Genomic DNA, 53555 nt, shown 5'->3' on the forward strand with positions numbered 1-53555 from the left:
CGTGTGGTCGCGGTGGGGGGGTGGGGCGTGCGTGATGGGGGGGGTTGGGCGCGGCCGCGGGCCCCCCCCCCCGCCCCCCCCCCCCCCCCCCCCCCCCCCCCCCCCCCCCCCCACCAGCCCCGCCCCGCCACGTCCCGCCTCCACCGTCTCCCCGCCGCCCCGACCGCGGTGATCATGGACGTCTGGCAGGGGACACGCGCCGACACGCCGGAGCGGCCGGCCGGATCCCCATGATCACCGGCGGCGGGCGACCGGCCGCGGCCGCCACCGCCGGCGCGGCACCGCCGGCGGGCGACCGGCCGCCACCGCCGGCGGGCGGCGCACCGGCGACGGCGTGGCGGGTCGCGGACGGCGGGATCCGGTTCCGAGCGGCCGGATCGTGCCCACCGTGGCAGAGTCGGTCCTGTGAAGACCTGGCTCGACGCGTGGCCGGTGTTCCGGCAGCTCACCGGACCGGACCCGTTGGGGCGCGGCAGGTCCGCGCGCAGCAAGGGCACCGAGCAGCTGACCAGCCGGACGGCGACCGCCGACCGCGTGGTCCAGAGCGTCTGCCCGTACTGCGCCGTGGGCTGCGGCCAGCGCGTGTACGTCAAGGACGAGCAGGTCCTGCAGATCGAGGGCGACCCCGACTCGCCGATCAGCCGCGGCCGGCTGTGCCCCAAGGGCAGCGCCAGCAAGCAGCTGGTCACCAGCCCGAGCCGGGTCACCAAGGTCCGCTACCGCCGCCCGTACGGGACGGAGTGGGAGGACCTCGACCTCGACACGGCGATGGACATGATCGCCGACCGCGTGCTGGAGGCCCGGCGCAAGGGCTGGCAGGACGAGTGCGACGGCAAGCGCGTCAACCGCACCATGGGAGTAGCGAGCCTCGGAGGGGCGACCCTCGACAACGAGGAGAACTACCTCATGAAGAAGCTCTACAGCGCCCTGGGCGCGATCCAGATCGAGAACCAGGCCCGCATATAGCACTCCTCCACGGTGCCCGGTCTGGGTGCCTCGTTCGGTCGTGGCGGTGCCACCAACTACCAGCAGGACCTCGCGAACTCCGACTGCATCGTCATCGAGGGTTCGAACATGGCCGAGTGCCACCCCGTGGGCTTCCAGTGGGTGACCGAGGCCAAGGCGCGCGGCGCGAAGGTCATCCACGTCGACCCGCGGTTCACCCGCACCAGCGCGATCGCCGACCTGCACGTTCCGCTGCGGGTGGGCACCGACATCGCGTTCCTCGGCGGGCTGATCAAGTACGTCCTCGACCACGACCTGTACTTCAAGGAGTACGTGGTCGCCTACACCAACGCGGCGGCGCTGGTCAGCCAGGAGTTCCTGGACGCCGAGGACCTCGACGGCCTGTTCTCCGGGTTCGACCCCGAGCACGGCCAGTACGACGAGGCCAGCTGGCAGTACGAGCCCGACGAGACCGGTGCGGAGTCCGACGAGGAGAACACCGGCACCTCCGACGACCCCGCCCGCGCGGCCGAGCAGAAGTCCACCGAGCAGCGGGCCGAGGTGAAGTCCTCCGACCGCGCCCAGGCCGCCGGCAGCGGCGGGCCGCCGATCCCGAACCGGCCGAGGCGCGACGAGACCCTCCAGCACCCCCGCTGCGTCTTCCAGGTGCTCAAGCGGCACTTCGACCGCTACACCCCGGAGATGGTGGCCGAGGTCTGCGGCATCGAGCCGCAGGTCTTCGAGCAGGTCGCGCGCTGGGTGACCGAGAACAGCGGCCGGGACCGGACGACGGCCTGGGTGTACTCGGTGGGCTGGACGCAGCACAGCGTCGGCGCCCAGTACATCCGCACCGCCTCCATCCTGCAGACGCTGCTGGGCAACATCGGCCGCCCGGGCGGCGGGATCCTCGCCCTGCGCGGGCACGCCAGCATCCAGGGGTCGACCGACGTCCCCACGCTGTTCAACCTGCTGCCCGGCTACCTGCCGATGCCGCACGCGCTGCAGCACGACACGCTCGACGACTACGTCGCCGACGCCGCCGGCAAGGCCGGGTTCTGGGGCAACAAGCGGACCTACATGGTCAACCTGCTCAAGGCCTGGTGGGGCGACGCGGCGCAGCCGGAGAACGACTTCTGCTTCGACCACCTGCCCAAGATCACCGGTGACCACAGCTCCTACCGGACGATCGCCGACATGATCCAGGGCAAGGTCTCCGGCTACTTCCTGGTCGGCGAGAACCCGACGGTGGGCCACCCCAACGGCCGGATGAACCGCTTCGGCCTGGCCAACCTCGACTGGCTGGTCGTCCGCGACCTGCAGTTGATCGAGTCGGCCACCTTCTGGAACGAGTCCCCGGAGATCGAGACCGGGGAGCTGGCCCCCGAGACGATCGCCACCGAGGTCTTCTTCATGCCCGCGGCCACGCACGTGGAGAAGGAGGGGACCTTCACCCAGACCCAGCGGCTGCTGCAGTGGCGGCACAAGGCGGTGGACCCGCCGGGCGAGGCCCGCAGCGACCTGTGGTTCTACTTCCACCTGGGCCGCATCCTGCGGGAGAAGCTGGCCGGCTCCACCGACCCGCGCGACCGCCCGCTGCTCGACCTCACCTGGGACTACCCGACGCACGGGCCCGAGGCCGAGCCCAGCGCCGACGCGGTGCTGCGGGAGATCAACGGCGTGGGGCCCGACGGGCGCACGGTCTCCGGCTACCTGGACCTGAAGGACGACGGGTCGACGTCGTGCGGCTGCTGGATCTACTCGGGGGTGTACGCCGACGAGGTCAACCAGGCCGCCCGGCGCAAGCCCGGTCGCGAGCAGGGTCCCGTCGCCTCCGAGTGGGGGTGGGCCTGGCCGTACAACCGCCGCATCCTCTACAACCGCGCCTCGGCCGACCCGGACGGCCGGCCGTGGAGCGAGCGCAAGGCCTACGTCTGGTGGGACGAGGAGGCCGGGCGGTGGACCGGTCAGGACGCGCCGGACTTCGAGGCCACCAAGCGGCCGGACTACGTGCCGCCGGAGGGGGCGCGGGCGCAGGACGCCATCGCCGGGGACGACCCGTTCGTCATGCAGGGCGACGGGAAGGCCTGGCTGTACGCGCCGTCGGGGCTGGTCGACGGGCCGCTGCCGACCCACTACGAGCCGGTCGAGTCGGTGGTGGAGAACGCGCTGTACAAGCAGCAGGCCAGCCCGACGGTCGAGCGCATCCCCGGGCCGTGGAACCGGGAGAACCCCTCGCGCAGCGAGGTCTTCCCGTTCCAGGTGACCACCTACCGGCTGACCGAGCACCACACGGCCGGCGGGATGAGCCGCACCCTGCCCTACCTGGCGGAGCTGCAGCCGGAGTTCTTCGTCGAGGTCAGCCCCGAGCTCGCCGACCTGCGCGGGCTGACCAACGGGGAGTTCGCCACGCTGATCAGCTCGCGGACGGCGATCGAGGCGAAGGTGCTGGTCACCGAGAGGATGCGGCCGATCCGGCTGGGCGACGGCACCGTCGTCCACCAGATCGGGATGCCCTACCACTGGTCCTACAGCGGGCTGTCGACCGGCGACTCGGCCAACGACCTGCTGGGCATCGCGCTCGACGCCAACACCCACATCCAGGAGGACAAGGTCAGCACCGCCGACATCCGGCCGGGCCGCCGGCCGCGCGGGCCGGAGCTCATCGAGCTCGTCGAGTCCTACCGGCTCCGGGCCGGGGTGCCCTCCGGCCGGGTGGGGCTCAACGGCCGGGACCCGGTCGAGGCCACGGCGGGGGAGGGGTCGCAGCAGTGACCGGAGCAGGGAGGCGGGGCGCGTGACCTCGATCAGCTCGGCGAGCCCGGCCTTCACCGGCCGCGACCCGGACCACCGGCTGTACGGGCCGCTGCCCGACGTCCAGGGGGAGGCCGGCTACGACGCCGACCACCCGGCCCGGGTCGGCTTCTTCACCGACACCTCGGTGTGCATCGGCTGCAAGGCCTGCGAGGTGGCGTGCAAGGAGTGGAACATGCTGCCGATGGACGACGCGCACGGCACGCGCGACGTCATCGGGCTGTCGGGCATGTCCTACGACAACACCGGGCAGCTGGGGGCGAACTCCTGGCGGCACGTCGCCTTCATCGAGCAGACCCGCACCGTGGACCTGCCGATGCCCACGTTCGGCCGGCCGGGGGACGACCGGCAGGGCAGCGGGCCCTCCCCGGCGAACGCGCAGGCCGACAGCCTGGCCGGCGCGCAGCAGTCGGTGCTCAACGTGGAGGCGCTCAGCGAGTTCGACCCGCAGACCGGCCAGTCGGGCGCCGACAAGCAGGTCCGCTGGCTGATGAGCTCCGACGTGTGCAAGCACTGCACGCACGCCGGGTGCCTGGACGTCTGCCCGACCGGCGCGCTGTTCCGCACCGAGTTCGGCACCGTCGTCGTCCAGGGCGACATCTGCAACGGCTGCGGCTACTGCGTGCCGTCCTGCCCGTACGGGGTCATCGACCAGCGCAAGGGCGACGGGCGGGTGTTCAAGTGCACCCTGTGCTACGACCGGACGCTGGACGGGCTGATGCCCGCGTGCGCGACCGCCTGCCCCACGGAGTCGATCCAGTTCGGCAACCTCGACGAGCTGCAGGCCCGCGCCGACGCCCGGCTGGCGACCCTGAAGGAGCAGGGGGTCAGCACGGCCCGCCTGTACGGGCGCGACGAGTCCGACGGGGTCGGCGGCGCCGGGGCGTTCTTCCTGCTGCTCGACGAGCCGGAGGTCTACGGGCTGCCGCCGGACCCGGTGGTCACCACCCGCGACCTGCCGTCGATGTGGCGGTCGGCCGGGGCCGCGGCGGTCATGATCGTCGGGGTGGCGCTCTCGGCCGTGCTCGGCTCGAGGAGGCCACGGTGACCGGCGCGCCGATGGACGGCGGGCCGGACGGGACGACCGGCGCGGCCGCGTCACCGGGGGCCGGCTGGCGGCGGGCCGACGGGCCGCCGGCGCAGCGCCGGGAGCGCCGGCGCCGCCGCGGCGGGGGGCGGCCGGGCGGCGAGGTGCCGATGGTCGAGGAGGCGGAGTTCACCTCGTACTACGGGCGGCCGATCATCAAGCCCCCGGTGTGGAAGACCCCTGACGTCCCGCTCTACCTGTTCCTCGGGGGAGCCGCCGGCTCCTCGGCCGTCCTGGCCGCCTTCGCCGACCTCACCGGCCGCCCGGCGCTGACCCGCACCGCCCGGCTGACCGCCGGTGGCGCGTCGATCGCCTCGGTCGGGTGGCTGATCCACGACCTCGGCCGGCCGGAGCGGTTCCTGCACATGCTGCGGGTGCTCAAGCCGACCTCGCCGCTGTCGGTGGGCTCCTACATCCTGGCGCCGTTCAGCGCGGCGGCCGGCGCGACCGCGGCCGTCGAGCTGCTGGGCTGGTTCCCGCGGCTCAAGCGCTTCGGCGGTGCGGTGGCGGCCGTCTTCGGCGGGCCGCTGGCCACGTACACCGCGGTGCTGCTGTCCAACACCGCCGTCCCGTCGTGGCACGAGCCGCACGGCGAGCTGCCCTACGTCTTCGGCGGGTCCGCGATGGCCGCCGGCGGGGGGATCACGATGGCGTTCACCCCGGTCGCCGAGGCCGGGCCGTCGCGGAAGATGGCCGTCGCCGGGGCGGCGATCGAGCTCGCCGCCATGCACCGGGTGGAGAGCGGCCACGGCGTCGTCAGCGAGCCCTACCACCAGGGTCGGCCCGGGAAGCTGATGCGCGCCGCCAGGGCCTGCACGGCCACCGGGGCGGCGCTCACCGTCGTGACCGGCCGCAGGCGGGCCGGCGCGGTGGTGTCGGGTGCGCTGCTGGCCGCGGGCTCGCTGCTGACCCGGTTCGGCGTGTTCGAGGCGGGGATGGCCAGCGCGCGCGACCCGAAGTACACCGTCGTCCCGCAGCGGGAGCGGATCGCGGCGCGGGAGGACACCGGCTCGCTGGTGCGCTGAGGCCTCCCGGGCGGCGCTCCCGGACCGGTCGGGTAGCTGTCCCCTCGTCCTCCGGGGGACCGGGGGCCGGCGTGCGCTCAACAACGGCCGGACTCGTGCCGAAAGCCCGTCACAGTGGACCGGTGCGCCGGCCGGCGCACGCGGGAGACCGACGGGGAGGACGTACGGATGACGGGGACCTACTGCGGCAACTGCGGGGCGCAGCGGGCGCCCGGCGCGAACTTCTGCCCCGCCTGCGGTGCACCGCTGCCCGCGCCGCCGGTCGAGCAGGCCCCCCAGCCGGGCGCCGGCCCGTGGGCCGCCCCGCAGCAGCCGGGACTCGAGTACACCGCCGCGCCTCCGCCGTACGTCACCTCTCCGGTCCCGCAGCCCTCGACGTGGCCCCAGCAGCCCGAGGCCGGCCCGCCGTACGCGACGCCACCGGCGTACACGCCGTCGACCGCGCCGCAGCCCGCCGCTGCGTGGGGGACCCCGCAGCAGCCCGCAGCCTGGGCCGCTGCGCAGCCGGCCGCCCCCTGGGGTGGCCCGGTCCCCGGCGCGCCGCACCCGGGGGCTCCTCGGCGCAGCTACGTCGACGCGCTGCTGACCGGGGACTGGGGCGGTGCCGCGCGCGCTGCCGGCCTCGCGGTCGGCGCGATGCTCGCCCTCTCGCTGGTGGGGGCGCTGCTGATCACGGAGGGCGGGATCGGGTTCCGGGAGACCCTCGCCCTCGTGCTGGGTGGCGCCAGCCTCGCCGTCGGCGGGAACGCGTACCTGGAGGCGGGTGCCGGGTCGTTCGGGACCTCGGGGTCCCTCGGCGTCCTCCCGCTCACCGTCACCCTGGTCGGCCTCGCGCTGCTGGGCCGTTCGTACGGCTCGAGCCTGCGCAGCCGCCCGCCCGCGAGCGCGGTGGACGGTCTCCTGCAGGGCGTGCGGACCGCGCTGGTCTTCACCGCCTGCTTCCTCCCGCTGTCGCTGCTGACCCGCTACGAGGCGGAGCCTGCGGACGCTCTCGGCGTGGACGGCCGGGTCGGTGTCGGCGTCGTCTCCACGGTGGTCGGCGCGCTGCTGTTCGCGGTGGCGACCCTCGGCCTGACCTGGCTGCTGTCCTCCTCGACCGAGCTCCCCGGCCGCGTCGGCGCCGTCCGGCACAGGGTGCGCGCCCCGCTGGCCGGGGCGCTGGCGGTCTTCGCCACCGGCCTCCTCGCCGTCCTGGTCGCCCTCCTCCACCTCCTGGTCGAGGAGGGCGACCGGCTGGTCTCCCTCGGCGTCACGCTGATCGGTGGCGCCAACGGGGCCCTGGCCGGCGTGCTGTGGTCGGCCGGCGTGCCCCTCGACGCGGAGGGCAGCGCGACCAGCGGCGTGCTGGGTGAGTTGACGCCGAGCGGCTCGCAGAGCGTCGACCTGATCACGTTCACCGACGCCAGCGCCTGGTTCTGGCTGGCCCCGGTGGTGCTGCTGGCCGCCATGGTGGTCGTGGCCGCCGCGCTCGCCGTGCGCCACGACACCGTCGAGGGCGCGCGCCGCGAGGGTGCCCGGTTCGCCGCCGCCCTGGCCGCCGTCGCCTTCGTCGCCGCGCTGCTGCTGCGCATCAGCGTGGAGGGTGAGGGCGGGGTCGAGGAGTTCGGCGACCTCCAGGCCACCGCGGACGCCTCGGTCCTGTTCAACCCGTTCCTGGCCGCCGTCGTCCTCGGCGTGTGGGGCGTCGTGATCGGCCTGCTCGCGCCGGTCGTCGCCGCCAGGGTGCCGAGCGGCTTCGTCGCCGGCGTGCGACGCCGGTTCGGCGTGGCACCGGGCCGGCCGACGCCGCCCGTCGGGTAGCCGCGCCGGTTGTGCCGCCGGGGCGGCGGCCGGAGGATGGCCCGTCCCCGGAGTCGCGGGCCGGGCCCGCTCCCGGGAGGGACGGCGGACCACCATCGCGTGGAGGAGGCGACACCCGTGGTGCACCCCCAGGGCTGGACCCCGGACGATCCGTCGGCGGGGCGACCTCCGACGTCGCCCGGTGCGCCGTGGCCGCCGACCGCCGCTCCCACCGCAGGAACCATCCCCGCACCGTGGGCCTCCGGCCCGGCTCCGGGCGGCGGCCAGGAGCCGCCGCGGCGCGGCCGGTGGCTGCCCTGGCTGGCGGCGGCCGCGGTGGTCGCCGCGGTCGCCGTCGGGGGCTACGTCCTGCTCGGCGAGTCGTCCTCCGACACGCCCGCCGGCGTGCCGAGCGACCCCGTGGCCGCCTCGCCCCCGCCCGCGGTGGGGACCGGAGCCCCACCGGCGGTCAAGCAGGCCGACCAGCCGCCCGGGCCGGGCCCGGCCGGCCCGCTGCGGCCGGTCTCGGTGACGGCCACGTGCCAGGCCCCGGACAGCGTCGACGCGACCGGTGCCACGATCACCTAGGAGCCCGCGCACACCCTCGACGGGGACTCCTCGACGGCCTGGCGGTGCCCAGGGGCGGCCGTCGGCGCCGAGCTGGTGTACGAGTTCGCCGAGCCGGTGACGGTCACGGCGGTGGGGCTCGTACCCGGCTACGCCAAGGTCGACCCCGCCGACGGGACCGACCGCTTCGCCGAGAACCGGACGGTCACCGCCGTGTCCTGGCACTTCGGCGGTGGGGCGTCGCACCAGCAGCGGATCCCCGCGCCGCAGCCGGACCTGACCACCTCCCAGCTCCCGGCCGAGGTGCGCACCACCCGCGTCGTCCTCGAGGTCGCCGGCACCGGCAACCCCGCGGCGCAGCGCGACTTCACCGCGATCAGCGACGTCCTCGTCACGGGCTACCCAGCAGGAACGCCGTGACCGCGGCCGCGAGCGCGTCCGCGACGAGGGCCCGCCCCTCGGCCCCGGTCAGCAGGGCCGCGTCGCCGGGGTGCCGCAGGTTGCCGGCCTCGAGCATCACGGCGGGAACGTCCGAGCAGTTGAGCGTGCCCAGATCGGTCCGCTCGTCGAGCCCCTCCTGACCGAGGTAGGTGGCCGGCGACAGCCCGGCGCCGACCAGGGCGTCGCGCACCGCGACGGCGGCTCGGCGGCTGTCGGCGGCGATGTCGTCGGTCCAGCCGGGCCGCACCCCCGGCATGATCACGTGGAAGCCGTGCGCGGAGGCGGCGGCGCCGTCGGCGTGCAGGGAGAGCAGCAGGTCGGCGCCGGCCCGGTTCGCGACCGCCGCGCGCTCGTCGATGCAGGGCCCCCAGCCGGCGTCGGCGTCCCGGGTGAGCACGACGCGGGCGCCGGCGGCCGCGAGCCGCTCCCGCAGGGCGAGTGCCAGCTCCCAGTTCACCGTCGCCTCCGGGATGCCGTCGTCGGTCGCCGTGCCCGCGGTGTTGCACGCCTTGGGGAACCCGCCGGCGCCGACCGGCCGGTCGATCTCGCCCGGGTACTGCGCGTTGTCGCGGTTGTGGCCGGGGTCGAGGACGACGGTGCGCCCGGCCAGCGGGGGCGCGGGAGTGACGGAGGGGCTCACCGGGGCGGACGGCGGGGACGTGCCGGTCACCGCGGTAGGGCTGCCCTGCACGGCGGGGCCGCCGGCCGCCAGGGGAGACGCCGCGCCGGGCGTCCAGGCGGCGAGGCCGGCCAGGACCACGGCAGCAGGCAGGGCGACGCGCCACGGCGGGCGGAGGCGAACGGCCGGTCGGCGCCGGCGGGGCCCCGTCGTCATGCCGCCCTCCCGGGTCGATCGACGGGCGGACCCTAGCAACGGACGCCGGCCGGGAGCGACGCCGACGGTCGCCGGCCACCGGGACATCTCCCCGGCAGCCGGTCCCCGGGGACCCGGCGTCCGCCTGCCCGTTCGCGGAACGCTGCGGGGCGGAGCTCAGCCGGGGACGAGCTCGACGTCGACGTCCAGCGCCCGGTGGGTGGCGAGTGCGCGGGCGTCGACGGTGACCGTCACCGGGTGGGCGCCACCGGCGAGGATCCAGCAGCAGGGGAACAGCGGAGACGTCGGCCTGCGTCCGGCGGGCGGCCGTGAGGTGAAGGGGTGCCGTGGGACTTCTCGTCTTCGCCGTGCCGGCGCTGCTGGTCGTCGTCCTCGGCTACGTGGTCGGGTACGCGCTCCTCGACGCGTTCGGCGCGCCGGCGCCGGTACCGGAGGTGGTCGGCTGGGGAGCCGGCCTCGTGCTGCTGGTGGTCGTCGTCCGGGCCCTGGTCGGCCGCCGAGGGCGGTTGCGCTGGGCGCTGCGCCGGGCGCGGGGTCAGGGGGACCACCCGGAGGTGGCGCGACTGGAGGCCGCGCTGGCGGAGCTGCGCAGGTGGCCGCGGCGCCGCCGCGGATGACGTCCGGTAGCCCCGGGGCCCCGGCATCTGGACCCCGGTCGCGACCCCGGCACCGACACGGAGACCACCGCGTGCCGGTTCCCCGGTGGCCGGCCGCGTAGAGTGCCCGCCGGGGGATAGACCGGCGTTCCCGCGCCGGCGACGGGGGCATGCGGGAACGGGGATGCACGTGGCTGACCACGCCGACGACGTGGCCGGGTTGGAGTTCGCGGTGCGGGTGGCGCTGCGACCGGAGGACGTCCGGGAGGCCGGGCGGCGCGCCCTCGCCGCCGCCCGCGGCCACCGGGGGACGACGATCCGCGAGGCGCACGTTGGCCCGGCGGCGATCCGCTACGTGGTCTTCGGCCGCGGGCTGGTCCGCCAGATGGTGCTGCACCTCACCTGGGAGGAGCTCGCGGCCGGCCGCCGCCGGGTGCGGTTGGTGGTGGGGGAGCACCTCGTCGAGCCCAACCGGCTGCTGTTCATCCCGCTGGGTCCCCCGGTGGTCCCGGCGCTGCCGACCGCACGGACCTTCGTCGCGGCGCTGCGGGACGAGCTGACCGGGCCCGCGGCCCGGCCCCCCGCGCGGCCGGTGCTGCCCGTGCCGAGGCCCGCGCGGCGACGAGTTCCGCTGGACGCACCCGAGGTCGTCTGACACCAGCGCGGCGTGCCCGACCGGGCACGCTCCGGAGCGACGCGGGATAGGAACTTTGCTGTTCCGCTACGCGGCGCGACCTGGGAGGACGGCGGCTCCCGGCGCGGTTACTGTCCCGTTCACCGTCGGCGGCGCGCAGTGGATGGCCCGGGGACGACGGCGTGTCGAAAGGGTCCGTACGTGCACGCTCCGGGCGGCGACCAGCCCTCCCCCCGTACCCCCCGTCCCTCGCTGCGGGCCGTCGGTGAACCGGTCGGCGCGCCGGGCGCCGGGCCGCCGTGCACCTGCGGGCACGGTCGCACCGCGCACGAGCACTACCGGCGGGGCAGCGACTGCGCCCTGTGCGGCTGCGAGCGGTACCGGCGGGCCGGGCGCCGGTTCTTCCGCCGCGGCTGACCCGCCGGCGCCCGGCCCGCCCGGTCAGGAGGCGGCCGGCCCGTAGGTCAGGTGCGCGACGCCGTTGGTGAGCTGCTGGGAGCCGATCAGGCCCAGCCGGGTGGTCGCCGTCCCCTCGGGGAAGAGCTTCGCGCCGGTCCCGAGCACCACCGGGTAGACGTAGAGGTGCAGCTCGTCGAGCAGGCCGTCGGCGATCAGCGCCCGCACCAGGGTGCCGCTGCCGCTGGTGTAGAGGTCCTCGGCCTCCTTGAGCTTCCGGATGGTCTCCGGGTCGTAGGGGCCGAGCACCCGGGAGTTCTGCCAGGCGTCGGCCGAGCCGAGCGTCGAGGAGACGACGTGCTTCGGGGTGTCGTTGAAGAAGGCGGCGCCGGGGTCGTCCTCGGTGGACCGGGTCGACCAGGCCGGCGCGAACATCTCGAAGGTGGTGCGGCCGAGCAGGATGCCGGTGCTGGCGCCGGTGATCTCGCCGATGGAGGCGGCGAGGTCGTCGGGGAAGCCGTGCTCGAACGTCCAGCTGGGGTCCTCGTAGACGCCGTCGAGGCTGACGAACTCGTGCACGCGGATCCTGCCCATGGAACTCTCCTTCGCTCGTGGTGCGGCGGTGCGCCTGCCCGGCGTCCTGCCTGTCGTGGGTGCAGACGGGGCGCGCCCGCGGAACTCATCGGTCCCCCGGCGGCCACCCGGGACCCGTCCGGGGGAATGCAGGGTGAACGGCAGGTGAACTACCCTGCCTGGATGCGCCAGGTCCTCTCCCGGGTGGCCGCGCGGCCCGCCGCCCGGCTGCTGCGTGCGACGTGGCTGCCGCTGCTGGCCGTCCTCCTCCTGGTCGACGTCGCCTTCATCGCCGTGCACAGCGCGAGCATGCTGGGGCTGGTCCCCGAGGGGGCCTTCCCGGTCCGGCTGTGGTCGATGGACATCGACGGCAGCCTGCCCGAGTTCTGGGGCTACGCGCTGGAGGCCGGCGTCGTCGCCGCGCTGCTGGTGGTCGCGGAGCGGCTGCGGTACGGCACGGCGCTGGCCTGGGCGGCCTGCTACGCGGTGGTGCTGGTCGACGACGCGGTCTCGCTGCACGAGCGGGTGGGCCACGCGCTGGTCGACGTCGGGCTGCTGCCCCCGGAGGTGGCCGGCTTCGACGGCCAGCAGGTGGGGGAGCTGCTCGCCTTCGGGCTGATCGGCCTGGTGCCGCTCGTGGCGGTGGCGGTCGTGCACCTGCGCAGCGGCCCGGCCGGCCGGCGGTTCAGCTGGGTGATGGCCGGCTGGTTCGTCGCCCTGATGTTCTGCGCCGTGGTGCTCGACGGGGCGCACGCGGTCCTCCACGGCACCCCCGCGTTCGACGGCCTGCTCGGGGTCGCCGAGGACGGCGGCGAGCTGGTCGTGCTGAGCCTGACGCTGGCGTTCGCGGCCGGGCTGGCGCGGCGGCGGCCGACCGGCCCGGGGGCGCAAGGGGTGCCGCTGGACGACCGGCTCGGGGATCGGGTCCGCTCCCGCTGACGCGGCGGGTCAGGCGGGCGGGGAGAGACCAGCGAACCGGCCGCTCGCCGAGAAGTAGACGGGGTGATCAGCCCGGGCCGACCCACTGGAGCCGCCACACGGGGAGGCGGACCCGGTCCAGCACCGCGGCCGTGCTCACCGTGGCGGTGACGGCCGTGCCGTATCCGGCGATGACGTCCGTCGCGTAGTGGCCGTTCAGCAGTACCATGACCAGCCCCACGCTGGCCGCTACCGCCATGACCGCCAGCATGGCGACAAGACCCGCCACGACGACGCGTGTGCCGACCCGCTGGATCGCGGCCAGTGCGACCACGAGGGCGACCGCGGTCACCCCCGCGGTGTGACCGCTTGGATACGCGAGAGAGTCCGGATCGTCGTAGAACTCCCGTTGGACCAGGTGCTTCCCGGCCACGGTCATCAAGACCGTCAGGGCCGGGCCAGCCAGCGCCAGCGCGGCGAGCCGCCACCGCCGCAGCACGCAGAACGCCATCGCGAGCACTGTCGCGACCACGACGGCCTCCGCCATGCCCGTGAGGGCGCCGAACGACGAGAGCGCCGGAGAACGCACCGGTATGGCCCAGGGCAGCTCGTCGACCACCCACCGGTCGAGCCGGCCGAAGGTCCGATCGTCGTGGTAGCGCACCCCTAGGGCGACGATGAGGACCGCGCACGCGGCGGCCAGCCCGAACAGCGGGCCGCGGAGGCGGCGGGGGATGAGCGGCCCCGTGCCGGGCACTTCTCGCGCAATCACCCTCGTCAGGGTGGCGGCGCGGGGAGGTCACCGTCCAGAGGGGTGCGTGTGCGGCCTCGGAGCGCGTGCGGGTGGGATCCGGCCACGGGGGAGTCCGCATGCTCGGGCCGTCGACCCCTTGGAAGGACGACGAAGCCGGGCATCATGGAGATGCTGCTCTGCGCCCGCCGGACATGGGAGCACTTCCAGTGGACGATCCGTCGAACCGCCGGAGGTCGAGCGGGGGGCACGGGGTCGGGCCCGAAGACCCGGCGCGAGTTCTCCCGGTGGCCCGATGGACGAGTTGACCCGCCGCTCGTTCCTCGTGCGCGGCGCGGTCGCGGTCGCCGGGGCGGTGTGCCTCGCCGCGTGCCGGTCCGGGACCGGGAACCGCGCCGCCCCGAGGCCGGACGTCCCGGGCGCCGCGCAGGGCGAGGTCCACCACGGCGGCGTCTTCGACGTCCGGGACCGCGGGGCCCTCGGTGACGGGATCCACGACGACACGGTGGCGGTCCAGGCGACGATCGACGCGGCCCAGCGGGCGGGCGGGGGAGTGGTGTACCTCCCCGCGGGGGTCTACCGGCTCCAGCCGCAAGTGGCACGCCAGGTCGATCCCGAGGACAACATCGACGAGGGGCACGCCCTGTCGGTGACCGGCTCCGGTCTCACCTTCCGCGGCGACGGACGCGACCGCAGCCGTCTGGTCTTCCACGCCTTCGGAGGTGAGGTGCACGAGACGTCCTGGCAGGTGGTGGACGGAAAGGTGTTCCGAGGAGCGGGCTTCTTCCTCGACGGCGGGGCGTCCGCCGCCACGGCGCAGACCGACATCGCGTTCGAGGACCTCAGCCTCGACGGGACGGCGCACTGCACCCACGACAACGACTTCCCGGCCGACGTCGGCACCGGCGACGGCTGGGACCTCACGCACAAGGGCATCTGGATGCGCAACGACCGGGCCTTCGACCGAATCCGGGTGTCCCGCTGCCGGGTGCACGGGTGGAAGGGCGAGATCGTCTACTACGGCGGCATCGACCTCGGTCGGTACACCGTGGAGGACTGCGAGCTCTACGACACCAACGGCGACTGCAATTCCGTGACCGCATCCTGGCTGACGGCCGTTCGGAACACTCTCCACACCTCCGCATCGGCGGGGTTCGAGGACATGCTCGCCGAAGGCCCCGGTGGTGCCGTCTACGCGGACAACACGATGTACGCCTGTGACAAGGAGGCGCTGTCCCTGGGGAGCGCCGGCAGTCAGGGGCCCTGGGGCCCGATCGTCATCACGCGCAACACCGTGAGCGACTGCCCGCGGACCGGATTCCTCCTCTTCACCTCCGCGACCGCCGTGACCGACAACCTCCTCACCGACTGTGCATACACGCCGGGGTGGAGTGCGATCCATGTCAGGACGACCACCGACCGTCCGTTGCGTGACGTCCACATCGAACGCAACCGCATCGAGGCCGTCACGCGCGCGGTTCGCACCGGGATCGTCGTGGAGGACCCTGTCGCGGCCGGGATCCGCGGGGTGACCGTCAAGGACAACTGGGCGGGTGTCCCGCCCGCCGGCGTCCGGAACGGCGCCTCGTTCACGCAGGCATACGGCCTCGGGGTCGCAGATGCCACCGACGTCACGGTCGAGGGCAACGACGCCGTGCGGACGACCTACCAGTACACGGATCTCGCCACGACGACAGGCTCCTTGATCATGCACACCCGGCCGGTTGACGTCGTCGAACTCCGGCCCCCGGTCGTCCGGGACTACACGGTCTGGGTTTCTTACCGCGTGGTCCGGGAGCCCACCACGGTGCGCGTCGACCTCACCTTCTTCGACGCCACGGGCACGCGGCATTCGGTCCGCATGGCGGGCGGCCTGAAGGAGGTCGGTCATCACACGACCGTCCCGGTGACCGTGACCGCGGGCGGCTCCACCGAGGAGCACTACGTCCGAGTCACCGTGACCGCCGGAGCCGCTCACCGGGTGTACGTGGACGCCTCCATCACCGAGGCGTGAGACGGCCCCCCGCCGCGCGGATGAGGTCGATGGGGGAGCCCGCTGCCGTCTCGGCCCGTGCCCGGCGTTCGGCGGCGGCGTTCCACAGCTTGACGAGCACCAGGGGCGCGAACAGGAACAGGGCGATGCCGAGGGAGTAGGCCAGGATCCCCCGGAACACGATGGGGACCATTGCCGTCGCCGTAGCGACCAGCGCCGTGTCGAGGGGGGAGAGGGAGCGGGTCCGCCGCCTGTGCCAGAGGCTGCCGTACAGCGCGCCGAGGGCGGCGCCGTACGCGACCACCCCGAGGAACCCGGAATCGAAGTACGCCTCGCCGACCATGGAATAGGCCACGCTCGCCTCGTTGGCGCCTCGGTCGAACAGGACCTCGTTGAGGACGACGTCCGCGGTCTTCGGCTTGTCAGGCCAGATCAGCCTCGGGATCGGGGCTCCCAGTGTCGAGCGCACCATGATCCCGGGTTCGTGTTCGAAGTGGCCGGGCACGAACCGCATCTCCAGCGCCAGGGCGTCCACCATCTCGGTGTCGTCTCCCGTGAAGGTCTGGATCAGCACCTCGTCAGGATGGGTCACCGACCGCGACAGCGACTCACCCAGCGAGCTCGTGGGCGAGTTGGCGTCCCGGAGAGCGGCGAATCCGACCACCGCCAGGACGGCGATGAGGAGGACCCCTGCGCGCGGAATCCGGGTCCGCCACTGCATCACCGCGAACAGCGCCGGCGCGCTGAGCGCGAGCAGGATGGGGGTCCGTCCTCCCAGGGTCATCAGGATCGAGGCGTAGGCAAGTGCAACCAGCACGCCGCTGAGGAGGTCGGCTCGCTTGCGTTCGCACCAGTAGACGGCGAGGAAGAGCAGCGACGCCGGGATCAGGACGTAGGGCAGGTTGTAGGCGTAGGCCGTGTGCCCGGCTCCCGCGCTGCCGTTCTCGTTGTCGGTTCCCAGCGAGAGCAGGTAAACCATGCCGCACGCGCCTACGAGGACCAGGAGCCATGCGGCCGTCCGCATGCGCCGGACGGAGCCCGGCGCGGGGATGCCCGGACCCGCCGGGGGTGGCCCGGGCCGGGCCACCCCCGGGGGCTGCGGTTCGGGCCCACGGCGCCTGGCGAGGACGGCATAGCCGATGTTGACCACGGTCATGGAGAGCAACCCGGTCGACACCGCGGAGGCATACGTCGGTGAGATGTCGAACGTCCCGTGGTAGGGGGCGTCGATGCCCCCGAGGGCGTGCAGGCTCAGCGGGTGCAGGCCGAAGAGGACCAAGTAGGTGGCGTTTATCCAGTGGATCGGTTCGCTGAGGTCCGCCGAGCCGGCGATGGTCTTCCAGCCGAGGAGGGTGAACCACAAGGCGACGACCAGTGTCGACCAGAAGACGACGTCGTCGACGGGTGCCAGGATCACGTAGACGGCGCAGCCCACGGCGAGCAGCAGGCTGACGACGCCGGGCACCCGAGCTGGAGTGGTGTCGCCCCGTAGCCGAGCGGTCGTCACCGGCGGGAGCCTAGCCGTTGCGGGCGGGTCGGTCCGCCGGTTCTGCGCGCCGGATCGATTCCTCCTCCACCGCGGGGACCGGTTCGGGTGCGTCGGGAGGAGCCGTCCGGGCCGACCTGCCGACGTGCCGGTACAGGAGGGTGAGCAGCAGGTAGGGGACGATGACGGCCGCGGCCGCGCCGACGATCCCGAAACGCCAGCAGAGAAGGGTCAGCACGATCAGCCCGATGAGGATCGCGCCGCCGGACAGGAGGCTGAGCCGGACCCGGGCGCCTTCGGCGTAGATCCAGGACAGGTACGCCTCGGAGAGCCCGTTGAGGGCGGCGGCGATGCACACCGCCGCCAGCACCGGCCAGCCGTTGCGGAACTCATCGCCGAACAGGAGGTCCACGGCGACCGGGCTGGCGAAGCTGCCCAGCACCAGGAGGCCGCAGACGACCGAGGTCGCTCGGAACAAGATCTGCCACTGGGCGCGTCGCTCCGGGAGGGAGCGCAGTGCGGACAGGCGGGGCACGAAGACCTGCTGCAGCACCGACGTCACCAGGTTGAGCGGGCCGAGGAGGCGGGTGGCCGCGCCGTACAGCCCGGCCACCGCCGGCCCGGCCACCGCCGCCACCAGGATGGTGTCGGTCTGCTTGAGGTTCGCCACCCCGCTGAGTCCCCAGTAGGCGACCCCGTTGCGCACGAACGCCCGAAAGCGGCGTGGCCGGGTGAACGACGACCGCATGGCGAGATAGGCGGCGATCCACCCAGCGGCGCCCGCCGCGAAGAGGGCTGCCGCCCCCTGGGCCAAACCTGTGCCCGTGACGAACGGCGTCACGGCGGCGATGCGGCGTGCCATCAGGAGCGCCGCGGACGTACGGACCTGCCCCCGTCCGAGCAGGTATCCCAACCCCACGTCCCCGAAGGTTTCCCCGGTCGCGTAGACGACGACCGCCCAGCCGAGGACCAGCGGCTCCTGCGCCGTCCAACCCCACACCAACACCCCGAGGACGATGATCACGAGGTTCGTCGTCGAGCGGATGAGGAACATCCACGTCGCCGTGCTGCTCGCGTCCTCCTCGGCCGCGATCCTCAGCAGCCTGGTACCGAAGCCGAAGTCGAAGGCGTTCATCGCCAGGTAGACGCCGGCGAGGAACGCTACGTACCACCCGTAGGTCTCCACCCCGAAGGAACGGGCGAGCAGCGCGATGAAGGCCACCTGGAGGAGGCCGGCGACCACCCGGCCGCTGAGCAGGGTGGTCAGCGCCCGCCGCAGGGGGCGATCAGAGAGCGCTGTGTCCGCCATCAACGCGGTGGTTCGCCGGAGGTCTCATGTCGGTGTCCTGTTCGTCCAGCCGTGCACAGCACCGCACCCGGAAGCCGGCTACGAGCTCGAGGGCACGTCGGGGACGGTCGTGAGGAACTGCTCGATCCGGTCGGCCAGGTAGTCGTGTCCCGCCTGCGTCGGGTGGGTCCCGTCGACCCCGGTCCCGATGTACTGGGCACGGTTGCCCAGCGGGGTGCCGTCGTTGGTGCCGGTGATCCACCGCTCCTCGATGGGGCTGACGAACGGCAGTCCGAGATCCTCCGCCTCCTGCCGGATCACGGCGTCCACCTGGAGCGCGGAGTCGATCGGCTCCTCGTTCGGCCAGAACGGCCCGATGACGACGACCAGCGCCTCGGGGAGCTGGTCGCGCAGCGGCCGCAGCGTGGCCTCGACCGCTCCCTCCAGCTGCTCGGTCGTGTAGTCCCGGCCCGCGTCGTTGAGCCCCGCGACCACCATGACGACGTCGGGGCCCTGCGCCACCACGTCCGGCACCCGCTCGGGCAGTGGAGCCCGCTTGGGGTAGTTCTCCGGGCCGTCCGTGACGTATCCCGTGCCGCCCTGACTGGCGTTGATGAGGCGCCACCCCTGAGCCTCGGCTAGCTGGTCGGCGAACCCGCCCCCCGGGTACTCGGCGCCCGAGCCCTCGGACCAGGAGTCCCCCAGGACGACGGCGAGCGGAGCGGGACCGCGATCGGCGTGGATGGGGGGCTCGGCCGGAGCAGCGGCGGCTCCCTCCGACGCGCCGATCTGCTGGCGCCTCAGGTCGAACGGCAGCAGCACGGCCAGGGCGACCAGCCCGGCCGCCAGCGTCAGCACGGCCCACCAGGGCGGCTTCTTGCCCCCGCCTCCTGCCATGGGCGGGAGGGTAGCCGCCGGACGAGCCGGGTGGCACCGATCGCGCTGCCGCCGGTCGGGCGGATGCGTGAGAAGACCTCCTGTGACCCGGCCCGGAGGCCCGGGCGGGATCCCGGTGGCGCAGGAGGGCCGAGGTGCCTCTCCCGCGTGGAACCATGCTCGCTCCGAGCAGCGGAGGAGGCCGGTGTGGGAAGTGTGCGCCGAGCGCTGGTGACGAATGCCGGCACGCATCCGGAGCTGCCGCACCTCGCGCGCGAACTGGCCTCCCGGGGACTGCTGTGCGGGTACCGGACCAGCCTGGGCTGGTCGGAATCGAGCCCGGTGGTCACCGGCCCGTGGGCGCGTCCCTTCCGGGGGCTCGTCGGCCGGCGGACCCTGCGTGGGATCCCGCACGAGGTGATCGAACGCCACGGGGTGCTCCTCGAGATCGGCCACCAGCTCGCCATCCGCAAGCCCTGGTGGGCCCTGGCGACCCGGCTGGTCCGGGAGCGGACGGAGTGGTTCGACCGCGCGGTCGCACGGGAACTGCGCCGGGGGGATGCGCCGGACCTGGTCATCGCGCAGGCCACCGGTGCGCGGGCCATCCTCGAGGCGGCGAGCCGGCGCGGCGTCCCCACGGTCCTCAACTGCCCGATCGCCCACCACCGGTGGATGGAGCGGTACCTCGCCGCGGAGGCCGAGCGCCGTCCCGAGTGGGTGGGGACCCTCCAACACCACGACCTCGAAGCCGACTGGGCAGACCGGCTGGACGAGGAGATCGCGTCCGCCTCGGTGCTGGTCGTGGCCAGCAGCTTCTCGGCCGGGACGTACGTGGCTGCGGGCGTCGACCCGGACAGGATCCTGACGGTCCCGCTCGGCGTACACCTCCCGGAGGGGAAGGTGCAGCTCCCGCGGTCGCCCGGCCTCGGCGTGCGGATCCTGTTCGCCGGCATGCTCACGCAGCGGAAGGGACTGGCACAGTTGATCGAGGCGTTCCAGGCGGCGGACCTGCCGGAGGGCTCGCGTCTTGTGCTGGCCGGCAAGCCGATCGGGGATGCCGCTGACGTGTGCGGCCGGCATCCGCGGGTGGACGTCCTCGGCCCCCTGTCGAAGAGCGCCCTGGACGACGAGTACCGGACGGCGGACGTCTTCGTGCTGCCCTCGCTCGTGGAGGGCTTCGGGCTGGTCGGCCTCGAGGCCATGGCGCGCGGCCTGCCGACCGTCGTCACCACCCACACCTTCGGGGATGACATCATCCGGCACGGCGTGGACGGCTTCGTCGTACCGGCGGGGGAGGCGGAGCCGCTCGCCGCGGTGCTGACCGAGCTCGGTGCCTCCGCGGAGCTGCGTGCCCGGGTCGGGGAGGCCGCTGCCGTACGCGCCCGGGACTTCTCCTGGGAGACCTACGGCAGCCGGATGGTCGGTGCGCTGGAGGCCGCCGGCCTGGTGTGACGCTGCCAGGGCAGGACCGGCTGCGGGGCCCTACCTACGCGCGGCGTCGCCGGACCAGGCGGTGCAGCCAGTTCAAGCGGGACGGCATGGCATGGCGCCCGGGGGGGAGCGTGACGTCAGCGGCCGTGCTGCCTGCCTCGGCCCGGCCGTCCCCCGGAGACGCCGTGACGGGGTCGGACTCGTAGCCGTATCTGTGGACGGACGCCGACTCCGCGGCTGACCCGGGCGGCACGACGGTGAACACGAGGCCGAGCGTCCTGGCACCGACCCGGTCCAGCGTGGTCTTGGCCTGCTGCAGCTCTTCCCTGCTCGTCTCGCCGTACCGCACGGCGAGCAGGACCCCGTCCGCGAGCGCCGCGAGGCTCGATCCGTCGGCGACCGGCAGCAACGGCGAGGTGTCGATCAGGACGACGTCGTTCTTCTCCTTCAGGGCGTCGATCAGCACCCTCATCTGCCCGGACGCCAGGAGCTCACCCGGGTTGGGGGGAATCGGACCGGCAGAGAGGACGTACAGGTCCTCGTCGCCGTATTCCTGGACGACGTCCACGACCTCGGCGTGCCCGGTGAGCAGATCGGTCAGGCCGGCCCCTTCCACCAGCCCCAGGTACCGCGTCACCCGGGGACGTCGCAGGTCCGCGTCGACGATGGTGACCCGCCGCCCGGCCTCGGCGAGCACGCGGGCGAGATTGATGACCAGCGTCGTCGTTCCCTCGGAGGGACAGGCGCTGGAGACCACGATGCTCTTGGGCGGGTTCTCGGAATCCAGGTACTGGAGGTTCACCCGGAGCTGCCGGAGGTCCTCAGCGACCCCCCCGATGGCGGCTCGGCTGAACAGGTGGTGCCGCTGGAGAGCCTCGTCGCGCACGACGGTCCCGAGGACGGGGACACCGGTCAACCGGGCGGCCTCCTCGGTTTGGCGCAGGGAGCGGTCCCTCCGGGAGCGGACGACCGACGCGGCCACGCCCCCGAGCAGGCCGACCAGCGCCCCGAGGGCGACGTTGCGCTGGGTGCGGGGCGAACTGGCCACCCCCGGGACCTGCGGGGCATCGATCACGCTCACCGACACCGGCGTCGTCGCCTGGGCCTGCGCCGAGTCCGGCGAGGTCTCGAGCTGGGCCACCATGGCGTTGAACTCTTCCCCCAGGGCCTCGGCGATGTCGCGGGCCCGCTGGGGGGACGGGTCGGTGACGGTGATGTCGAGGAGGACCGTGTCGGGGACCGCCCTCGCGGTGATCGCGGACGCCAGCTGATCGGGAGTCATCGGCAGGTCGAGCGAGTCGACGACCCGGCCGGTCAACCTCTCGCTGGCGACCAGCTCCGCGTAGGACGCCACCCGGGCCTGCGACAACTGGCTGCCCTGGTAGGCGTCGGCGACGGAGTTCGAGCCCGTCGTGGAGACGTAGAGCCGCATGGAGGACGTGTACAGGGGGGTCTGCGCCAGCCCGATCAGCAGTGCAGCGACGGCTCCGATCACGAGACCGACGGCGGGCAGCCACCAGGCCGAGCGCACGGCGGCGAGGACTTCCTTCAACTCCACGGATGCTCTTCCTCCAGCTCGACGGACTCGACCCGCCACTGCGAGGGCGTCACCGTCTCACAACCGCGGGGCTTTTCGGCTGGTCCGCGGGCCGGTAGGGCCACTTCGACCCGGATTCGGCGGGCGAAAGGGGTCCGCGCCTGCCGGCGGAGGACACGCCGTCGCAGGGCCGTGACGTGCGGTGATGCCCGGCCTGTGTCCGGCGGTGCGGCCGGGACCCGGTCAGCTCCGGTGCACCTGCCGTCCGGCCGCGAGGTGCACGGCCCGCATCGAGTCGTCGGCGAACCGGCGGGGCGTGCCGGTGTGCAGGATCTCCGGGTCGGCGATCCAGTCGTCCCAGTCGGCGGCGGCGGCCTCCATGGCGCCCCGGATCGACAGCGGGGTGGGCTCGCAGAGGTACACCCCTTCCATGCCGGCCACCGACGGAGTGACGCCGCAGGGGGTCGACACCACCACCCGGAGGCCGGCGGCCAGGGCCTCGTTGACGACCAGGCCCCACACCTCGACGGTGGAGGGGAGGACGAGGACGTGAGCTGCGGCCATCCGGCGAATGGCCAGGTCCGGGGCCAGCCCGCCGTGCCACACGACCTCCTTCCCGCTCTCGCGGTCCGCCAGGCGCCGGGAGAGCTCCTCCAGGCTCGTCCGCAGGGGTCCCTGGCCGATGACGTGCAGCTGGGCCGCGGGGATGTCGACGGCCCAGAAGGCCTCCAGCAGCGCGGCCACGTTCTTGCGCTCGATCAGCTGCCCGACGTAGCAGAACCGCAGGGGGTACGGTGTCCGCTCCGCCGCCGCCTCCTCGACCGCGCGCCGGACCGCGCACTGGTCGATGGAGTTGAACGTCGTCACGATCCGCGACCGGGGGATCCCGTGCGCGAGCACGGCGCGCTCCGCGGCGACGCCGGGGACGAGAACGGCGTCCGCGCTGTGCTTCAGGAAGGCGCGCCGGATCCAGGCGACCGGGCCGGTGGAGAAGTGGTGGCTCGCGCCGGTCGACTCGTAGAAGAGCACCCGAGGGATCCTGAGGGCCGCGGCGACCAGTGCGACGCGCCAGTAGAAGAGCAGTTCCCATCCGCCGATGACGACGGCATCCCGCTCCCGCATGCGCGCGACGAGCCGGGGGAGGGACACCCGGGAGAGGTACGTCTCCCCCTCGCGAAGGCGCACCTTCCGAGCAGGCAGCAGCCGGACGTAGGGCCGGTCGACGCCCTGGCCCCACGTGCGGTTCGTGCTGTTCTCGGAGAGGACCCACACCTCCAGGTCGATCCCGGATCGCACCATCTCGTCCCAGACGGCCAGCCGGTAAGGGGCGGGCAGGTTGGTGACCCACAGCAGACGCCGGGGTCGGCCGGCGTCCGGTGGCGCGACCGCAGGGGTTCCGTCGTCGGCGGGCCGGCTGCTACGCGTCACGAGAACTCCTCTGCTGGAGTGGCCCGACCCCGGGGTCGGCGCGCGTCGTGCCGCCCGAACCTAGCCCCTCACCCTCCCCTCCCGTGAGGGTGTCGCGGGTCCGGATGCGTCGAGGCAGCCACTCCCTCGCACCCATCCGGTGACCGATCGTGGCGACGTGCGCCGCGACGGGGGCTCGGCCCCGAACACCTTGACGCACTTCTCCGGGCCAGCGAGCCTGACGCCTCCACCGAGCAGGCCCCGTCGCCAGGGCGCTCACCGGCAGGTGGCTGCCATCGAGCCCGTGGCGATCCGACGGACAGCGAGGATCTCTGATGGTCGAGGTGGTCGAGACACAGGGACGGTCCGGCGCATGAGCGTCACGACGGCCGGTCCCGCCGAGCAGGTCCTGCACCCGGCCGTGGACGACGTCGCCGTCGACCTGGGGGCCCGCGGTGGGGGTTCGTGCCGGCTGTGCGGCCGGCTGCTCACCGACGTCTTCGTCGATCTCGGCATGTCGCCGCCGTGCGAGAGCTACGTGCCGGCCGAGCGGCTGGAGTCGCCGGAGATCTTCTACCCGCTTCGGGTGTGGGTCTGCGCCGGCTGCCTGCTGGTGCAACTACCCCCGCACGTGCCCGCCGACGAGATCTTCTCCGACTACGCCTATTTCTCCTCCTACTCCACGTCCTGGGTGGAGCACGCCCGCGTGTTCACCGAGCGTGCGGCCGAGCGGGTGGGGCTGACCTCCGCGAGCTTCGTGGTGGAGGTGGCGAGCAACGACGGTTACCTGCTCCAGCACCTGGTCTCCCGGGACGTTCCCGTGCTGGGGATCGAGCCGGCGGCCAACATCGCCGCCGTCGCCGAGGAACGGGGCATCCCGACCCGGGTCGCCTTTCTCGGCGAGGAGGAGGGCCGGCGGGTCCGGTCCGACCACGGTCCGGCCGACCTCGTGGTCGCCAACAACGTGTTCGCGCACGTGCCGGAAGTGCAGGACTTCAGCCGGGGGCTGGCCGCCCTGCTGGCGGACGACGGCTGGCTGAGCATCGAGGTGCCGCACCTCATGCGGCTCATCGAGTTCTCGCAGTACGACACCATCTACCACGAGCACTTTCAGTACTACACGTTGCTCACCGCGCAACGGGTGCTGGCCTCCGCCGGGTTGGCGGTCGTCGACGTCGAGGAGCTCGTCTCGCACGGCGGTTCGCTGCGCATCTGGGCCCGCCACGAGGCGCAGGCCGGCGACGTCTCCCCAGCGGTCCGCGATCTGCTCGCCGAGGAGGAGCGCCGTGGGCTGCACACCGTGGAGGGCCACAAGGGCTTCGCCGAAGTGGTGGCGAAGGTGAAGCGCGACCTCCTCGCCTTCCTCGTGTCCGCCGCGGAGGAAGGCAAGCGGGTCGCCGGGTACGGCGCGCCCGGCAAGGGCAACACGCTGCTCAACCACTGCGGGATCCGCGCGGACCTGCTCCGCTACACGGTCGACCGCAACCCGCACAAGCAGGGCAGGTTCCTGCCCGGGACGCACATCCCGATCCTGGCGCCCGACGTGATCGTCGAGGACCGGCCCGACTACGTGCTGGTGCTGCCGTGGAATCTCCGGAAGGAGATCACCGATCAGCTGGCCTACATCCGCGAATGGGGCGGCCGCATCGTCGTCCCCATCCCGGCGCTCGAGATCGACTGAGCCTCACGGAGGAGACCCTTTGACCCGCATGCGCAAAGGAACGCCTCACCGGTTGCGGCCCGGGGACGTCGTCGAGGTGCGGCCGGAGGCCGAGATCCTCGCCACCCTCGGGCCCGATGCCGCCGTCGACGGCCTTCCCTTCATGCCCGAGATGCTCAGCCAGTGCGGGTCGCGCTTCACCGTGGCCAGCCGGGCCGACACGACTTGCTTCTACGGCAGTCTGCTGCACATGGAGTCGGCCGTTCACCTCGCCGGCGTCCGCTGCGACGGCTCGGCGCATGGGGGCTGCGAGGCCGGCTGCCTGGTCTTCTGGAAGGAGGAATGGCTGCGTCCGGTCGACAGGGCTACCGACGCCCCGGGCGTCGGAGCGACGGTGGCCCTGGCCGAACCGGTCGCCCGGGAGGGCTGCTCGCGAGAGGACGTCGCCCGCGCCGTGCACCCCCCTGAGAGTCCGGACGGCGAGGAGTTGTGGTCGTGCCAGGCGACCCAGGTCCGTGCCGCCACCACACGCATCAAGCACTGGGACCTGCGTCATTACGTCTGGGACGTGCGGAACGGCAACATCCGTGCCAGAGATGCGTTCCGCTGGATCATCCCGTCACTGGTGAACACCTATCAGTCCCTCAGTCGTACGCATCTGCCGCGGTGGCTGCGGTTGGGGGGCGGGGTGTCGGTCCCCCCTATCCAGGGCACGTTGACGCGGACGCCGTCCGTCGATCTCGGGTTGGCGGCCGGGGACCGGGTCCGGGTGAAGACCCGCAGGGAGATCCGGCGGACTCTGAACCGCGACGGTCGTAATCGCGGGCTCGCCTTCGACGTGGAGATGACCCCCTACTGCGGCACGAGCACGCGGGTGCAACGAGTCGTGCACCGGATCATCGATGACTGGACCGGACGGATGCTGAAGCTGCCGGGACGCTGCCTCGTCCTCGAGGGTGGCGTCTGCCGGGGGCTATACCACGGGCTGTGCCAGCGCCAGATCGAACCCTACTGGCACGAGGTGTGGCTTGAGCGGGAGGAGGTGGCAGCGAGCCCGGAGGACCGGCCGGCGTGGACCGAAGACCTCCCATCCCGAGCCGGCGGCGGTTGGGATGGGGGGGCTGCGGTCCGGCGCCGCGGGGAGGTGGCCGACGTTCGATCCGCCGGTCGTGCGCCGAACCCAGTCGACGCCTCGAGCGAGTGATCTGCCGACCGCCTCTTTTCCTTTCGACGTCGGTGCACATTGGTCGATCCAGCGACCTCCTGCATTCCTCCTGTGCCATCTCACGTGTGGTGCGGGGCGGGGGCTGCTGCTCTCGGTGTACCGATGTCGTACTGCTTCGCGTTCGTCCGGCCGGTCGGCTCCCGCGTCCTCGACTGCGTCGAGCGCGGCAACCCGCGCGCATGGAAAGGGGTTATTCCTGACGCGGTCTGGCGCTAGGGTCCGCCCATGGCGATGAATACGATCTACTATGACGCTCCGCACAGCGACGATGACCGACGAGAGCAACTGTTCCGCGGCCAACTCTTCGTGCAATCGGCGTCACTCGGTGCGCTGGCCTTGGTCGAGCACGCCCGCGACATGATCGAGGAGGCGTTCGGAGCGTTGGACCCGCGGACGGCTCAGGACCACATGGCCGTCGAGGACTATGCCGCCCTGCTCGCCGAGCTCAAGCCGAAGTTCATCCACCACCCGCGCTCGAAGGACTGCATCCGGCAGATGCTCACCGAGCTCGGCGCCGACCCCGGGAAGACCTACTTCGACGTGCCTCGGATGCGGACCTCCACCTCGCACGGGTATCTGACCTCGGGGATCGCCTATGCCTTCCACCCTCACCGTGACACGTGGTACTCCGCGCCCATGTGCCAGCTGAACTGGTGGCTGCCGATCTACGAAGTTGAATCCGGGAACGTGATGGCATTCCATCCGCGCTACTGGGACGAGGCCGTTCCCAACTCCTCGAACGAGTACGACTACTACGAGTGGAACGAGACCAGTCGCAAGGACGCGGCGAAGCACATCACGTCCGATACGCGGAATCAGCCCAAGGCGACCGTTTCGCTCGACCCGGATCCGCAGATTCGTATCGTCGCTCCCCCCGGCGGAACGTTGATCTTCTCCGCTGCGCAACTGCATTCGTCCGTCGAGAACCTGACCGGGAAGACGCGTTTCAGCATCGATTTCCGCACCGTCCACCTGGACGACGTGGTGGCCCGTCGGGGTGCCCGGAACATCGACTCGGCCTGCACGGGGACGACCATGAGGGACTACTTGCAGGTGGGGGATCTGTCCCACGTCCCGGAGGAGATCGTCGCGTCCTACGACCAGGAGACCAGCCGCGAGCGCAGGGCCGGCCTGGTCGTCCAGGGCTGACCGAGCCCCTGTCGACCGGATCCGCTCGGTGGTGAGCGGGCCCACGTCGCGCCGTGTCCGTCGAGCCCGGCTGGTCTCCAGCCGCAGACGCTGCGGGGGGCCGCCGTCGGGCATGCCGATCGCACGCCCGGCTGATGGACGAGGCGAACGCTGCCCTCCTGGGGTCGACCGCCGTGGACCGCTGCAGGATCGTGCTGCGCTCCCTTCCCGACCGGATGGGTGTAGGGATTCCTGCGACCCCGGGGCGGCGCGAGGCTCGGCGACGAGCACTGCCCGATCTCGCATCTCGCACGCTGTCGTGGTGATCGGCTCCCAGGAGACGACGTGGACAACCCCGGACCTGCACGCCCCTTTCGCTTCATCGCACCCGTGCCCCGCTGGAACGGCGACCTGCGCGCGTGGCGCGCGGAGGTGCGGCGTATCGAGGACCTCGGCTTCGCCACCATCTCGATCTCCGACCACCTCGCGGGAGGCTGGGCGCTGGATCCGTTCGTCGCGCTGCAGGCTGCCGCGGACAGCTCGGAGTCCCTGCGCCTCCTGACGCTCGTGCTCAACACCGACCTGCGGCACCCGGTTCTGGTCCACCGGGCCGCTGCCAACCTGGACGTGTTCTCCGACGGCCGACTGGAGCTGGGGGTTGGGGCTGGGTGGCTGGCGGGTGACTACGAGGTCTTGGGCACGCCCTTTGAACCGCCGGACGTGCGGATCGACCGGCTCGCCGAGTCGGTGGCCGTACTCAAGGCCCTCTTCGCCGGCGAAGAGGTGTGCCACGTCGGCGAGCACCACGCCGTCCGAGGCCTGACCGGCGTTCCCTCCACCGTCCAGCAGCCGCGACCTCCCCTCCTCATCGGAGGCGGAGGTCCTCGGATGCTGGACCTTGCAGCACGCGAGGCCGACATCGTCAGCGTGCACCCCCGCCTCAAGTCCGGACGCCTGGATCACGCAGCCGTAGCGGACCTGTCCGCGGCGTCGATCGCACGGAAGGTGAGCAGGGTGCGTACGACGGCCACGGCGGCCGGGCGGAATCCGGACGACCTCGAACTGCAGTTCAGCGTCTTCCACTGCCAGGTCGGGAAAGCGGAGGGCCTGGGCCCGAGGGCGAGCAGCTATGCCCGCCTGCTGGAGGAGGCGCCGCAGGTCCTCGCCGACTCCCCCTCCGTGCTCCGGGGTTCGGTGGACGAGTGCATCGATCTGCTCGTCCGACGGCGTGAGGAGTTCGGGTTCAGCTATCTCAACCTCGGTGGCGACCTGGATGCCATCGCCCCGATCGTGGAAGCGCTGGCCGGCCGCTGAACCGGGAGCGTCGTGCAGGGCCGGCCGTTCCGCGATGCGTCGGTCCCGGTTCCCGTCCTGCCCGCTGCGCCCGAGCCCTCCGGACCGTATCGATGACCCACCTCCTGGCCGCAGGGGGTTGCAGCCAGATGGCGCAGCCCACGAGGAGCTGGGGGGACAGGCCGCCGCGGGCGGCCTCGCGGAGGCGGCGGGCGGCGACCCGCCGTGCCTGCGGGCCTCGCTCGCGTAGCGCGGTCAAGGCGATCCCCACATGGTGCGGCGCGGCGGCGCGGTGCAGCTCGGGCCGGATGGCGGCCAGTCGCTCGTCCGCGAGGAAGCGGTCGAAGGCCCACACAGCGGCTTCGTCGAGGCGGGCGGTCGACGAGGCCGCATCTGGATGTTGCCGGTTGCGAGTCAGCCGTCGCGGCTCGTACCAGGCGCCTGCCCCGTCCCGGGCGAGGAGGTAGGCCAGCCACATGTCGTAGGCGGCCGGGGCCTCGTGCTGCCAGTCCGACCAGTCCACCGCCGCGGCCCGGAAGACGGCGGCCACGCTCATGGCGATGGCCCGGATCGTCGTGGCGAGATCCGTGAACGGCCGATGGACCCCGTGGGCCAGGACGTCCCGTCCGCGCTCATGAGCGATGGCGTCCGTGAGGTCCTCTCTGACGGTGCCGTCGACGTCGATCACCCAGTAGTCGCTGAAGGACAGCGTGAGCGACTCGTCGGCGATCAACGGCGGTACGAGGAGTTCCAGGAAGTCCGCTTCCCAGAGGTCGTCATCGTGCAGGGTGCCGATGAACTCACCGCGAGCGGCCTGGAACATAGCCAGCGCGTTGTGGCTCATGTCAGTGACCGCGCCGTTGTGCCGGTACCGCAGCCGCGGGTCCCCGTAGCTCGCCACGAGGGCCTCGATCTCGGGGTCGGCGGCGCTGTCGGACACCAGGATCTCGATGTTGGGGTAGGTCTGCTTCAGCGCCGACTCGATCGCCTCGCGCAGCATCTCGGGTCGGCGGTAGGTGGGGATCGCGACGGTCACGAGCGGGCCGTCCGGGACTGTGCTCACCGGGGGGCTTCCTTCCGTGTCAGCGTGTCGATCGTCGACCACCTGCCACCGTTCCGCTCGACGTCCGGCAGGGCCCGGCGGACCTCGTCCAGCAGGTCGGGGAGGAACAGGAGGACCTCGTCGGGCCGCGCGGCCACGAGATCATCGGGGCCGATCACCGGTATCCGGACGCCCGGGACGACCCGGTGCCGCTTGGCCGGCGAGGCGTCCGCGAGGCCGGGTAGCAGACGGGGGCCCACCCCGGCGGCCACGAGGAGGGGGACGGCACGGGACGCCGCCCCGTACCCGAGGACCCGCCGGCCCGCGGCCGCCTGCTTCTCCAGGTGTGCGCGGAGGGCGGAGGTCCCCGCCGCGACCGCGTCGGCGAGGGTGGCCAGCGCCTCCCGGGGGACGTCGGGCGGCGAAGCGGGCGCCGGCCCGGGCCGCATCACGGGATCGCGGCGGGCGGCCAGCAGCCGCGTCCCGCCGTAGAGCGGGTGCAGCGTGGTGGCCGCGACCGCCAGACCGAACTCCGCCAGCTGCCGGGCGGCCACCGCCGTCGACGGGTAGGCGTGGTGCCCGTGCCGGACGGCGTTCCACTGCCGGTGCGCCACGACCGTCTCCAGCGGCGGGAAGACCAGGAGCAGGACGCCATCGGGGGCCAGGCCGGCCAGCCGTAGCTCCAGCCCGGCCCGCTGGTCCTCCTCGTGCATGAGGCCGAAGACGTCGACCACGGCGTCCACCGCGCCGCTCCCGTTGCCGGGCACGCGCAGGCCGGCGTCCGCCAGCAGCTCCACCCAGCTCCCGCCGTGCGGGCTGCCGAACTCCCGGACCGACATCCCCGGTTCGAGCAGCCCCTGGGAGAGAGCCCAGTCGACCGAGTCCCGGGCGTGCGCGCGGAGCGCCGCGGGCTCCACCGCGCGCGGCTCCCGGGGCGCGGGCGAGCGGTCGGGCAGCTGGGCCAGCGAGCAGCCGGTGCAGACCCACAGCCGCAGCGGGTGTACCGCCGCGGGCGGGTCCTCCGGTCGGGGGAAGTCGTCGCACGACGGCTGGAGGCCCAGGTCCAGCACGACCTCCCCGGCCGCCGAGCCGCACCAGCGGCAGGACGTCGCGGACCTCACCGGCGCCCCTCGACCGGCAGACTGACCGCGTGCTGATCGAGCGGTCGGACCTCCAGGACGTCGTCTGCTTCCTGCCGGAGACCCGCCACGAGGACGACCGGGGGTGGTTCGTCCGGACGCTGGACGTGGCCGTGGCGGAGCGGGCGGGGGTCGACGCCCGAGGCTTCCGGCAGGACAGCCAGTCGCGCTCGCGCCGCGGCGTGCTCCGGGGGATGCACGGCCGGGCCGGCGCCGGGGAGGCCAAGCTGGTGCGCTGCGCCCGCGGCGCGGTGCTCGACGTCCTCGTCGACGCGCGGCCCGGCTCCCCCACGTTCGGTAGCAGCGCCTCGTTCCGCCTCGACGACGTCGAGGGACGGCACCTGTACGTGCCACCGGGCTTCCTGCACGGCTTCCAGGTGCTCACCGCGGAGGCCGACGTCTGCTACCGCATCGACCGCGAGCACGACCCCGCCGAGGACGTCGCCGTCCGGTACGACGACCCGGACCTCGGTATCAGCTGGCCTCTGCCGGTCAGCGCCATCTCGCCGCGCGATGCGGCTGCCGGCAGCTGGGGAGACCTGGTGCGGCAACTGGAGGTCGGTCGCTGAGGCCCCGCGGCTCAGCGCCACCGCATGTCCCCGGTCAGCCGTCCCTCCTGCTGCAGGCGACGCAACCAGGCCAGCCGGGTGAACCGGGTCGTCAGCATCTCCCGGGTCAGCCCGTACCGCCGGTAGGCCTCGGCCAGCTCGCGGGCTCCCTCGAACGTCGTCCACGTCGGCTTGAAGGCCGGCACCGCCTGGGTGATGCGGCTGAAGTCGACGCGGTAGGAGCGCGGATCGCCGCCGAACTCGCCGGTGATGCGCACCGTGGCGCCGGGGACCGCCTCGGCCACGACCGCCGCGATGTCGGCCACCTGCCGGTTCTCGCTCTCCATGCCGACGTTGAAGGCCTGGCCGTGCACCGCCTCGCGGGGCGCCTCCAGGCAGGCGAGGAAGGCCTCGGCGATGTCGCGGGCGTGGGCCAGCGGCCGCCACGGCGTCCCGTCGGACTTCACCACGATCTCGCCGTCGAGCACCGCGGAGGCCACCAGGTCGTTGAGCACGATGTCGGCGCGCAGCCGCGGCGAGAACCCGAACGCGGTCGCGTTGCGCAGCGAGACCGGCTCGAAGTCGTCGTCGGCCAGCTCGTGCAGGTCCGCCTCGACGCGCACCTTGCTCTCCGCGTACGCCGTCACGGGGGCGAGGGGCGCGGTCTCGTCCAGGACCTCGTCGGTGCCGGAGGCGCCGTAGACGCTGCACGTCGAGGCGTACAGGAAGCGGCGGACGCCGGCGTCTCGTGCCAGCCGGGCCAGGCGGGTGCTCGCGGCGTGGTTGATGTCGTAGGTGACCTCCGGCGCGAGGCTGCCGAGCGGGTCGTTGGACAGCGCCGCCAGGTGGCAGATCGCGTCGAACCCGGTCAGGTCGTCGACCCCGACGTCACGCAGGTCCCGTCGGACCAGCGGTGGCCGGGCCGGCTCGGGGCCCAGGGTGGCGCCGATGAAGTAGCCGCTGTCCAGCCCGACCACGTCGTGGCCGGCCGCGCCGACCACCTCGGCCATGACGGTGCCGAGGTAGCCCTCGCTGCCGGTGATCAGGACTCGCACGGTCGCCCCCACCTGGTCGGCGCCGGGGCGGGGAGCCCCAGCACGATCTTGTCGGTCCAGTACGCCTCGGCGTACCGGCTGCGGCACTCCACGCCGCGCAGCCGCAGGAGGCCGAAGAAGGTCTCGCGGTCGAACCAGTCGCGGGCCCTCTGCGACGGGTAGTGCTCCTCGAGCAGGCGGAACTTGCGTTCGGCGACCTCCGGCCGGAGCGGGAGGTGCACGGCGGGGCGGCCGAGGTCGCCGTCCCACTTGACGATCTCGTACGCGAGCACGAGGTGGTCCCGGAAGACAGTGGTGGACAGCTCCCCGATGAGCCGGTGGTCCTGGTGCGCGTCGTGCCGGGAGGGGCTCAGCACGAGGTCGGCGCCACCGGCGGACCGGGCCCGGGCGCCGGCCTCCTCGAGCAGCTCCTTGACCTGCCCCCAGTGCACCGGCAGCCGGCCGTCGGGCAGGTCCAGGACCGTGAGGTCGAGGTCCAGGTTCTCGGTGAAGGCCTTCAGCGACGACCGGGTCTCCACCTCGCGCTCGGGGGTGGAGGTCAGCACGAGGACCTGCACCCGTGCACCGGGGCAGGTCTCGGCCAGCTCCAGGAGGAGCCCACCGGCGCCGATCTCCACGTCGTCGCAGTGGGCTCCGAGCGCGACGACCAGCGGCGGCCGGCCGTCGGCCCGCCCCGCCAGGTCGAGTGACCGCACTCAGACCGCCGGCGCCGGCGCGCGGGTCGGGTCGGTCTCCCACACCATCCACGGACGGGTCCCGTGGGCGAACAGCGCCTCGAGGTTGTTGCGTTCTTTGACGGTGTCCGTCGGGTGCCAGAAGCCGGGATAGCGGTAGGACAGCAGCTCGCCGCGCTCGGCCAGCGCGGTGCAGGCGTCGTCGACGAGGTCGCCGCCCTTGGGGATGTGGTCGAAGACCCCCTGGCGGAGCACGAAGAACCCGCCGTTGACCCACAGGTCCATGTCGACGACCGCGCGGATGGACCGGATCCGCCCGTCCCCGGCCACGTCCACGCAGTGGAAGGTCTGCTCCGGGCGGGCCGCGAGCAGGCTCGCGGTCGCGTCGCTCGCCTGGAAGCGCTCGATCATGATGTCCAGCGGGGCGTCGGTGAGGACGTCGGAGTAGTTGGCCAGGAACACCTCCTCGTCGGCCACCAGGTGCCGCACGCGGCGGAGCCGCTCGCCGATCGCGGAGTCCACACCGGTGTCCACGAACCGGATCGTCCAGTCGGCGATGTCGGTCGACAGCAGGTCGATCCGGCGGCCGCCGTCCCGGAGCACGAAGTCGTTGCTCGCGGTCTCTCGGTAGTTGAGGAAGTAGTCCTTGATGTGGTGCGCGCCGTACCCCAGGCAGAGGATGAAGTCGTTGTGCCCGTAATAGGCGTAATAGCGCATCACGTGCCAGATGAGCGGGCGGTGGCCGACCATCGTCATGGGTTTCGGGATGTCGGTCACCCCATCCCGCATCCTCAGTCCGTAACCGCCGCAGAAGAGCACGACTTTCATGCGCGGACTCCTGTTCTCAGCTCCTCGCAGGACGTACTGGCGAGGCCGGTGACCTGCACCGACATGCCCACGGCAGGTGCACCGACCTCCTCTCGTCGACGGGTGGTCGTCCGGCCTGCCGGACCTCGCCGGGCCCCCGGATGAATGAGCACCCTCCGATCTCCGCGACGGCTCGTCAACGGGTTGCTCGACGAGGGGCGAAAGGACTCCGCAGCGTCAGTGGAATTGCACCCAGCGCTACTGCTGCGCGGGAACGGGCGGCCGGTCGGTCACCGGGGTGCGGCGCGGGTGTCGGCCGGCCGCAGGAGGGCACGGACCCACGCCTCGTACCGGCGCAACGAGGTGGCTCCGGTGAGATGAGCGGCCGCATAGGCCCGCGCCCTCGCCCCCCGGGCATCGGCTGAGGTCCGGTCCGCGGCGACCTCCTCGATCGCCGCCAGGATCGACTCCGCGTCCCCCGCGGCCACGACGGGTCCCGCGCCGGAGGCGGTCATGAGCGCTGCCGCGCCGCTGCCGGGGTGGGTGGCCGCGACGACCGGTCGCCCGGCGCTGAAGTAGCTGGTCAGCTTGCTGGGGACCGACATCTCCACGACGCCCGGCTTCTCGTGCAGGAGCAGGACGTCGGCCGCGGCCAGGGCGGTCTCGAACCGGCCGGCCGGCAGCGGGTCCAGGAAGGACAGCCGCGGGAGGCCGGCCCCGTACCGGGCCAGCACCGGCCGGCGGGAGCCGTCCCCCAGGAGGACCACGCGCACGCGGCTGCCGAGGTCCCCGGCCAGGCGGGCGGTGTCGACCAGGCCCTCCAGGCCCTGCTTGACGCCCATGTTGCCGGCGTGCAGGGCGATGACCTCGTCGTCCCCCCAGCCCAGGCCCCTCCGCACGGCGGCCCGATCGACCGACTCCGGCACCGAGACGTGTGCCCAGTTGTGGATCACCTGGATCCTGTCCTCGGCCACCCCCGCCGCGACCAACCGGGCGCGGAACACCTCGTGGATGACGACGACCGCGTCGGCCCGCCGCAGCAGCGCGGTCTCCAGCCAGGCCGTGGCCTTCGTGAGCCGACCACCGCCGAGCCCCGTCTCGGCCAGGGCCGCACCGTAGAGGTCCTGGACCACCACGCCGACCCGGTAGCGGCGGACCCCGCGGAGGAGCACCGTCGGTACGAGCGACAGCAGGACGGGGCTGACCGCGACGACGACGTCGGCGCGACGGCGCAGCAGTTGACCGGTCACGCCGAGGGCGAAGACGGACTCCATCACGATCCGCGCGGACCCGGTGGGGCGCTCCGGGACGGGGTGCCGCAACCGCCGGATCCGGACGCCGTGGTCGGTCTCCGGGGCCCGGCGCCGTTCGTAGCCGGCGTGCAGCCGCCACTCCGGGTAGTGCGGGTAGCCGGTCAGCGCCGTGACGGCCAGGCCGGTGCCCGCCAGGTGGCGCGCCAACCCGGTTGTGTAGGGCGCGTTGCCCGAGTGCTCGGGCGCGTAGTGCAGCCCCACGACCAGCACGCCGGGGAGCGCATCGCCACGGACACTCCGGGCCACTGGACCTCACCTCCTCGTCCGGTCACCGGGGGGCTGGGGGTCCAGCACGGTAGCGGCCCGGACGGCCGGCGGGAGCCCCTTCCCACACCCGGCTCCGAGGGCTGTCCGTAAGCCGTCTCCGTTCCCTATCCTCGCCTCGTGCCCGGCACCCCGGTCATCGACCTCTCACGAGCCCCGGGAGCGCGGGAGTCCTGGGACGCACCGCTGTGGAAGGTGCTGCTGTGGAGCGTCGCGGAGCTCCTTTTGGTCACCAACCCTTGGCAGATCAGTTCCCGGGTGCGACGGGCCGTCCTCGTCGCCTTCGGCGCCCGGATCGGTGCCGGGGTGCTGCTGCGCCCCCGGCTCCGGGTGCGCTTCCCGTGGAAGCTCACCGTCGGGGACCGCAGCTGGATCGGGGAGGACGTCTGGCTGCACAACCAGGACCGGCTGACCATCGGCTCCGACGTGGTGGTGTCCCAGGGGACGTTCGTCACCACCGGCTCGCACGCCCACCGCCGGGACATGGCGCTGATCACCCGCCCGGTCGTCATCGAGGACGGCGCCTGGGTCACCGCTCGCTGCGTCGTCCTGGGCGGCAGCCGGATCGGCGCCTCGGCGCTGGTCACACCGAACACGGTGGTGAGCGGGGACGTCCCCGCCGGCATGGTGTTCGGGTCGCGGGGCGGGGCCGTGCTCGGGCCGCGGTTCCCCTGCGCGGGAGCCGACAGCGGCGACCCCGTCCGGGGCTGAGCGCGTGCGCATCCTCGCCGTCGCCCCCTACGTGAGCTCGGACGGGAGCTACGGCGGGCCGGTGTCGGTCGCCCTCGACCAGGCGGCGGCGCTGCAGGACGCCGGCCACCCCGTCACCGTGGCCGCCGGCTGGGACGGTGCCGCGCGACCCGGTCACCCGGCCGAGCTCCGGCTCTTCCGCGCCCGGAAGCCGCTGAGGCAGTCCTTCGCCGGGCTGGTCGCGCCCGGTCTGCTCGGCTGGGTGGGCCGCCACGCAGGGGACTTCGACGTGGTCCACGTGCACGTCACCCGGGACCTGGTCACCCTGCCCGCGGCGAGGCTGGCCCAGCGACGCGGGGTGCCCGTCGTCCTGCAGACCCACGGCCAGATCCGGCCCGATCCGTCCCGCGCGCAGTCGGGTGTCGACGTCCTGCTCACCCGGCGGGTCTTCCGGGACGCCGCCGCCTTCCTCGTGCTGACCGGGCACGAGGAGAAGGACCTGCGGGTCCAGGGCGTCGACGGCACCCGGCTGCACCGCGTCGACAACGGGGTTCCCGCGGCCGAGCGGCAGGCGCAGCCGCCGGAGGGGGCACCGTTGGTCCTGTACAGCTCGCGGCTGGCCGAGCGCAAGCGGCCGGAGGCGTTCGTCGCCGCCGCCGCCATCGTGGCGCGCCGTCGTCCCGACGCCCGCTTCGAGCTGTGGGGGCCGGACGGAGGCGCCCTGCCGGCCACGCTCGCCGCGATCGAGCGGCGCGGCCTGTCCGACCGGTGCGCCTACCGGGGCGCGACCACGGTGGAGCGGGCCCGGGCCCACCTGGCGGACGCGGCGGTCTTCGTGCTGCCCAGCTACGCCGAGCCCTTCCCCATGGCGCTGCTCGAGGCGTTCAGCGCCGGGGTGCCCTCCGTCATCACCGACCGGACCGGGCTGTCCGAGGTCGCCGGTGCGGCAGGCGCGGCACGGGTCACCGACGGATCGGCCGAGGAACTGGCGGCGGGCGTCCTGGACCTGCTCGACGACCGCGCGGCCTGGGCCCGGGCCGCAGCCGCGGCCACCGCCCTGGCGGCGCAGCGGTTCGCCATGCCACGGATCGCCGACCGGCTGGTGCAGATCTACCGGGCGGCGGCCGCCTGAGGGCCGCCGACGGTCAGCTGTCGATCCGCACGAGACGGCCCGCGCGTTCGTCGTCGAGGAGCCGGATGTCGGCGTCGACCATGATCCTTACCAGTTCCGGGGTCCGGACCGTGGGTTCCCAGCCGAGCTCCCGCTTGGCCTTCGAGTAGTCCCCGATGAGTGCGTCGACCTCGGTCGGACGCTCGTAGCGGGGGTCGTGGGCCACGTACCGCTCCCAGTCGAGGTCGACATGGGCGAAGGCCATCTGCACGAAGTCCCGCACCGTGTAGGCGGTGTTCGTGGCCAGCACGAAGTCCTGGGGCTCGGGGTGCTGGAGCATCCGCCACATGCCCTCGACGTACTCGGGGGCGTAGCCCCAGTCACGGACGGCGTCGAGGTTGCCCAGGTAGAGCGTGTCCTGCAGGCCGGCCCGGATGCGGGCGACGGCCCGGGTGATCTTGCGGGTGACGAACGTGGCGCCGCGGCGCGGCGACTCGTGGTTGAACAGGATGCCGTTCACGGCGAAGACGTCGTATGCCTCGCGGTAGTTGCGGGTGGCCCAGTAGGCGTACAGCTTGGCCACCCCGTAGGGGCTGCGTGGGTAGAACGGTGTGTCCTCGTCCTGCGGCGGCGGGGTGCCACCGAACATCTCGGAGGAGGAGGCCTGGTAGATCTTGGTGCGGACGCGCGCGGCGCGCACCGCCTCCAGCAGGCGCATCGCCGCCACGCCCGTGACGTCACCAGTGAAGACCGGCTGGTCGAAGGACACCCGCACGTGGGACTGCGCGCCGAGGTTGTAGACCTCGTCGGGGTTGACGTCGCGGAGCAGGTTGATCAGCGTGACGCCGTCGTTGAGGTCCCCGTAGTGCAGGAACAGCCGGCGGTCGGCCGCCTGGGGGTCCTGGTAGACGCCGTCGAGGCGCTCGGTGTTGAAGGTCGAGGACCGGCGGATCAGCCCGTGGACCTCGTACCCCTTGCCCAGGAGCAGTTCGGCCAGGTACGAGCCGTCCTGGCCGGTGATGCCGGTGATCAAGGCCGATCGCGCCACAGCCGGTCCCCATCCTGCGCAGTCATCCGGGCCCTCCCGGAGCAGAGTGGCGGCTAGCGTAGGCGCACCGGGCGGCAAGAGAGGGGTTCCCGATGCCGGTTCCGTTCCTCGACCGGGACGCTCCCGCGTTCGTCGCCGGGCACCGCGGGCTGGTGGGCGGCGCGGTGCTGCGGCACCTCCGGGCCGTCGGTTTCACCTCCCTGGTGACCCGGACCTCGGCGGAGCTGGACCTGCGGGACCCGGTCGCCGTGGAGGAGTTCTTCGCGAGCCAGCGGCCGGCAACGGTGGTCATGGCCGCGGCCCGGGTGGGCGGGATCGTGGCCAACGACTCCTCCCCGGCGGACTTCCTCTCGGACAACCTGCGGATGCAGGTCAACGTGCTCGACGCCGCGGCCCGCCACGGCACCACTCGGCTGCTGTTCCTGGGGTCCAGTTGCATCTACCCCAAGCACGCTCCGCAGCCGATCCGGGAGGACAGCCTGCTCACCGGCCCGTTGGAGCCGACGAACGACGCCTACGCGATCGCCAAGATCGCCGGGGTGCTGCACGTGCAGGCGCTGCGCCGCCAGTACGGCGTGCACTACGTGTCGGCGATGCCGACCAATCTCTACGGGCCGGGCGACAACTTCCACCCGACGAACAGCCATGTGCTGCCCGGGTTGATCCGCCGGTTCCACGAGGCCCGGGAGCAGGGCGCCAGCACGGTCACGGTGTGGGGGACCGGCACGCCCCGGCGGGAGTTCCTGCACGTCGACGACCTCGCCCGGGCCTGCCTGTTCTTGCTGGAGCACTACGACCGGCCGGAGCCGATCAACGTCGGCGTCGGCGAGGACCTCTCGATCCGCGAGCTCGCCGAGGTGGTGGCGGACGTCGTCGGCTACCGGGGCGACCTGGAGTTCGACACCAGCAAGCCGGACGGGACCCCGCGCAAGCTGCTCGACGTCAGCAGGCTGCACGGCCTCGGTTGGCGGGCGGAGATCGGTCTGCGGGAGGGCCTGGAGCAGACCTACGCCTGGTACCGGGCGCAGCTGGCGTCCGGCGGGGTGCGCGCGGCCTGACGTGCGGTCGGCGCATGCAAGCGTCTTGAACCGGGCCCGGCGGCATGCCATCTTCAGCGCCCACATCCGGTGCGCGCACCCACGGCTCGTGCGGCACCACGGCCCGGGAGGAACCGCATGCACGCCGAACGGCGGTCCGCTCCCGGCAGCCCGGACGACACCTCCCGCCGGTGAGCCGCGCCGGACCGCCGCGCGTGGAGCGGGTCGTCGTCACCGGAGGGGCCGGGTTCCTGGGCTCCCACCTCTGCGAGCGGCTGGTCGGCCAGGGCTGCGAGGTCGTCGCGCTGGACAGCCTGCTGACCGGCAGGCCGGACAACCTCGACGGCGTCCTCGGGCACGAGCGGTTCCGCCTCGTCAAGTGCGACATCACCGACTATGTCCACGTCCCTGGCCCGGTCGACGCGGTGCTGCACCTCGCCTGCCCGGCGTCGCCCGCCGACCACCTCCGGTTCCCGGTCGAGACCCTCACCGCGGGCAGCACCGGCACCCTGCACGCGCTCGGCCTGGCCAAGGAGAAGGGTGCACGGTTGCTGCTCGCGTCGTCGGGCGAGGTGTACGGGGATCCGCAGGTGCAGCCCCAGCCGGAGACCTACTGGGGACACGTGGACCCGGTGGCCCCCCGGGGCGTGCACGACGAGGCCAAGCGGTTCGCCGAGGCGCTCACGACCGCGTACCGCACCCACCACGGGGTCGACACGACCATCGCCAGGATCTTCAGCACCTTCGGGCCACGCATGCGGGGGGACGACGGCCGGGCCGTCCCGACCTTCCTCCGGCAGGCGCTCGCGGGCGAGCCGCTGACCGTCGCCGGCGACGGCTCGCAGACCCGGTCGTTCTGCTACGTCGACGACCTGGTCGACGGGCTACTGCGGCTGGTGCGCTCCCGGCACCCGGGGCCGGTGAACCTCGGCCATCCGCAGGCGGTGCCGGTCCTGGCGCTGGCCCGGACCGTCCTCGACGTCACCGGGTCGGCGTCGCCGATCGAGTTCGTCCCTCGCCCGCCGGGTGATCCCGGCGCCCGCCGGCCGGACACCGCTCTCGCGCGGACGGTGCTGGGCTGGGAGCCCCGGGTCTCCCTCGGCGACGGCCTCACCGAGACGGTCCGGTGGCTGCGCCGACCCGCCGAGGTCCCCGGCGCCCTCGCGACGAGGCAGAGCAGGTGCACGCCGTGAACGGTCCCGCGCAGGTCACCGTCGTGATCCCCACGCACAACCGGCGCCGCCTCGTCCTTCGCACACTCGACTCGGTCGTCCACCAGCAGGACGTGGACCTGCACGTCGTGGTGGTCGTCGACGGCGGCACCGACGGCACGGCGGACGCAGTGCGCACCCGCTCCCTGGGGTCGGTGGAGGTCGTCGAGCACACGCCCGCCCGCGGGGTCTCCGCCGCCCGCAACACCGGCCTGGCGCGGGCGGACACCCCGTGGGTCGCCTTCGTGGACGACGACGACCTCTGGGCCCCCGGCAAGCTGCGGGCCCAGCTGGACGCGCTGGGCAGGTCCCCGGGGGCCGGGTGGTCCTGCGGGAGCGCGGTGCACCTCGACGCGAAGCTGTGCATCCGGGCCACCGACGAGGCACCGGCGTCGGGGGACGTCTCCCACCTGCTGCTCGAGCGGCAGCCGATCCCCGGGGGCGGATCGGGCGTGCTGGTCGACACGGCCCTCGCGCGCCGGGTCGGCGGCTTCGACGAGCGGATCTCGATCCTCGCCGACTGGGACTTCTACCTCCGGCTGAGCCTCGAGTCACCCCTGGCGGCGGTCGACGAATACCTCGTCGGCTACTACGTCCACCAGGACAGCATGTTCCACGACCCGCGCGGCATCCTCCGCGAGCTGCACTACATGCGCGAGAAGTACCCGGCCGGGGACGGCGGCCGCCCGTTCCGCGTGGATCCCGCGGCGTGGTACGTGGCGCTCGCCCGGATGGCGTACCGCAGCGGCGACCGGCGGGAGGCGGCCAACTTCCTGGGCAGGGGCCTGGTGGGGATGGGTGTCCGGGGGACGGCGCGGAAGGCACGCGGGGCCCTGCGACGCCGGCGCGGGGAGGTCCCGAACGACGGGCGCGGCGTGCCCCGACCCGCCTGGTTGTCCCGGTACGCCGATGCAGACGGGTGACGCCAGGGTCACCCGTGGATCTGCCCGCGCGACGCCCATCGGCGGCGCAGGCTGGGAACGGCCCGGGGGGACAGCGTCCAGAGGTCCCTGACCAGCTTGCCCGGCCGGTAGCGGGGGACGCCGACGAGCGCACCGGCGTGTGCCCGCCACTCCTCCTCGCCGTGGGCCCAGAACCAGCTGTCCGGATCGAGGGCGGCGGACCGCAGGCGCGGCAGCCCGGTGCGCTTCTCGGCCGGCAGGTGCGCGATGAGGGGCAGGTCCTCGTCGCTGGTGTTCCGGAACCCCCACGGCTGGGTCCACATCCGGGACACGTGCTCGGAGGGGAGCCGGAAGACGTCGACACCGGCGGAGGCGACGCTCATCAGCTGCGCCTCCTCCCTGAGGAACGGCTCCCCCCGCCGCTCGCGGGCAAGATTCCAGGCCCAGAGGGCCTCGTAGCTCTCGAGGTCCTCGCGCATCCGGGCGGCCGTCGCGCCGACGAACTCCCCGCCGAGGTAGGGCAGGCCGCTGATCTCCCGGCCCCAGTACGCGGTGGCGATCTCGTCCATCTCGACGCGGCTGAGGCCGTTCACGCGCACCGACCGGGAGTAGCAGATCTCGAGGGCCCCACGCCCGTGCTCCCGGACGGTGTCGTCCACCGCGTCCAGCGGACCGGTGACGAGGCAGTCACTGTCGAGCAGCAGCCCCACCTCGTCGTCCGCCTCCAGGCGATCCGCCACGGCCCGGAGGCAGTCCAGGACGAAGAACTGGTTCTTCCAGGCCGCCGGGAAGGAGGCGGGGGTCTGGTGCGTGTTGTCGGCCTCCACCACCGCCGCGCCCGCCCCGCGCCACAGCTCCCGACGGGACCGGGACAGGGCCCGCGCGCCCGCCGGGTTCAGGACGACCAGGAGCCGGACCCCGGGTGCCCAGCGGCTCGCCGAGGCCAGCAGCAGGTCGATGCAGCGGAAGTAGGTCCGCCAGTGCATGACGTCGGTGCTGTCCCCGAACGTCTGCGGGTACGTGCCGGCGTTGCCGGCCTCGTCCCCGTGGAACCAGGTCGCGATCAGCATCCGGTGCGCCCGCTGCACGCCGTCCTCACCAGGACTTCCTCCTCACCACCGCGTCAGCCTAGAGAGCGGACCCGCCGAGCGCCGTGCGCTGCGGCGTCGGCCGCGGCCGCCACCGGGCGGACGGCGGGGTCTTGCCCCCGTGCGGATGCCGGTCCAAGGTTCCGCTCGGCCGCCTGCGGTGGTCGAGCGGTTCCCGAGCTCCCCTGCCTGGAGGACGGCATGCCGGACACGCGGTCACCGGCGAGCCGGGTGTCCCTGCGGGCCGCCCGCACGCGATGGCTGGTCGGAGGTGTCCTGGCGGGCGCGCACCGCCGCGTCGCGCCGGGCTGCGTGGCGCTGACGTTCGACGACGGACCTCATCCGGCGACGACCGGACGTGTTCTGGACACGCTCTTGGAACTGGACGTCCCGGCGACCTTCTTCTGCGTCGGCCGCAACGCCCGGGCCCACCCCGGGCTCGTCGCGCGGGCCGTCGCCGAGGGGCACGCCGTCGGCTCCCACAGCGAGACCCACCCGCACCCGGAGCAACTGCCCGCCGCGCACCTGCGCGCCGACTACGCCGCCGGGAGGGCCGCGGTGAGCGAGGCGGCGAGGTGCGACGTCCGGCTCTTCCGGCCCCCGCACGGGCGGCTGCCGGTCCGCAGTGCCCTGACCCTGCGGTGGGGAGCCACCGTCCCGTGGCTGTGGTCGGTGGACCCCCAGGACTGGCGCGGTGACGTGACCCGGCAGCACGTGGCCTCGGTCGCCGGAGCCGCGCGGAGCGGGGACGTCGTCCTCCTGCACGACTGGGTGGAGCAGCCGGAGAGCCCGCAGGCGCGGGACCGCTCGCCGACGATCGAGGCGCTCCCGGAGATCGTGGCGCGAATACGGTCGCGCGGCCTGCGCCTCACCCGGGTCGAGGCATGACGCCGGCCCCGCGGGTGTCCGTGGTGGTCACCACCTACGACCAGGCGCGGTTCCTCGGGGAGGCGCTGGCGAGCGTCGCACGCCAGACGGTGCCCGCCGCGGAGGTCGTCGTCGTCGACGACGGGTCCTCGGACGACCCGGGCAGCGTCGTCGCCGGCCGCCCGGGCGTGCGGCTCGTCCGCAGGCCGAACGGCGGGCCCGCTGCGGCGCGGAACACCGGGCTGCGCGAGACCCACGAGCCGTACGTCCTCTTCCTGGACGCCGACGACCTGCTCACCCCGTTCGCGATCGAGGCCGGGCTCCGCTGCTTCGAGCAGCACCCGGAGGCGGGGTTCGTCTACGGCGCGCACCGGGTGACGGACGGTTCGGGCCGCCCGACCGGTCCCCGGCTGTACGCCCCCGCGGTGGGGGACCCGCGTGCCGCGATGCTGCGCATCAACGTCATCGCCATGCACGGGGCCGTCCTCTACCGGCGGGACCTGCTCGAGGAGGTCGGTGGCTTCGACGAGGACCTCCGGCGGTGCGAGGACTACGACCTCTACCTGCGCCTGCTGCAGCGGCGCCCGATGGCGTCGCACCCCGTCGAGACCGCTCTCTACCGGCGGCACGGGGGCAATGCGACCGACGACGTGCGGGAGGTGCTCCGGGCCGCGCTGCGGGTCCACGGCCGGTACCGGCCCGGTGCGGCCGACGGCGGGGAACGACGCCGGGCCTGGCGCGAGGGGCGGCGCACGTGGCGGGAGGTCTACGCCCGCATCGCCGCGGGGGCCGAGGGGACGCGCGGGGGGTCGCAGCTGCGGAAGGGGATAGCCGCGGCACGGGTCGCGCCGGTCACGACGCTCGGCCTGGCAGCCCGGACCGGCGCGCAGCGGGCCGCCGGCCGGGCGCCCGCGCGTGCCGCGCAGCTGCTCACCGGCCGACCGCGGGGGGTGGGACGGGTCCGTCTCGGGGACCTGGACCGGGTGCGGCCGGTCAGCCGCGAGTTCGGCTACGACCGGGGGACACCGGTGGACCGCCACTACATCGAGAAGTTCCTGGAGCGGCACGGGCGGGATGTCGCCGGCCGGGTCCTGGAGGTGGGGGACGCGGCCTACTCGGAGCGGTTCGGCGGGGACCGCGTGGCGGTCCAGGACGTCCTGCACGTCCACGCCGGGAACCCTGCGGCGACGATCGTCGGCGACCTGGGCGACCCCGGTGTCCTGCCACCGGGCGCCTTCGACTGCATCGTGCTGACCCAGACGATGCACCTGGTGTACGACCTGCGGGCCGCGGCCCGGCAGCTGGCCGCGGCGCTCCGGCCGGGAGGGGTGCTCCTGGTGACCGTCCCCGGCATCAGCCCGGTGGACCGCGACGAGTGGGGCGCGCACTGGTACTGGAGCCTCACCCCTCAGGCGCTCACCCGGCTGCTGACCGAGCGGTTCGCGCCGGAACTGGTGTCCGTCGAGGGCTTCGGCAACGTCTACGCGGCGACCACCTTCCTGCAGGGGCTGGCCCTCGAGGAGGTCGACCGGGCCAAGCTCGACGTGGCCGACCCGGCGTTCCCCGTCGTGGTCGCGGCACGGGCGCAGCGGAGCCGGTGGGCGCCGGTCACCGGGGGGACACGCTGATGGGGAGGTCGAGGACGACGGTCCGCTCCGGCCGCAGCCGGTCGCTGCCGTGCAGGGTGAAGGCGGTGGCTGCGGGCTCGTGGAGGAACTCGGCGCCGCTGGTGCCGAACCACAGGCCGACGGAGTAGTCGCCCACGTTGAGCACCGGGGGGACGTCCATCGCGGCGCACCAGCGCCCCGAGGGCAGCCGGCGGGGCGCCTGGTCGCTGAGCGCCTCGTCGAGCACGCGGACCCCGCGGTGGTTGGTGAGGTAGATGGCCAGGTCGAGGTCGGGCACCTGGTCGGCCAGCTCGAAATCCACCTCCACCCGCAGGGCGTCGTCCCGCAGCAGGGCGCCGGCCGCCGCCCGCCGCGCCGGGCGCACCCGCACCCCGTGCACCGTGACGGGCCCGGCGCTCAGCACGGCGCCACCGGCCGCCGAGGGGGCGAGCCCGGAGGCGAGGTAGTCGCGCACCAGGTCCACCGGGTCCCCGGTCGCGCGGACGCGCCCGGCCTCCAGCCACAGGGCGCGGGAGCACAGCCGGGCGAGGCTGTCCAGGTCGTGGCTGACGAAGACGAGCGTCCGCCCCTCCTGCTCGGCCTCGGCCATGCGGCCCAGGCACCGGCGCTGGAAGTCGGCGTCCCCCACCGCGAGGACCTCGTCGACCACGAGGAGGTCGGGCTCCAGGTGCGCGGCCACGGAGAAGGCGAGTCGCAGCCCCATCCCGCTCGAATAGCGCTTCACCGGGGTGTCGAGGAAGCGCTCGACGCCGGCGAACTCGACGATCGCGTCGAAGGCCCGGGTGGTGTCCCGCCGGGACATGCCGAGGATCGCGCCGTTGAGGTAGACGTTCTCCCGGCCGGTCAGCTCGGGGTGGAACCCCGTGCCGACCTCGAGCAGCGCGGCGACCCGCCCGCGCGTGCGCGCCACCCCGGCGGTCGGCGACGTGATCCGGGTCATGATCTTGAGGATGGTGCTCTTGCCGGCGCCGTTGCGGCCGAGGATGCCGAGGGCGTCCCCGTCCGCCACGGTGAACGTCACGTCCCGCAGCGACCACAGCTCGCGCACCGTGCCGGGGCGGCCCGCGAGGCGGCGTACGCCGCTCACCAGCGCCTCTCGCGCGGTGGAGCGGGCCCCGAGGGTGTACCGCTTGCTCACGGCGTCGAACTGGACCCGGTCGGCCATCAGATCACGTCGGCGAAGGACCGCTCCGCGCGGCGGAAGTAGCCGAGGCCGCCGGCGAGGACCGCCGTGCCGGAGGCCGCCGAGACGGCCAGCGACCAGCCGGGCCAGGGGGTGCCGAGCAGGCACCAGCGCCCGAGTTCGATGACGCCGACCACCGGGTTGAGCGAGTACGCCAGGTGCTGCCAGCCGGAGAGGAGCGCGGCGGGATAGGCCACGGGGCTGACGAACAGCCACAGCTGCAGGACCGGCCCGAGCGCGTACTGGACGTCGCGGTACCGGACGTTGAGCGCGGAGGTCCAGAGGGCGAAGCCGAGCGTGGTGGCCAGCAGGAGGGCCAGCCACAGGGGCGCCGCGAGCAGGTTCGCCCCGGGCCACACGCCGTAGTACGCGAGCAGGGCGGCCACCGGGACGAGCGAGACGGCGAGGTCCAGCGCGGGGGAGGCCAGGCCGGCCACGGGCGCGGCCAGGCGCGGGAAGTAGACCTTGGTCACGAGCGCGGGGGTGCCGACGAGGACGTCGCCGGCCCGGGTGACCGCGGTGGCGAAGTAGGTCCAGGTGACCAACCCGACGAGGGCGAAGAGCGGGTAGGGCACCCCCTGGCTGCCGACGTCCGCCAGGCGGTCGAACACCAGGGTGAAGGCCGCGACGCCCGCGATCGGCTGCGCCAGCACCCAGATCACGCCCAGCGCGGTCTGCCGGTAGCGGAGCTTGAGGTCGCGCAGCGCCAGGTAGCCGATCAGGCCGCGGCATCCCCACAGCTCCGCCCACGGGCGGGTTCCGGACGCGCCGCGGGCGGAGTTCTCGGTCCAGCCGGTCGTGGCGGCACCCGCGGGCATGGTGCACGGTAACCACTGCGGGCGCCCGGCTCGGGCGGTTCTCTCCCGGTGGTCCTGCAGGTCCCGCCCCGTTCTCAGACGGGTGGGAGGAGCCCGGCGCGGGCCTTGGCGAGCAGCGCGGTGCGGACGGCGTCGTCCACCCGTGCGGCGAAGGCCGGGTCGGTCGCGTCACGGGCGAGGACGGCTTCGACCATCGCCGGCACGTCACGGGGCTGCAGGGTGAGCACCAGGGTGCCGCCGGCGGCGAGGAAGCGGGTGGCGCGCTCGCCGACGGGGACGTCCTGCAGGGCCGCGGCGTTGCCGACGTCGTCGGTGATGACCACGCCGTCGAAGCCGAGCCGCTCGCGCAGCAGGCCGGTGACGATCGCCGGGGAGAACAGCGCCGCCTGCCCGGCGTCGAGCTGGGAGTAGGTGGCCGAGGACATCATCACGAAGGGGTCGGCGGGGGAGTCGACGAGTGCGGCGAAGGCCCGCACCTGCTCGCCGTCGACGGTGGTCTCGTCGTCGACGACGACCGGGTCGACGTCGGGGTTGCGGTTGAGCCGGCCGAGGCCGGGGAAGTGCTTGAGGGTGGGGACGACGCCGTGCTCGGCGAGGCCCCAGGCGACCGCACCGGCGGCGCGGACGACCTCCTCGGGGCTCCCGCCGTACTGGCGGCCGTAGAAGCCGATCGGCGGGTTGCCCCGCTCGGTGCCGGGCGGGACGACGTCGACCACGGGGGCGAGGTCGAGGGTGACGCCCGCGGCGGCGAGCGAGGCCCCGAGGTCACCGGCGAGCCCGGCCAGCTGCTCGGGCGGGAGCGCGGCCTGCTCGACAGCGGGCGGCAGCGCGGAGAAGCCCTCCCCGGAGAGGGCCTGGACGGCGCCGCCCTCCTGGTCGGCGGCGATCCACGGGGCCGGGCCGTCGGCGGCCTCGACCCAGCTCCCGGTGAGGGCGGCGAGCTCGGCGGTGGAGGCGGTGCTGCGGCCGCGGAGGAAGATGCCGCCGACGTCCTGCTCCCGGACGAGCGCCCCGGCGGGGGAGAGGTCGGTGAGCTCGACGCTGACCACGAACAGCTGGGCGACCTGGGCGCGGCGGTCGAGGCCGGCCAGGGCCGCGTCGACCGCCTGCGCGAGCGGGTCGGGCTCGGGCGTGGGGGCCGGGCTCGTCGTCGTCCGCGGCGCCGGGGTGCTCGTCGCCGTCCCGGCCGGGGCGGCGGTGCCGCCGGTGCCGACGGCGCAGGCGGTGAGGGCGAGGGCGAGCAGGGGGGCGGGGAGGCGGGCGGGGCGCATCGCAATCCATTGTGAGCACGTGCCGTCCGGTCGGAGCAGATCCTCAGGGGAGGAGCCGGAACCCGTCCGCGGCCGCGGCGAGACGGAGCCGGTCGTCGAGGGCGGCGGAGGTCCGGCAGGAATGGCCGCGGCCACGGCAACCAGCACGCCGGCCAACAGCTCGCCAGAGAGTGCGCCGCGCACCCCCACCTGGGCCGGCTGGGACACGACCAGCACCGCGACCGCGTGGACGGTCTCGTGACCCGACTCTTTGGCGTAGAGCTTCGCCAGGGCGGAGGAGTCGGCAAAGACGGTCGCCCGCGATCGGCGGAGACCGCGTCGGCCAGCGGCGTGCCCGAACCTGCTCCCCAGCGCGCGGCGGCTACCTCGTTCGGTTCGGGCCGGACGGCGACGGGGCCTGGAGGAGCGAGCAGGCCGGCCAGGGACAGCCGCTCGCGGATCTGCGCGGTCGGCTCGCCGGCCAGGACCGGGTCGGTCGCCGCGTCGAGGACGCAGGTCAGTTTCTCGTCGACGCTCCACCCGTGACGGCCGGCGCTCGCCCGTACCCGGGCGAGGAGGTCGTCGCGGACCCGCCACGTGACCCGCCGCATGCGTGCACGCCAGCGCTGCTGGTGGCGGGCAGGTGAACGGCAGGCGACGCGCACCGTGCGGGGCGGACCTGCCGAGCCCCGCCCGAGCACCTACGCTCGGCCCGCCTGCCTTCCCCGCGGGCGGACCGTCGTCGACGTGCGTGGACTGGAGTGTGGATGCAGGTCGAGCTGACCTGGGGGGCGGCGACCGCGCTGGGTGCCCGGGAGGAGAACCAGGACCGGGCCGTGGCGTCGCCGCCGGTGTTCGCCGTGGCCGACGGGATGGGCGGGCACGCCGGCGGGGCCGCGGCGGCCGAGGCCGTCGTGGAGGCGCTGGGCGCTCTCGCGGGCAAGCCCACGACGACCGTCGAGCGGGTGCGCCTGGCGCTGCAGCGGGCCGACGGTGAGATCCGCGCCGCCAGCGGGGACGTCCCCGGCGGCGGGGGCTCCACGGTGGCGGGGGTGGCGCTCGTCGACGAGGGGGCGGGGCCGCAGTGGGCCGTCTTCCACGTGGGCGACTCGCGCATCTACCGGCTGTCGGGCGATGCGCTGGAGCAGCTCTCCACCGACCACTCCGTCGTGCAGGAGCTCATCGACGCCGGCCACCTCTCCGACGCCGGCGCGGCCAGCCACCCGCAGCGGCACATCATCACCCGGGCACTGGGAGTGGGGCCGTCCAACCAGGCGGACGTCCTGCTGCTCCCCGTTGTTGCGGGTGACGTTTTCCTGGCGTGCTCCGACGGGCTGACCAACGAGGTGGGTCCCGCGCGGATCGCCCAGGTGCTCGCCTCCGGCGCTGAGCCCCAGGAGCTCGCCGAGGCACTGGTGACCGAGGCGGACGCCGAGGGTGCCAGGGACAACGTGACCGTGGTGGTCATCCGGGCGGAGGGGGCCGGACCCGAGGCCTGAGCGAGAACTGCGTTACGGAGGGTGGCACCACCGTCCGGCAGGATCGCGTGACATCAGGGGAGGAGCCGGGCCATCGCGCCCCCGAGGAGCAGCCTCCCCCCACGCTGCGGCCCCCGGACGCGACCGTCTCCCGGGCCGAGCGCCGGCGGGCCAGGGCCGCCGCGGAGCGCTCCCGGCTGCGCACGGTGCTGCTCGCGGTGCTCGGCGGCCTCGTGGTGGCCGCCGGCCTCGTCGTCGGGCTGGGGACGCTCGCCGTGCAGGACGTGGCGAACGACGTCAGCCGGGTGGAGGAGGTCTTCCCGGTGGAGGGCCGGCGACCGGAGGCGTCGGCCGCCGATGCGCTGACCTTCCTCGTCGTGGGCGTGGACCCGAGCGACCAGGCGACCGGCTCGACGCGGGCGGAGGCCGCCCTGCTGGTCCGCCTGACCGGCGACCGGCAGGACCTGCAGGCAGTGACGCTGCCGCTGGAGACTCCGGTGCCCGGGTCGAGCGGCACTCTCGAGGAGGCCTACCGCGGGTCCGGCCCCTCGAGCGCCGTCGAGGCCGTGGAGACGCTGACCGACGTGCGCATCGATCACTACGCCGAGCTCGACCACGGCGGTCTGGCGTTGCTGGTGGATGCGCTGGGCGGTGTCACGGTCGACGTGCCGGAGCCGTACGGCAACCGGGGGTGCGACTTCGCCCCCGGCCGGCAGCGGATGGACGGCGCCGAGACGGTCGCCTACCTCCGGGACGCGGACGCGCGGGTCGGGGCTGCGGCCCGGCAGCAGCGAGTGGTGCAGGCGCTCGTCGACCGCGTCCGGGAGCGCGGTGCCTTCGGCGACCGCGCCGACCTGGAGGAGCTGGTCGGTTCGGTCACGAATTCCGCGGCGTGGAGCGGCCGACGTCCCCCCCCCCCCCCCCCCCCGTGCCGATGCGCGGCTCGGGCACGGCGGGGGCCGAGGTGGTGCAGCACCTCGACCAGGCGCGGGCGGCGGACCTGTGGACGTACCTGCGGGAGGACGACCTGGCCGCGCACGTCGACGAGTTCCGCATGAGCCGCATGGCGCGCCCCCGCGGCTCCCGACCGCCGTAGATCACCGTGCCGCTGTACGCGGTGCTGCTGGCCGTCGTCGTGCTGGACGTCCGGGCAGTGCTCTTCCGGAGCGGGGTCGGTGGGTCGCTGAGCAGGCCCGTGGCCGCGACCGCCGCCGCGATCGCCCTCGTGCTGGTGACTCTCCTGGCCGTCGATCTGCGCCGACAGGTGCTCCTGGCGCGAGAGCCCGACCGGACGCCGTCCGGCTGACCCCCTCGACGGGCCGGCGCGGCGGTTCTACAGCCGGGTGATGCCCCAGTGGGCGTTGTGCTCGCGGGCGGCTGCGGCGGCGGTGTAGGCCGCGACGATGAAGATCGGCAGCCACAGCAGCGGCGCCAGCACCCAGCCGATCAGCGGGACCAACCACAGCAGCCACAGGAAGAGGCCGGTGATCATGAATGCCACTCCGGCGCCGGTCTTGCCGGCGTAGAGGTGGCCGGCACCCATCCACAGCACCGAGAGCAGCACGGCGATGCCCGGGGTCTTGACGGGGACGACGGTGGTCGGCGGCGGCGCCGGCTGGGGGAGGTAGCCGTAGGGGGCGAGCCCGCCGGCCGGGCCCTGCGCGGGAACCGGGGGTGTCCACCCCGGGTGGGTCGGGCCGGTGCCGGGCTCGGGTGACATCGCGGACCTCCATCGATCGTGGAACCAGAAGGTCTCGGAAAGCTACCGCCGAGGTGGGGGGTGGGTCGTGGACCCGCGCGCACCGGCTGCCGCGACCGCGGCGTGTCGACCCCGCCACGCCGGACGGGGCGGGCGCCGCGAACACGACCGGGAAGGGGGCGTGGCCGCATCGCGCGGCGTCGGGGTTCGTCGGGCCGGCGGCAGCTCGCAGCCCTCTTCTGCAGCGACCGCCCCCGACGGACGGCGTCGTCGGTGTGCAGGCCGGTGACGGCAGCGCAGGCGCTCCCTCAGGACGGCGCGGCCTCGATGGGCAGGCTGCCGGAGCGGAGGCGCCGCAGCGAGGCGGTGAGGACGTTGTCGCCGCGGACGGCGATGAGGCACCGCTGGCCGTCCTGGAGGAGTTCGAGGTCGGCGGCCTCCTGCCGGAGCGGCGTCTCGAGGTACTCGTCCGCCCGCCCCTGGCAGTCGACGGGCGTCGAGCCTCCCGGATGATCGAAGATCACCTCGGTGACGTGAGGTTCCGAGCAACCGACCTGCCGGTCCAGCTCGTCCTCGCAGCGACGCCACGAGTCCCCCGCGCGGCCGAGGAGGACGTCCTCGTTCCGCGACGAGAGGCGGTCCGAGGGGGCGACGACCGTGCAGTACACCTCGCCGTCCCGCGAGACGCTGGCGATCGGCAGGTCGTCGCGGACGACGTCGTCCTCCGGTGTGCCGCCGAGGTAGCCCAGGAGCGCATCGGTGCCGCAGTCGCCCAGGCCGAAGACCTCGGACGAGTGGGGCGCGTCGCACGGTGCCGGCTCCCCGGCCGCGTCGAGGCACGTGCCGACGCCGAGAAGCTGGGCGGCTGCGTCCGGCGCTGGTGGGGTCGGTTCCGCGGTGTCGATCGACCCGGTCGCGGTCGGTGCGGCCGGGGGTGGTGCACCGCCGGGACCACGGACGTTGACCCAGGTGGTGGTGACGGCTGCCGCGAGCGTGAACACCGTGACGACGGCCACCGCCACGGGGTGCTTCAACAGCGCGTCCAGCAGCCGCCATCTCCCGGTGCCGGCTGCTCCCTGCCCGTCGGTCAACTGAGGACGGGATCCATGATGACGCCGATCACCGAACCACCGCAGTCGGCGACCTTGTCGTCCAGCACCAGCCGGATCTTGAGCGCGTTCACACCGGTGACGGGGATGTCGAAGTCGTGGATCTCGTTGAAGGGAACGCTCTGGATGTCCATCTGGGAGCCGTTCCCGACGACCTCGACGCTCACGTTCTGGTCGGAGTCGATCGAGTCGTTGGCCTGGCCGAACGAGAACGTCAGTCTCGAGAAGTTGTTGCCCAGCCGGAGCTCGAGCTCCTGAGTCGATCCGCTGCCGCATCCCTGGATCGTGTTCGCGATCCCGGACACGTTCTTCTGATCGGCGATGTTGTAGCGGTCCTCGGTCCAGTAGGAGCTCGGGTTGAAGAAGTCGCTGAGGGTCAGCCTCCGCCCCTCGTCACCCGGGGTGAGCTCCGGCGGCCCGCTGGGGGACGGTGCCGATGTGCTCGTCGTGGTCGTCGGCGCCGGCTCGCTCGTCGTGCTCGTCGGCGACGAGGTGGTCGCCGACGAGGTGGTGGCCGCCGCAGACACCGAGGTCGGTGGCGCAGCCACCGCGTCTCCGCCCGGGTCGCCGGCCCCGCAGCCGGTCGCCCACGAGCCGGCCGAGGCCAGGATGAGGGTGATCACCAACCGCCGTCCCTTGCCGGTGCGACGGATCATGCCGCTGCGACCACCGCTCGGCCGAGTGCTCCCGTGCTTGTCCCCCGTGACATCGCGACCCCCGCGGATCAGTGCGCCGACATGGTTCCGGAACGGTACTGAGAAGGGGCTCGTCGTCGGAAGGAGCGTCGGCGGTCCATCGGGTGATGACTCGGGGGGGGGGGGGGGGGGGGGGGGGGGGGGGGGGGGGGGGGGGGGGGGGGGGGGGGGGGGGGGGGGGGGGGGGGGGGGGGGGGGGGGGGGGGGGGGGGGGGCG

At 73.6% G+C, this 53555-nt stretch carries 48 protein-coding genes and 1 pseudogene; 27 read left to right on the top strand and 22 right to left on the bottom strand.

Annotated features, from left to right (window positions below; all coding sequences use genetic code 11):
• Positions 1-405 precede the first annotated feature (405 nt).
• The 6 genes and pseudogenes from fdh to ACI8AC_RS17675 all read left to right on the top strand — a co-directional run bounded on the left by fdh (position 406) and on the right by ACI8AC_RS17675 (position 8634).
• Positions 406-3717 (top strand): annotated as a pseudogene (gene fdh / locus ACI8AC_RS17650) (formate dehydrogenase).
• 22 nt (positions 3718-3739) lie between these two features.
• Positions 3740-4804 carry a 4Fe-4S dicluster domain-containing protein gene (locus tag ACI8AC_RS17655; RefSeq protein WP_456899132.1) on the top strand — a complete coding sequence of 355 codons (1065 nt, stop codon included), beginning with the start codon at positions 3740-3742 and terminating at the stop codon, positions 4802-4804.
• Positions 4801-5868, top strand: a complete 1068-nt coding sequence (nrfD, locus tag ACI8AC_RS17660; RefSeq protein WP_456899133.1) for an NrfD/PsrC family molybdoenzyme membrane anchor subunit — start codon at positions 4801-4803, stop codon at positions 5866-5868. The genes ACI8AC_RS17655 and nrfD overlap by 4 nt, the downstream gene beginning before the upstream one ends.
• Before the next feature lie 168 nt (positions 5869-6036).
• Positions 6037-7668: a zinc-ribbon domain-containing protein gene (locus ACI8AC_RS17665; protein ID WP_456899134.1), complete on the top strand. Its 1632-nt coding sequence runs from the start codon at positions 6037-6039 to the stop codon at positions 7666-7668.
• Between the two features lie 117 nt (positions 7669-7785).
• Positions 7786-8235 (top strand): hypothetical protein, encoded by a 450-nt coding sequence (locus ACI8AC_RS17670; RefSeq protein WP_456899135.1) that lies wholly within the window; start codon positions 7786-7788, stop codon positions 8233-8235.
• A 75-nt stretch (positions 8236-8310) separates the two neighbouring features.
• Positions 8311-8634, top strand: coding sequence for a hypothetical protein (locus ACI8AC_RS17675; RefSeq protein ID WP_456899136.1), 324 nt, complete (start codon positions 8311-8313; stop codon positions 8632-8634).
• Here the strand turns inward: ACI8AC_RS17675 and ACI8AC_RS17680 are convergent.
• Positions 8606-9295 (bottom strand): N-acetylmuramoyl-L-alanine amidase, encoded by a 690-nt coding sequence (locus ACI8AC_RS17680; RefSeq protein WP_456899137.1) that lies wholly within the window; start codon positions 9293-9295, stop codon positions 8606-8608. The genes ACI8AC_RS17675 and ACI8AC_RS17680 overlap by 29 nt on opposite strands.
• Before the next feature lie 521 nt (positions 9296-9816).
• On the opposite strand from ACI8AC_RS17680, the gene ACI8AC_RS17685 reads away from it, so the two are divergent.
• From ACI8AC_RS17685 to ACI8AC_RS17695, 3 genes are all read left to right on the top strand, one after another.
• On the top strand, positions 9817-10107 hold the full coding sequence (locus tag ACI8AC_RS17685) for a hypothetical protein (RefSeq protein ID WP_456899138.1): 291 nt from the start codon (positions 9817-9819) through the stop codon (positions 10105-10107).
• Between the two features lie 169 nt (positions 10108-10276).
• On the top strand, positions 10277-10741 hold the full coding sequence (locus ACI8AC_RS17690; RefSeq protein WP_456899139.1) for a hypothetical protein: 465 nt from the start codon (positions 10277-10279) through the stop codon (positions 10739-10741).
• Between the two features lie 180 nt (positions 10742-10921).
• On the top strand, positions 10922-11137 hold the full coding sequence (locus ACI8AC_RS17695) for a hypothetical protein (RefSeq protein WP_456899140.1): 216 nt from the start codon (positions 10922-10924) through the stop codon (positions 11135-11137).
• Positions 11138-11161: 24 nt separating this feature from the next.
• On the opposite strand, the gene ACI8AC_RS17700 is transcribed toward ACI8AC_RS17695, so the two are convergent.
• A complete protein-coding gene (locus ACI8AC_RS17700; RefSeq protein WP_456899141.1) occupies positions 11162-11710 on the bottom strand; it encodes a dihydrofolate reductase family protein in 549 nt (182 codons plus the stop codon).
• A 162-nt stretch (positions 11711-11872) separates the two neighbouring features.
• Here ACI8AC_RS17700 and ACI8AC_RS17705 point away from each other — a divergent pair, with 162 nt between their 5' ends.
• The gene (locus tag ACI8AC_RS17705; RefSeq protein ID WP_456899142.1) at positions 11873-12628 is read left to right on the top strand and encodes a hypothetical protein; all 756 of its coding nucleotides are present in this window, start codon (positions 11873-11875) and stop codon (positions 12626-12628) included.
• Between the two features lie 67 nt (positions 12629-12695).
• Here the strand turns inward: ACI8AC_RS17705 and ACI8AC_RS17710 are convergent, their stop codons facing one another.
• Complete coding sequence (locus ACI8AC_RS17710) at positions 12696-13379, bottom strand: phosphatase PAP2 family protein (protein ID WP_456899143.1); 684 nt, start codon at positions 13377-13379, stop codon at positions 12696-12698.
• 274 nt (positions 13380-13653) lie between these two features.
• Between ACI8AC_RS17710 and ACI8AC_RS17715 the strand changes: the two genes are divergently transcribed.
• On the top strand, positions 13654-15372 hold the full coding sequence (locus ACI8AC_RS17715) for a glycosyl hydrolase family 28-related protein (protein WP_456899144.1): 1719 nt from the start codon (positions 13654-13656) through the stop codon (positions 15370-15372).
• On the opposite strand, the gene ACI8AC_RS17720 is transcribed toward ACI8AC_RS17715, so the two are convergent.
• The 3 genes from ACI8AC_RS17720 to ACI8AC_RS17730 all read right to left on the bottom strand — a co-directional run bounded on the left by ACI8AC_RS17720 (position 15359) and on the right by ACI8AC_RS17730 (position 19022).
• Positions 15359-16858 (bottom strand): O-antigen polymerase, encoded by a 1500-nt coding sequence (locus ACI8AC_RS17720; RefSeq protein ID WP_456899145.1) that lies wholly within the window; start codon positions 16856-16858, stop codon positions 15359-15361. The genes ACI8AC_RS17715 and ACI8AC_RS17720 overlap by 14 nt on opposite strands.
• Before the next feature lie 10 nt (positions 16859-16868).
• Positions 16869-18146: a lipopolysaccharide biosynthesis protein gene (locus tag ACI8AC_RS17725; RefSeq protein ID WP_456899146.1), complete on the bottom strand. Its 1278-nt coding sequence runs from the start codon at positions 18144-18146 to the stop codon at positions 16869-16871.
• 78 nt (positions 18147-18224) lie between these two features.
• Entirely contained in the window at positions 18225-19022 is a 798-nt protein-coding gene (locus ACI8AC_RS17730; RefSeq protein WP_456899147.1) for an SGNH/GDSL hydrolase family protein, read from the bottom strand.
• A 396-nt stretch (positions 19023-19418) separates the two neighbouring features.
• Here ACI8AC_RS17730 and ACI8AC_RS17735 point away from each other — a divergent pair, with 396 nt between their 5' ends.
• Positions 19419-20453 carry a glycosyltransferase family 4 protein gene (locus tag ACI8AC_RS17735; protein ID WP_456899148.1) on the top strand — a complete coding sequence of 345 codons (1035 nt, stop codon included), beginning with the start codon at positions 19419-19421 and terminating at the stop codon, positions 20451-20453.
• Positions 20454-20487: 34 nt separating this feature from the next.
• Here ACI8AC_RS17735 and ACI8AC_RS17740 read toward each other — a convergent pair whose 3' ends face one another.
• Positions 20488-21990: a polysaccharide biosynthesis tyrosine autokinase gene (locus tag ACI8AC_RS17740; RefSeq protein WP_456899149.1), complete on the bottom strand. Its 1503-nt coding sequence runs from the start codon at positions 21988-21990 to the stop codon at positions 20488-20490.
• 222 nt (positions 21991-22212) lie between these two features.
• Positions 22213-23397: a glycosyltransferase family 4 protein gene (locus ACI8AC_RS17745; RefSeq protein ID WP_456899150.1), complete on the bottom strand. Its 1185-nt coding sequence runs from the start codon at positions 23395-23397 to the stop codon at positions 22213-22215.
• Positions 23398-23749: 352 nt separating this feature from the next.
• Between ACI8AC_RS17745 and ACI8AC_RS17750 the strand changes: the two genes are divergently transcribed.
• The 4 genes from ACI8AC_RS17750 (at position 23750) to ACI8AC_RS17765 (ending at position 28703) form a co-directional block, all read left to right on the top strand.
• Positions 23750-25057: a methyltransferase domain-containing protein gene (locus ACI8AC_RS17750; RefSeq protein ID WP_456899151.1), complete on the top strand. Its 1308-nt coding sequence runs from the start codon at positions 23750-23752 to the stop codon at positions 25055-25057.
• A 19-nt stretch (positions 25058-25076) separates the two neighbouring features.
• Positions 25077-26240, top strand: coding sequence for a hypothetical protein (locus ACI8AC_RS17755; protein ID WP_456899152.1), 1164 nt, complete (start codon positions 25077-25079; stop codon positions 26238-26240).
• A 246-nt stretch (positions 26241-26486) separates the two neighbouring features.
• Positions 26487-27410, top strand: coding sequence for a hypothetical protein (locus ACI8AC_RS17760; protein ID WP_456899153.1), 924 nt, complete (start codon positions 26487-26489; stop codon positions 27408-27410).
• Positions 27411-27734: 324 nt separating this feature from the next.
• Positions 27735-28703, top strand: a complete 969-nt coding sequence (locus tag ACI8AC_RS17765; protein WP_456899154.1) for a TIGR03621 family F420-dependent LLM class oxidoreductase — start codon at positions 27735-27737, stop codon at positions 28701-28703.
• On the opposite strand, the gene ACI8AC_RS17770 is transcribed toward ACI8AC_RS17765, so the two are convergent.
• Positions 28642-29718: a glycosyltransferase family 2 protein gene (locus tag ACI8AC_RS17770; RefSeq protein WP_456899155.1), complete on the bottom strand. Its 1077-nt coding sequence runs from the start codon at positions 29716-29718 to the stop codon at positions 28642-28644. The two genes, ACI8AC_RS17765 and ACI8AC_RS17770, sit on opposite strands and share 62 nt — an antisense overlap.
• A gap of 23 nt (positions 29719-29741) precedes the next feature.
• Positions 29742-30845 carry a class I SAM-dependent methyltransferase gene (locus ACI8AC_RS17775; protein WP_456899156.1) on the bottom strand — a complete coding sequence of 368 codons (1104 nt, stop codon included), beginning with the start codon at positions 30843-30845 and terminating at the stop codon, positions 29742-29744.
• A gap of 29 nt (positions 30846-30874) precedes the next feature.
• On the opposite strand from ACI8AC_RS17775, the gene ACI8AC_RS17780 reads away from it, so the two are divergent.
• A complete protein-coding gene (locus tag ACI8AC_RS17780) occupies positions 30875-31432 on the top strand; it encodes a dTDP-4-dehydrorhamnose 3,5-epimerase family protein (protein WP_456899157.1) in 558 nt (185 codons plus the stop codon).
• Between the two features lie 11 nt (positions 31433-31443).
• Here ACI8AC_RS17780 and ACI8AC_RS17785 read toward each other — a convergent pair whose 3' ends face one another.
• The 4 genes from ACI8AC_RS17785 to ACI8AC_RS17800 all read right to left on the bottom strand — a co-directional run bounded on the left by ACI8AC_RS17785 (position 31444) and on the right by ACI8AC_RS17800 (position 35470).
• The gene (locus tag ACI8AC_RS17785) at positions 31444-32466 is read right to left on the bottom strand and encodes an NAD-dependent epimerase/dehydratase family protein (RefSeq protein WP_456899158.1); all 1023 of its coding nucleotides are present in this window, start codon (positions 32464-32466) and stop codon (positions 31444-31446) included.
• Positions 32454-33161 carry a PIG-L deacetylase family protein gene (locus tag ACI8AC_RS17790; RefSeq protein WP_456899159.1) on the bottom strand — a complete coding sequence of 236 codons (708 nt, stop codon included), beginning with the start codon at positions 33159-33161 and terminating at the stop codon, positions 32454-32456. The genes ACI8AC_RS17785 and ACI8AC_RS17790 overlap by 13 nt, the downstream gene beginning before the upstream one ends.
• The gene (locus ACI8AC_RS17795) at positions 33162-33917 is read right to left on the bottom strand and encodes a glucose-1-phosphate cytidylyltransferase (protein WP_456899160.1); all 756 of its coding nucleotides are present in this window, start codon (positions 33915-33917) and stop codon (positions 33162-33164) included.
• A 320-nt stretch (positions 33918-34237) separates the two neighbouring features.
• Entirely contained in the window at positions 34238-35470 is a 1233-nt protein-coding gene (locus ACI8AC_RS17800) for a glycosyltransferase (RefSeq protein WP_456899161.1), read from the bottom strand.
• Between the two features lie 174 nt (positions 35471-35644).
• On the opposite strand from ACI8AC_RS17800, the gene ACI8AC_RS17805 reads away from it, so the two are divergent.
• Both ACI8AC_RS17805 and ACI8AC_RS17810 read left to right on the top strand, forming a co-directional pair.
• Complete coding sequence (locus ACI8AC_RS17805) at positions 35645-36235, top strand: hypothetical protein (RefSeq protein WP_456899162.1); 591 nt, start codon at positions 35645-35647, stop codon at positions 36233-36235.
• Between the two features lie 4 nt (positions 36236-36239).
• Positions 36240-37346 (top strand): glycosyltransferase, encoded by a 1107-nt coding sequence (locus tag ACI8AC_RS17810; RefSeq protein WP_456899163.1) that lies wholly within the window; start codon positions 36240-36242, stop codon positions 37344-37346.
• A gap of 13 nt (positions 37347-37359) precedes the next feature.
• On the opposite strand, the gene gmd is transcribed toward ACI8AC_RS17810, so the two are convergent.
• Entirely contained in the window at positions 37360-38373 is a 1014-nt protein-coding gene (gmd, locus tag ACI8AC_RS17815; RefSeq protein WP_456899164.1) for a GDP-mannose 4,6-dehydratase, read from the bottom strand.
• 92 nt (positions 38374-38465) lie between these two features.
• Between gmd and ACI8AC_RS17820 the strand changes: the two genes are divergently transcribed.
• The 3 genes from ACI8AC_RS17820 (at position 38466) to ACI8AC_RS17830 (ending at position 41544) form a co-directional block, all read left to right on the top strand.
• Entirely contained in the window at positions 38466-39431 is a 966-nt protein-coding gene (locus ACI8AC_RS17820) for a GDP-L-fucose synthase family protein (protein WP_456899165.1), read from the top strand.
• A 170-nt stretch (positions 39432-39601) separates the two neighbouring features.
• Positions 39602-40603 carry an NAD-dependent epimerase/dehydratase family protein gene (locus tag ACI8AC_RS17825; RefSeq protein ID WP_456899166.1) on the top strand — a complete coding sequence of 334 codons (1002 nt, stop codon included), beginning with the start codon at positions 39602-39604 and terminating at the stop codon, positions 40601-40603.
• Positions 40600-41544 carry a glycosyltransferase family 2 protein gene (locus ACI8AC_RS17830; RefSeq protein WP_456899167.1) on the top strand — a complete coding sequence of 315 codons (945 nt, stop codon included), beginning with the start codon at positions 40600-40602 and terminating at the stop codon, positions 41542-41544. Before ACI8AC_RS17825 ends, ACI8AC_RS17830 begins: the two co-directional genes overlap by 4 nt.
• Before the next feature lie 8 nt (positions 41545-41552).
• Here ACI8AC_RS17830 and ACI8AC_RS17835 read toward each other — a convergent pair whose 3' ends face one another.
• A complete protein-coding gene (locus ACI8AC_RS17835; RefSeq protein WP_456899168.1) occupies positions 41553-42611 on the bottom strand; it encodes a hypothetical protein in 1059 nt (352 codons plus the stop codon).
• A 201-nt stretch (positions 42612-42812) separates the two neighbouring features.
• Here ACI8AC_RS17835 and ACI8AC_RS17840 point away from each other — a divergent pair, with 201 nt between their 5' ends.
• Together ACI8AC_RS17840 and ACI8AC_RS17845 are read left to right on the top strand one after the other, a co-directional pair.
• The gene (locus ACI8AC_RS17840; protein WP_456899169.1) at positions 42813-43499 is read left to right on the top strand and encodes a polysaccharide deacetylase family protein; all 687 of its coding nucleotides are present in this window, start codon (positions 42813-42815) and stop codon (positions 43497-43499) included.
• Entirely contained in the window at positions 43496-45106 is a 1611-nt protein-coding gene (locus ACI8AC_RS17845) for a glycosyltransferase family 2 protein (RefSeq protein ID WP_456899170.1), read from the top strand. Before ACI8AC_RS17840 ends, ACI8AC_RS17845 begins: the two co-directional genes overlap by 4 nt.
• Here the strand turns inward: ACI8AC_RS17845 and ACI8AC_RS17850 are convergent.
• The 3 genes from ACI8AC_RS17850 to ACI8AC_RS17860 form a co-directional block, all read right to left on the bottom strand.
• Positions 45087-46271 carry an ABC transporter ATP-binding protein gene (locus ACI8AC_RS17850; RefSeq protein WP_456899171.1) on the bottom strand — a complete coding sequence of 395 codons (1185 nt, stop codon included), beginning with the start codon at positions 46269-46271 and terminating at the stop codon, positions 45087-45089. The two genes, ACI8AC_RS17845 and ACI8AC_RS17850, sit on opposite strands and share 20 nt — an antisense overlap.
• Complete coding sequence (locus tag ACI8AC_RS17855; protein ID WP_456899172.1) at positions 46271-47107, bottom strand: ABC transporter permease; 837 nt, start codon at positions 47105-47107, stop codon at positions 46271-46273. Before ACI8AC_RS17855 ends, ACI8AC_RS17850 begins: the two co-directional genes overlap by 1 nt.
• 74 nt (positions 47108-47181) lie before the next feature.
• Positions 47182-48378 (bottom strand): glycoside hydrolase family 3 N-terminal domain-containing protein, encoded by a 1197-nt coding sequence (locus ACI8AC_RS17860; RefSeq protein ID WP_456899173.1) that lies wholly within the window; start codon positions 48376-48378, stop codon positions 47182-47184.
• 746 nt (positions 48379-49124) lie between these two features.
• Between ACI8AC_RS17860 and ACI8AC_RS17865 the strand changes: the two genes are divergently transcribed.
• From ACI8AC_RS17865 to ACI8AC_RS17875, 3 genes are read left to right on the top strand one after another with little or no spacing between them, the layout of a single operon-like run.
• Complete coding sequence (locus ACI8AC_RS17865; protein WP_456899174.1) at positions 49125-49856, top strand: PP2C family protein-serine/threonine phosphatase; 732 nt, start codon at positions 49125-49127, stop codon at positions 49854-49856.
• Between the two features lie 47 nt (positions 49857-49903).
• Positions 49904-50893, top strand: a complete 990-nt coding sequence (locus tag ACI8AC_RS17870) for an LCP family protein (protein WP_456899175.1) — start codon at positions 49904-49906, stop codon at positions 50891-50893.
• Positions 50894-50937: 44 nt separating this feature from the next.
• Positions 50938-51141 carry a hypothetical protein gene (locus tag ACI8AC_RS17875; RefSeq protein ID WP_456899176.1) on the top strand — a complete coding sequence of 68 codons (204 nt, stop codon included), beginning with the start codon at positions 50938-50940 and terminating at the stop codon, positions 51139-51141.
• A 27-nt stretch (positions 51142-51168) separates the two neighbouring features.
• On the opposite strand, the gene ACI8AC_RS17880 is transcribed toward ACI8AC_RS17875, so the two are convergent.
• The 3 genes from ACI8AC_RS17880 to ACI8AC_RS17890 form a co-directional block, all read right to left on the bottom strand.
• Positions 51169-51555 (bottom strand): hypothetical protein, encoded by a 387-nt coding sequence (locus ACI8AC_RS17880; protein WP_456899177.1) that lies wholly within the window; start codon positions 51553-51555, stop codon positions 51169-51171.
• Between the two features lie 287 nt (positions 51556-51842).
• On the bottom strand, positions 51843-52625 hold the full coding sequence (locus ACI8AC_RS17885; protein ID WP_456899178.1) for a hypothetical protein: 783 nt from the start codon (positions 52623-52625) through the stop codon (positions 51843-51845).
• Complete coding sequence (locus ACI8AC_RS17890) at positions 52622-53299, bottom strand: hypothetical protein (RefSeq protein WP_456899179.1); 678 nt, start codon at positions 53297-53299, stop codon at positions 52622-52624. The genes ACI8AC_RS17885 and ACI8AC_RS17890 overlap by 4 nt, the downstream gene beginning before the upstream one ends.
• Positions 53300-53555: the final 256 nt, after the last annotated feature.

The organism is Geodermatophilus sp. SYSU D00758 (assembly GCF_054049955.1).

Coding starts and splice junctions, on each gene's coding strand:
- ACI8AC_RS17665 (WP_456899134.1), top strand. CDS start 6,037: ATGACGGGGACCTACTGCGGCAACTGCGGGGCGCAGCGGGCGCCCGGC.
- ACI8AC_RS17700 (WP_456899141.1), bottom strand. CDS start 11,710: ATGGGCAGGATCCGCGTGCACGAGTTCGTCAGCCTCGACGGCGTCTAC.
- ACI8AC_RS17705 (WP_456899142.1), top strand. CDS start 11,873: ATGCGCCAGGTCCTCTCCCGGGTGGCCGCGCGGCCCGCCGCCCGGCTG.
- ACI8AC_RS17715 (WP_456899144.1), top strand. CDS start 13,654: ATGGACGAGTTGACCCGCCGCTCGTTCCTCGTGCGCGGCGCGGTCGCG.
- ACI8AC_RS17725 (WP_456899146.1), bottom strand. CDS start 18,146: ATGGCGGACACAGCGCTCTCTGATCGCCCCCTGCGGCGGGCGCTGACC.
- ACI8AC_RS17730 (WP_456899147.1), bottom strand. CDS start 19,022: ATGGCAGGAGGCGGGGGCAAGAAGCCGCCCTGGTGGGCCGTGCTGACG.
- ACI8AC_RS17750 (WP_456899151.1), top strand. CDS start 23,750: ATGAGCGTCACGACGGCCGGTCCCGCCGAGCAGGTCCTGCACCCGGCC.
- ACI8AC_RS17760 (WP_456899153.1), top strand. CDS start 26,487: ATGGCGATGAATACGATCTACTATGACGCTCCGCACAGCGACGATGAC.
- ACI8AC_RS17820 (WP_456899165.1), top strand. CDS start 38,466: ATGCCGGTTCCGTTCCTCGACCGGGACGCTCCCGCGTTCGTCGCCGGG.
- ACI8AC_RS17840 (WP_456899169.1), top strand. CDS start 42,813: ATGCCGGACACGCGGTCACCGGCGAGCCGGGTGTCCCTGCGGGCCGCC.
- ACI8AC_RS17845 (WP_456899170.1), top strand. CDS start 43,496: ATGACGCCGGCCCCGCGGGTGTCCGTGGTGGTCACCACCTACGACCAG.
- ACI8AC_RS17850 (WP_456899171.1), bottom strand. CDS start 46,271: ATGGCCGACCGGGTCCAGTTCGACGCCGTGAGCAAGCGGTACACCCTC.
- ACI8AC_RS17855 (WP_456899172.1), bottom strand. CDS start 47,107: ATGCCCGCGGGTGCCGCCACGACCGGCTGGACCGAGAACTCCGCCCGC.
- ACI8AC_RS17860 (WP_456899173.1), bottom strand. CDS start 48,378: ATGCGCCCCGCCCGCCTCCCCGCCCCCCTGCTCGCCCTCGCCCTCACC.
- ACI8AC_RS17865 (WP_456899174.1), top strand. CDS start 49,125: ATGCAGGTCGAGCTGACCTGGGGGGCGGCGACCGCGCTGGGTGCCCGG.
- ACI8AC_RS17880 (WP_456899177.1), bottom strand. CDS start 51,555: ATGTCACCCGAGCCCGGCACCGGCCCGACCCACCCGGGGTGGACACCC.
- ACI8AC_RS17890 (WP_456899179.1), bottom strand. CDS start 53,299: ATGATCCGTCGCACCGGCAAGGGACGGCGGTTGGTGATCACCCTCATC.